At 73.1% G+C, this 44149-nt stretch carries 39 protein-coding genes (1 of these 39 running past the window's edge); 21 read left to right on the top strand and 18 right to left on the bottom strand.

Annotated features, from left to right (window positions below):
- Positions 1 to 111 precede the first annotated feature (111 nt).
- Together ABZV00_RS18345 and ABZV00_RS18340 are read left to right on the top strand one after the other, a co-directional pair.
- The gene (locus tag ABZV00_RS18345) at positions 112 to 2907 is read left to right on the top strand and encodes a DEAD/DEAH box helicase (RefSeq protein WP_355607561.1); all 2796 of its coding nucleotides are present in this window, start codon (positions 112 to 114) and stop codon (positions 2905 to 2907) included.
- Positions 2904 to 4202 (top strand): SWIM zinc finger family protein, encoded by a 1299-nt coding sequence (locus tag ABZV00_RS18340; protein ID WP_355607558.1) that lies wholly within the window; start codon positions 2904 to 2906, stop codon positions 4200 to 4202. The genes ABZV00_RS18345 and ABZV00_RS18340 overlap by 4 nt, the downstream gene beginning before the upstream one ends.
- Positions 4203 to 4322: 120 nt before the next feature.
- Here the strand turns inward: ABZV00_RS18340 and ABZV00_RS18335 are convergent, their stop codons facing one another.
- On the bottom strand, positions 4323 to 5933 hold the full coding sequence (locus ABZV00_RS18335; RefSeq protein WP_355607555.1) for a hypothetical protein: 1611 nt from the start codon (positions 5931 to 5933) through the stop codon (positions 4323 to 4325).
- Positions 5934 to 6093: 160 nt separating this feature from the next.
- On the opposite strand from ABZV00_RS18335, the gene ABZV00_RS18330 reads away from it, so the two are divergent.
- Positions 6094 to 7188 (top strand): crosslink repair DNA glycosylase YcaQ family protein, encoded by a 1095-nt coding sequence (locus tag ABZV00_RS18330; protein WP_355607553.1) that lies wholly within the window; start codon positions 6094 to 6096, stop codon positions 7186 to 7188.
- 40 nt (positions 7189 to 7228) lie between these two features.
- On the opposite strand, the gene ABZV00_RS18325 is transcribed toward ABZV00_RS18330, so the two are convergent.
- From ABZV00_RS18325 to ABZV00_RS18315, 3 genes are all read right to left on the bottom strand, one after another.
- Entirely contained in the window at positions 7229 to 8218 is a 990-nt protein-coding gene (locus ABZV00_RS18325; protein ID WP_355607550.1) for a transporter, read from the bottom strand.
- On the bottom strand, positions 8215 to 9105 hold the full coding sequence (locus tag ABZV00_RS18320) for an ABC transporter ATP-binding protein (RefSeq protein ID WP_328425473.1): 891 nt from the start codon (positions 9103 to 9105) through the stop codon (positions 8215 to 8217). The genes ABZV00_RS18325 and ABZV00_RS18320 overlap by 4 nt, the downstream gene beginning before the upstream one ends.
- 88 nt (positions 9106 to 9193) lie before the next feature.
- Positions 9194 to 9601: a GntR family transcriptional regulator gene (locus tag ABZV00_RS18315; RefSeq protein ID WP_328425475.1), complete on the bottom strand. Its 408-nt coding sequence runs from the start codon at positions 9599 to 9601 to the stop codon at positions 9194 to 9196.
- A 220-nt stretch (positions 9602 to 9821) separates the two neighbouring features.
- On the opposite strand from ABZV00_RS18315, the gene ABZV00_RS18310 reads away from it, so the two are divergent.
- The gene (locus tag ABZV00_RS18310; protein WP_355607547.1) at positions 9822 to 11090 is read left to right on the top strand and encodes an Nramp family divalent metal transporter; all 1269 of its coding nucleotides are present in this window, start codon (positions 9822 to 9824) and stop codon (positions 11088 to 11090) included.
- 144 nt (positions 11091 to 11234) lie between these two features.
- On the top strand, positions 11235 to 11795 hold the full coding sequence (locus tag ABZV00_RS18305) for a hypothetical protein (protein ID WP_355607544.1): 561 nt from the start codon (positions 11235 to 11237) through the stop codon (positions 11793 to 11795).
- Positions 11796 to 11833: 38 nt separating this feature from the next.
- Here the strand turns inward: ABZV00_RS18305 and ABZV00_RS18300 are convergent, their stop codons facing one another.
- Positions 11834 to 12106 (bottom strand): hypothetical protein, encoded by a 273-nt coding sequence (locus ABZV00_RS18300; RefSeq protein ID WP_355607541.1) that lies wholly within the window; start codon positions 12104 to 12106, stop codon positions 11834 to 11836.
- Positions 12107 to 12315: 209 nt separating this feature from the next.
- Entirely contained in the window at positions 12316 to 14619 is a 2304-nt protein-coding gene (locus ABZV00_RS18295; RefSeq protein ID WP_355607538.1) for a M64 family metallopeptidase, read from the bottom strand.
- Positions 14620 to 14995: 376 nt separating this feature from the next.
- On the opposite strand from ABZV00_RS18295, the gene ABZV00_RS18290 reads away from it, so the two are divergent.
- On the top strand, positions 14996 to 16102 hold the full coding sequence (locus tag ABZV00_RS18290; protein WP_355607535.1) for an RICIN domain-containing protein: 1107 nt from the start codon (positions 14996 to 14998) through the stop codon (positions 16100 to 16102).
- 42 nt (positions 16103 to 16144) lie between these two features.
- On the opposite strand, the gene ABZV00_RS18285 is transcribed toward ABZV00_RS18290, so the two are convergent.
- On the bottom strand, positions 16145 to 17239 hold the full coding sequence (locus ABZV00_RS18285) for a hypothetical protein (RefSeq protein ID WP_355607532.1): 1095 nt from the start codon (positions 17237 to 17239) through the stop codon (positions 16145 to 16147).
- Positions 17240 to 17260: 21 nt separating this feature from the next.
- The gene (locus tag ABZV00_RS18280) at positions 17261 to 17581 is read right to left on the bottom strand and encodes a helix-turn-helix transcriptional regulator (protein ID WP_355607576.1); all 321 of its coding nucleotides are present in this window, start codon (positions 17579 to 17581) and stop codon (positions 17261 to 17263) included.
- A 144-nt stretch (positions 17582 to 17725) separates the two neighbouring features.
- Between ABZV00_RS18280 and ABZV00_RS18275 the strand changes: the two genes are divergently transcribed.
- The 5 genes from ABZV00_RS18275 (at position 17726) to ABZV00_RS18255 (ending at position 22314) form a co-directional block, all read left to right on the top strand.
- Positions 17726 to 18841, top strand: a complete 1116-nt coding sequence (locus ABZV00_RS18275; protein WP_355607529.1) for a hypothetical protein — start codon at positions 17726 to 17728, stop codon at positions 18839 to 18841.
- Between the two features lie 108 nt (positions 18842 to 18949).
- Positions 18950 to 19999, top strand: a complete 1050-nt coding sequence (locus ABZV00_RS18270; protein WP_355607526.1) for a nitronate monooxygenase — start codon at positions 18950 to 18952, stop codon at positions 19997 to 19999.
- Positions 20000 to 20065: 66 nt separating this feature from the next.
- Positions 20066 to 21157, top strand: coding sequence for a cellulose binding domain-containing protein (locus ABZV00_RS18265; RefSeq protein ID WP_355607523.1), 1092 nt, complete (start codon positions 20066 to 20068; stop codon positions 21155 to 21157).
- 112 nt (positions 21158 to 21269) lie between these two features.
- The gene (locus tag ABZV00_RS18260) at positions 21270 to 21905 is read left to right on the top strand and encodes a hypothetical protein (RefSeq protein ID WP_355607520.1); all 636 of its coding nucleotides are present in this window, start codon (positions 21270 to 21272) and stop codon (positions 21903 to 21905) included.
- Positions 21906 to 21972: 67 nt separating this feature from the next.
- Positions 21973 to 22314: an MmcQ/YjbR family DNA-binding protein gene (locus ABZV00_RS18255; RefSeq protein WP_355607518.1), complete on the top strand. Its 342-nt coding sequence runs from the start codon at positions 21973 to 21975 to the stop codon at positions 22312 to 22314.
- A gap of 41 nt (positions 22315 to 22355) precedes the next feature.
- On the opposite strand, the gene ABZV00_RS18250 is transcribed toward ABZV00_RS18255, so the two are convergent.
- The gene (locus ABZV00_RS18250) at positions 22356 to 24392 is read right to left on the bottom strand and encodes a glycosyl hydrolase family 28-related protein (protein WP_355607515.1); all 2037 of its coding nucleotides are present in this window, start codon (positions 24390 to 24392) and stop codon (positions 22356 to 22358) included.
- A gap of 219 nt (positions 24393 to 24611) precedes the next feature.
- Here ABZV00_RS18250 and ABZV00_RS18245 point away from each other — a divergent pair, with 219 nt between their 5' ends.
- The 3 genes from ABZV00_RS18245 to ABZV00_RS18235 all read left to right on the top strand — a co-directional run bounded on the left by ABZV00_RS18245 (position 24612) and on the right by ABZV00_RS18235 (position 26579).
- A complete protein-coding gene (locus ABZV00_RS18245; RefSeq protein WP_328425508.1) occupies positions 24612 to 25724 on the top strand; it encodes an NYN domain-containing protein in 1113 nt (370 codons plus the stop codon).
- Between the two features lie 181 nt (positions 25725 to 25905).
- Positions 25906 to 26124, top strand: a complete 219-nt coding sequence (locus ABZV00_RS18240; RefSeq protein ID WP_252419515.1) for a hypothetical protein — start codon at positions 25906 to 25908, stop codon at positions 26122 to 26124.
- A 278-nt stretch (positions 26125 to 26402) separates the two neighbouring features.
- Positions 26403 to 26579: a hypothetical protein gene (locus ABZV00_RS18235; RefSeq protein WP_355607512.1), complete on the top strand. Its 177-nt coding sequence runs from the start codon at positions 26403 to 26405 to the stop codon at positions 26577 to 26579.
- Between the two features lies 1 nt (position 26580).
- Here ABZV00_RS18235 and ABZV00_RS18230 read toward each other — a convergent pair whose 3' ends face one another.
- The 6 genes from ABZV00_RS18230 to ABZV00_RS18205 all read right to left on the bottom strand — a co-directional run bounded on the left by ABZV00_RS18230 (position 26581) and on the right by ABZV00_RS18205 (position 32291).
- A complete protein-coding gene (locus ABZV00_RS18230; protein WP_355607509.1) occupies positions 26581 to 27360 on the bottom strand; it encodes a MerR family transcriptional regulator in 780 nt (259 codons plus the stop codon).
- 44 nt (positions 27361 to 27404) lie between these two features.
- Complete coding sequence (locus ABZV00_RS18225; RefSeq protein ID WP_355607506.1) at positions 27405 to 28166, bottom strand: ABC transporter permease; 762 nt, start codon at positions 28164 to 28166, stop codon at positions 27405 to 27407.
- The gene (locus ABZV00_RS18220) at positions 28166 to 28960 is read right to left on the bottom strand and encodes an ATP-binding cassette domain-containing protein (RefSeq protein ID WP_355607503.1); all 795 of its coding nucleotides are present in this window, start codon (positions 28958 to 28960) and stop codon (positions 28166 to 28168) included. Before ABZV00_RS18220 ends, ABZV00_RS18225 begins: the two co-directional genes overlap by 1 nt.
- Positions 28961 to 29024: 64 nt before the next feature.
- Positions 29025 to 30086: a Gfo/Idh/MocA family oxidoreductase gene (locus tag ABZV00_RS18215; protein WP_355607500.1), complete on the bottom strand. Its 1062-nt coding sequence runs from the start codon at positions 30084 to 30086 to the stop codon at positions 29025 to 29027.
- 259 nt (positions 30087 to 30345) lie between these two features.
- Positions 30346 to 31011, bottom strand: a complete 666-nt coding sequence (locus tag ABZV00_RS18210) for a response regulator transcription factor (protein ID WP_355607497.1) — start codon at positions 31009 to 31011, stop codon at positions 30346 to 30348.
- Positions 30999 to 32291: a histidine kinase gene (locus tag ABZV00_RS18205; RefSeq protein WP_355607494.1), complete on the bottom strand. Its 1293-nt coding sequence runs from the start codon at positions 32289 to 32291 to the stop codon at positions 30999 to 31001. Before ABZV00_RS18205 ends, ABZV00_RS18210 begins: the two co-directional genes overlap by 13 nt.
- A 193-nt stretch (positions 32292 to 32484) precedes the next feature.
- On the opposite strand from ABZV00_RS18205, the gene ABZV00_RS18200 reads away from it, so the two are divergent.
- The 6 genes from ABZV00_RS18200 (at position 32485) to ABZV00_RS18175 (ending at position 39725) form a co-directional block, all read left to right on the top strand.
- Complete coding sequence (locus ABZV00_RS18200) at positions 32485 to 33180, top strand: SDR family oxidoreductase (protein ID WP_328425527.1); 696 nt, start codon at positions 32485 to 32487, stop codon at positions 33178 to 33180.
- Complete coding sequence (locus ABZV00_RS18195) at positions 33177 to 34808, top strand: MFS transporter (protein WP_355607491.1); 1632 nt, start codon at positions 33177 to 33179, stop codon at positions 34806 to 34808. Before ABZV00_RS18200 ends, ABZV00_RS18195 begins: the two co-directional genes overlap by 4 nt.
- Before the next feature lie 211 nt (positions 34809 to 35019).
- Positions 35020 to 35334 (top strand): hypothetical protein, encoded by a 315-nt coding sequence (locus ABZV00_RS18190; protein WP_328425531.1) that lies wholly within the window; start codon positions 35020 to 35022, stop codon positions 35332 to 35334.
- A gap of 57 nt (positions 35335 to 35391) precedes the next feature.
- The gene (locus tag ABZV00_RS18185) at positions 35392 to 36171 is read left to right on the top strand and encodes a TetR/AcrR family transcriptional regulator (protein ID WP_355607488.1); all 780 of its coding nucleotides are present in this window, start codon (positions 35392 to 35394) and stop codon (positions 36169 to 36171) included.
- Positions 36172 to 36340: 169 nt separating this feature from the next.
- Entirely contained in the window at positions 36341 to 37543 is a 1203-nt protein-coding gene (locus tag ABZV00_RS18180) for a low temperature requirement protein A (protein ID WP_355607485.1), read from the top strand.
- On the top strand, positions 37536 to 39725 hold the full coding sequence (locus ABZV00_RS18175) for a hypothetical protein (protein WP_355607482.1): 2190 nt from the start codon (positions 37536 to 37538) through the stop codon (positions 39723 to 39725). Before ABZV00_RS18180 ends, ABZV00_RS18175 begins: the two co-directional genes overlap by 8 nt.
- Positions 39726 to 39760: 35 nt before the next feature.
- Here the strand turns inward: ABZV00_RS18175 and ABZV00_RS18170 are convergent, their stop codons facing one another.
- The 3 genes from ABZV00_RS18170 to ABZV00_RS18160 form a co-directional block, all read right to left on the bottom strand.
- A complete protein-coding gene (locus ABZV00_RS18170; protein ID WP_355607479.1) occupies positions 39761 to 40156 on the bottom strand; it encodes a hypothetical protein in 396 nt (131 codons plus the stop codon).
- Positions 40153 to 40602 carry a hypothetical protein gene (locus tag ABZV00_RS18165; RefSeq protein ID WP_355607477.1) on the bottom strand — a complete coding sequence of 150 codons (450 nt, stop codon included), beginning with the start codon at positions 40600 to 40602 and terminating at the stop codon, positions 40153 to 40155. Before ABZV00_RS18165 ends, ABZV00_RS18170 begins: the two co-directional genes overlap by 4 nt.
- Before the next feature lie 371 nt (positions 40603 to 40973).
- The gene (locus tag ABZV00_RS18160; RefSeq protein WP_355607474.1) at positions 40974 to 41852 is read right to left on the bottom strand and encodes an alpha/beta hydrolase; all 879 of its coding nucleotides are present in this window, start codon (positions 41850 to 41852) and stop codon (positions 40974 to 40976) included.
- 155 nt (positions 41853 to 42007) lie between these two features.
- Here ABZV00_RS18160 and ABZV00_RS18155 point away from each other — a divergent pair, with 155 nt between their 5' ends.
- Positions 42008 to 44149 carry the 5' portion of a BTAD domain-containing putative transcriptional regulator gene (locus ABZV00_RS18155; RefSeq protein WP_355607472.1) on the top strand. Its footprint extends 1176 nt past the window's final position, so 2142 of the gene's 3318 nt are visible here — the first part of the coding sequence; its start codon is at positions 42008 to 42010; its stop codon lies beyond the right edge, outside the window.

Here is a 44149-nt window from a genome sequence, read left to right as displayed (position 1 = left end):
CCACGTTCGTCACCCCTTCCCGTACCGCCCAGCCGAACAACCGGTCCCACTCGTCCGGCAACGCCGGCACCTCGGCCCGGCCGCCCCCCGACGGATCCATCAGGAGGCAGAGTGCCGTTCGTGGTCGTCTTCACCCCGGGCGACCCGCCCCGCGCCGGCACGGTCCACGTCCACCATCCGTCCGCCGACGCGCTGCCCGAGGAGTTCGACGGGTTCGGCGAGGGCGGCGAGCTGGGGCTGGTCCTCCCGCGCGGCGGCCGGCCGGAGCTGTGCACCGTCCCGGTCCGGTCCATCCCGGTGGGCGACGCGGTCCGCCGGCTGGTGGCGTTGCGCGACGCCGACCAGCTCGACCCGGCCGCCGCGTTCTGGTCGGTGGTCGCGGTCACCGGGCTCCACCTCGTCGCCCGAGGGCGAATCCTGCCCGGAGTGTCACCGCAGGGGTACGACGCCTGGCGGGCCGGCCCGTTCGACGTCGAGGACATGCGACGTATCCGGGCGTTGGCCTGCGCGATGCCCCCGACGGCGCGCGCGGTGCCGCTCGACCCCACGGCGCGACGGCTGGTCCTCCCCGACCCGGAGGAACTGGTCCGCGCCTTCCTCGACGCGGTGGCCGACACGCTGCCGCGTACCCCGGCCGCGCCCTGGCTCACCGGCGATCCCCGCTTCACCGCCCCGGCGCCCCAGCCGGCCGAGGAACTGCGCGGCTGGGCCAGGCAGGTCTCCGCCGGGGTGGACACCGGCCTGCGGGTGGCGCTGCGCGTGGAGATGCGGGGGGATCTCGACAGCACCGCGCCCAGCGCCGTGGTCCGGCTGCGCAGTCTCGCTGACCCCACCCTGGTCAGCGACGCCGAGGCCCTCTGGGCGGGCGACCAGCACGGTCTCGGCGACCGGGCCACCGTGGAGGCGATGCTCGCCGTGCGACGCGCGGCCGCGCTGTGGCCGCCGCTGGAACGCCTCCTCGACGAGGCCGCGCCGGTCGAGCTGGAGCTGCTCGACGAGGATCTGGTCGACCTGTTCGACGGCGCCGAGGCGCGGCTGGTCGCGGCCGGCATCGACATCGAGTGGCCGGCGCAGCTCTCCCGCGCGCTCGCCGCCCGGGTGCTGGTCAGTTCCCCACCGGAGCAGCCCGCCGACCCGGCGGCCTTCTTCCGTTCCGCCGCGCCGCTGCCGCTGAGCTGGCAGCTGACCCTCGCCGGGGTGCCGCTGACCGACGCCGAGGCGGACCTGATCGCGGTCGCCCGGCCGATCGTCCGGCTGCGCGACGGGTGGGTTGCGGTTCCACCGGAGCTGGCCCGCCGGGCCGCCGAGCGCCGGCTCACCCCGCTCCCGGCGTACGACGCCCTGGCGGCGACCCTGACCGGCAGCACCGAGGTGGCCGGCGAGCGGGTCGACGTGGTGGCCGACGGGTGGCTGGACGCGCTGTGTGAACGGCTCGCCGACCCCGACCGGGGGCCGGAGCCGCTGACCCCGCCGGCCGCGCTCGCCACCACTCTGCGCGGGTACCAACTGCGTGGGCTGCGCTGGCTGGAGCGGATGACCTCGCTCGGGTTCGGTGGCTGCCTCGCCGACGACATGGGCCTGGGCAAGACGGTCACCGTCGTGGCACTGCACCTGCGCCGCCAGCTCGACCGGGCCACCGCCGGCGCGACCCTGGTGGTCTGCCCCGCCTCGGTGCTCGGCACCTGGGAGCGGGAGATTCGCCGGTTCGCCCCTGGCACGCCGGTACGCCGCTTCCACGGCAGCACCCGGTCGCTCGCCGAGCTGGCCGACGGGATCGTGCTGACCAGCTATGGCACCATGCGCCTCGACGCCGACACCCTGACCACCCAGCGCTGGGGGCTGGTGGTCGCCGACGAGGCGCAGTACGTGAAGAACAGGCTCAGCGGCACCGCGAAGGCCCTGCGGACGATCCCGGCCCAGGCCCGGGTCGCGCTCACCGGCACCCCCGTGGAGAACGACCTCACCGACCTGTGGGCGATCCTCGACTGGACCACGCCCGGCCTGCTGGGCACGGCGGGGGAGTTCCGCGCGACCTGGGCCCGACCCATCGAGGTGGACCGGGACTCCGCGAGCGTCGGCCGGCTGTCCCGCCTGGTCCGCCCCTTCCTGCTGCGCCGCCGCAAGACGGACCCGGGCATCGCCCCCGAGTTGCCGCCCAAGACGGTCACCGACCATCTGGTCCCGCTGACCGCCGAGCAGACCGCCCTCTACGAGAAGGTGGTCGACGAGGTGCTGGCCGAGATCCGGGCCAGCGGCACCAGCATCGCCCGGCGCGGCCTGGTGCTCAAACTGCTGGTCGGGCTGAAGCAGGTCTGCAACCACCCGGCGCACTACCTGAAGGAGGCGCACGGTCCGCTGCGCGGCCGGTCGGAGAAGCTGCACCTCCTCGACGACCTGTTGGACACCATCCTCGCCGAGGGTGGCGGTGCGCTGGTCTTCACCCAGTACGTGCGGATGGCCCGGCTGCTGGCCCGGCACCTGGCCGAGCGGGGCGTACCGGCGCAGCTGCTGCACGGCGGCACGCCGGTGTCGCGGCGCGAGGAGCTGATCCGCCGGTTCCAGGCCGGCGAGGTGCCGGTCTTCCTGCTGTCGCTCAAGGCGGCCGGCGCCGGCCTGACCCTGACCCGGGCCGACCATGTCATCCACTACGACCGCTGGTGGAACCCGGCCGTCGAGGAACAGGCCACCGACCGGGCCCACCGGATCGGGCAGACCAGGCCCGTGCAGGTGCACCGGCTGATCGCCCAGGGCACCCTGGAGGAGCGCATCGCCGCCCTCCTGGAGGCCAAGCGAGCCCTGGCCGACGCCGTGCTCAGCGGCGGCGAGACCGCCCTGACCGAGCTGTCCGACGCCGAGTTGCTCCGGCTCGTCCGGCTCGGCGACCAGGAACGAGGGGACGGGACGTGACTGGCGACGAGGAGTTCGACGACCTGTGGGACGACGACGCCGAACCGGTGCGGGACGACGGACGGGCCCGCAGCTTCCCGGCCTTCGCACCGGACCGGCGGATCGGCCGGACGTTCGCCGCCACCTGGTGGGGCACCGCCTGGATCGACGCCATGGAGCGGGCCGCGCTCGACCGTGGGCAGCTGAGCCGGGGGCGCCGGTACGCGCTCGCCGGTCAGGTCGGCCCGATCACCGTGAGTCCGGGCCGGATCTCCGCGCCGGTCCATGACGGCGACCCGGACCGTCCGCACGACACCGTGGTGCGCGTCGGCCCGCTCTCCGAGCGCCAGTGGGACCGTCTGCTCGACGCGCTCGCCGCGAAGGCCGGCCACATCGCCGCCCTGCTCGACCGGGAGATGCCGCCCGAGCTGGTCAACACCGCCGAGGACGCCGGGGTACGCCTGCTGCCCGGCTACGGCGACCTGGAACCGGAGTGCGAATGCCCGTCCTGGGACCAGCCCTGCCGGCACGCCGCGGCGCTGGCCTACCAGACGTCCTGGCTGCTCGACCGCGACCCGTTCGTGCTGCTGCTGATGCGCGGGCGGGCCGAGGCCGAGCTGGTGGAGGAGCTGCGCCGGCGCAACGCCCGGCGGCACATCGCGGTGGCGGACGCCGCCGCCCCGGTCGGCACCCCGGCGGAGGAAGCCTGGGCCGCCGCCCCGGCGCCGCTACCTGCACCGCCCGCGCCGGTGCCCGGCGCACCGCTGGCGCTCGCCCCGATCCTCGCCGGACACTCCGCGCCCCGCGTCGATGCCGAGGCGCTCGGGTTGCTCGCCGCCGACGTCGCTTCCCGGGCTCGGCATCTGCTCGCCGCCACCCGCGCGGAGCTGCTCGCGCCGGAGCCCGACGCCTGGCCGGACGCCGTCCGGCTGGCCGCCAGCGTGCCGCGCTCGCTGGCCGTCGAGCGGCTCGCCGAGGCCAGCGGGCGAGCGGCAGAGCTGCCCCGGGCCGTCCGGGCCTGGGAGTACGCCGGTCCGGCCGGCGTGGCCGCCCTCGACGCGGTGTTCACCCCGCCGCCCGAGGTGACCGCCCGGACCACCACGGCGCTGCGCGCGGTGGCGGACGGCGACGTGAAGCCCTGGCGCAACCGGTGGACCGTCGGCCGGGACGTGCAGTTGCGCCACGGCCCGGACGGACGCTGGTATCCGTTCCGGCGCCGCGCCGGTGCCTGGTGGCCGGCCGGCCCGCCCCGCACCGATCCGACCGACGCCCTGCTCGACCTGCCGCCCGAGGGGTCCGACACCGAACGCCGGTGACGTACCCGCTGCCCCCGCGGGCCGCCGGTGCCCCTGCCGGCGTTCGACCAGGCCCAGGTGCGGGACTCCGACCGGCCGGGCGGCGCGCCCCGGTGACCGATCACCGGGGCGCGCCACGGATCAGCCGGCGGGGCGCAGCACCCGGCCCGGTCCGGCGGCGTTGTCGGCGGCGGCCTGGCTGCGTTGGGTGCCGGTGACGCAGACGTTGTCGCCGAGGAACGCCTCGCGCCACACGTAGCCGGCGACGCAGGTGTGCGGCCCGTATGGTCCGTTGACCCAGCGGCTCGCGGCGGCCGCGTTGTCCGCGAGCACCTGGGAGCGGGTCGCGCCGGTCACGCATACGTAGTCGGACTGGTCGCCGTCGCGCCAGACGTACCCGCTGACGCAGCTGTTCGGGCCGAACACCAGCCGGGCGGGATTGCGCCGCGACGCCGAGGCGGCGTTGTCGGCGGCGGCCTGGCTGCGCTGCGTGCCGGTGACGCAGACGTCGTCCCCGGCGTACGCCTCGCGCCACACGTAGCCGGCGACGCAGGTGTGCGGGCCGTACGGGCCGTTCACCCAGCGGCTCGCCGCGGCGGCGTTGTCCGCCCACACCTGGCTGCGGGTGGCGCCGGTAACGCAGACCAGGTCACCGGGGCGGGCCTCGCGCCACACATACCCCTGCAGGCAGCGGTTGACCACATCGGTGGTGACGGTCACCGAGGCGGCATTGCCGGAGATCCAGTTCACGCCGATCTGCACGCCGTTGGCGTTGAGCGACTGCGCCGGCCCGCCGCCGGGCCCGGTACGGAGCAGGGTGGGGGTGCCGTTGCGGACCTCATGCAGCAGCACGGTGTCGCCGGGGATACCGGCGCTCCAACCGGTCTTCCGGCGGAACTCGATGGTGTAGTAGTGGAACAGGTCGGCCGGGCCGAACGGGATCCGGATCAGTTGCGGGCCACTCGCGGCGGGCACCTCCAGCGGCGCCATGGTGAGGGTGCGCGATCCGATGCCGTCGGCGGCCATGGTGAAGATCCGGTTCTTGGGCAGCCAGCCCAACTCGTCGCGGTGGGGCCCGTTGAGCCCGACCGCGCTGGTGCCGTAGTTCACGGTGCCGAAGGCGTAGATGTGCATGGCGCTCATCTCGTCCCACGGGTCGTCGTACTCGCCCGGCTGGGACCATGGCGCGTTCTGGTACGTGGTGTCGTTGGAGAACGAGTGTCCCAGGTTGTAGCCGTGCAGCATCTCGTGCGCGGCGAAGCCGACGTTCCAGGCGCCCGGGTCGAGCAGCACCCGGCCACCGGCCGCACCCGAATCCACCCAGTCGTTGAGCATGACCGCGATCCGGTTCCCGGCGGGCACCGCGTAGCCGGCGGTCGCCGCGGTGTCCACGCAGCGCTGGATCCGGGTCCACCGGTCGATCGACTGGAACTGCGCCAGCGTGTACGGCATGGTGTACCAGCCTCGAACGACCGAGCCCGCCAGCGACACCCGCCCGCCGGACTGGTCGGCCAGGTAGTCCGCCACCCCGCCGGTGCCGATCCCAGCCGCGGTGAGGAAGTTGGCGAAGTGCGACGGCGGTTGCGGCTCGGCCGGCTTGTCGCTGAACTTGCACAGCAGCACCGACCAGGCGGTCGCGTTGCGGATCGGGCTGGCGGTCGCCGGGGCGGCCGGCAACGCCACCGCGCCCAGCACGGTGCAGGCGAGCGCCACGGCCGACGCGGCGACCCGACGGAGGATTCTGGACTTCACTCGTGCGCTCCCATCCCTGCGGCCCGGCCGACCCGGCCCTGAGGTCCACATCGGAGCACCAAGTGTGATCGGATGGGCACTTTCAGTCGCGTTGGCGACGGGCCGGAATCCGACTTCACGTTCCCGCGCAATGTCGGGCGTCGCCGTTAGGCTCGGCGACGTGGTGGTGCACCAGCTCGATCGGGCGCAGGCGCGGCGGATCGCCGTCCGGGCCCAACTGGTGGCCGCCCAGCGGCCGACGGACCTGCTGACCGTGGTGCGTCAGCTGACGCTGTTGCAGATTGACCCGACGGCCGCCGTCGCGCCGAGCGCCGACCTGGTCGCCTGGAGCCGACTCGGCTCGTCGTACCAGCCAGCCGAGTTGCGGCAGGCGCTGGAGCGGGACCGGACGCTCTTCGAGCACCAGGCGATGGTGCGGCCGATGGACGATCTGCGGCTCTATCTCGCCGCCATGGCGACCTGGCCCAGTTACGAGCGCCCGCGCGAGTGGCTGCGCGCCAACGACTCGTTCCGCCGGGACGTGCTCGACCTGCTCGGCGGCTCCGGGCCGCTGCTCTCGCGCGACATCCCGGACACCTGCGTGGTGCCCTGGCCGTCGTCGGGGTGGACCAACAACCGCAACGTCACCCAGATGCTGGAGTTCCTGGTCCTGCGGGGAGAGGTCGCGATCGCCGCCCGCCAGGGCCGACAGCGCCTCTGGGACGTGGCGGAGCGGGTCTACCCAACGGGCACGCCCGTCGTCCCACTGGAGCAGGCGCACCGACTCCGCAACGAGCGGCGGCTGCGGGCGTTGGGCATCGCGCGGGAGAAGGCGGTGGCTGTCCCCGGCGAGCCGGCGGAGGTCGGTGACGCTGGTGAGCCGGCGGTCGTCGAGGGCGTCCCGGGCGTCTGGCGGGTCGACCCGGCTGCGCTCGGGCAACCGTTCACCGGGCGTACCGCGGTGTTGTCGCCCTTCGACCGGCTGGTGCACGACCGGGTCCGCCTCGCGGACCTGTTCGAGTACGAGTACGTCCTGGAGATGTACAAGCCGAAGGACAACCGGCGGTGGGGCTACTTCGCGTTGCCGATCCTGCATGGCGACCGGCTGGTCGGAAAGGTCGACGCCACGGCCGACCGCCGGCGCGGCACGCTCACGGTGCACGCCATCCACGAGGACGTGCCCTTTACGCCGGAGGTGACCCGGGCCGTGCACGACGAGCTGCACGACCTCGCGTCCTGGCTGAAACTGACCGCCGAGGGCCTGCGCAGCGGGTGATCGCCGGGCCCCGTGGCCCCGGCGATCACCCGCTGCCGGGTTACGCGATCCGGCGGACCCGGCGGATGGCCAGGTAGAGCAGGAGCAGCGCGAGGGCGACGAAGATTCCCGTCTCGATGCCCTGGAACAGCCAGAACCGGTCCGCCGGCTGGTAGAGCTGCCAGTTGTACGCGCCCGGCTCGAGACCCAGCTCGGCGCCGCAGGTCCGACCGTCCGGCCCCTTTCCGCCCGGCGGGCACTGGATTCGGGTGTCCTCCGCGATCATCGTCCCGTCGGGGTTCCGGACGCCCTGGGCGAGGATCCAGTCCCCCCGGCCCATCTCCGGTGTCCCGTCCCCCTCGATCGGGAAGGTCTGGGTGCGGGCGGGCTGGTAGTGCGGTCGGGCCAGGACCGCCACCGCCGCCCGTACGCCGATGAACCCGGCCAGGGTGATGCCCATGGCGGGCAGCATCCGCTTCCAGACGGTGCCGGCGAAGATGCCGAGCGCCACGGCGAAGAGCGTGTAGCCGATCGGGGCGACGCCCTGGAGGTCGAAGACGATCAGGCCGAGTCGGCCCTCCTGGGCGGACTGGGTGAGCGGGTCGACCCACCACGACATGCCCAGGCCGTAGCAGACCGCGAGGGCCAACACGGCGGTGCCGACCAGCCCGAACTTCACCAGCGCCCAGCGGTTCCGGCCGACGCCCTGGGTCCAGACGAACCGGTGCGTGCCCTGCTCCACCTCCCGGGCGACCAGCGGGGCGCCCCAGAACAGGCCGACCAGCACCGGCAGCGTGATCAGCAGCACGGCCACCAGGTTGAGGCTGCCGTACCGGTTGGTGAAGCGGTGGAAGGCGGCGTCGCAGCCGTCCCGGGTCGCCGCCGCCAGGTTCGGGTCGTTCAGTTGGCGTACGCACTCCGCCAGCCCGAGGTCGGCGAAGCTGTTCCGCATCGACAGGCCGATCGGCACCAGCAGGGCGGCGAGCGCCACGAACCCCAGCAGGGTGAAGAGTGCCTGCTTGCGGTGTTGCCGCCAGGTCAGCCAGATCATGCCGGCACCCCCCACTCGCTGTGACTGGTCTGCGTGTTGCCGTCGGCCAGGTAGGCCAGGATGACGTCCTCCAGGCCGACCTCGCGCACCGTCCAGGCCGGATCGGTGACCGGACCGTCGGCGCGGACGAGCAGCGTGGACTGTCGGTCGGTGTGGCTGGCCCGGATGACGGCGGCGACGCCCCCGATCGGGCCGCCGTCGTGCCGTGGGCCGACCAGCTGCCGGTGCCCGGCGACCAGGTCGTCGACCGCGCCGGCGAGCTGCACCTGGGCGGCGTTGAGCACGATCAGGTAGTCGCAGACGCGTTCCAGGTCGGCCAGCAGGTGCGAGGAGAGCAGGACGGTGGTCCCGGAGTCCGCCACGCTGCCCATCAGCGACTGGAGGAACTCCCGCCGGGCCAGCGGGTCGAGGCTGGCGACCGGCTCGTCGAGCAGCAGCAGCCGGGGCCGCTTGGCCAGCGCCAGGGCGAGCGCCACCTGGGCGCGTTGCCCGCCGGAGAGTTTGCCGACCGGCCGATCTGGCGGTATGCCGAGCTGGGCCAGCCGATTGCGGGCCAACTCGGCGTCCCACCGCCGGTTCAGCTTGCCGCCGGCGGTGACCAACTCGGCGGCGGTGAAGTCCCGGTACAGCGGGGTGTCCTGTGCGACGAAGCCGATGTCGGCCAGGCCCTCCGTGTCGCCGTACGGCGATCTGCCGAACACCCGTACCGCTCCCGCGTCGGGCTTGAGCAGCCCGACGGCCAGGTGCAGCAGGGTGCTCTTGCCGGCACCGTTCGGCCCGACCAGCGCGGCGATCCGGCCGGCCGGCAGGTGCAGCGAGCAGTCCCGCAACGCCCAGGTCCTGCCGTACCGCTTGCCCAGCTGGTCGGCCTCCAAGACCATGTCCATCCTCTGTCCTCTCGTTCCGTTCACGCCACCGCCTCGCGGTGGCGCGAGCGCTCGCTGCTGTGCCTGATGGTTCGCTCGCTGCGCTCGCTCACGCGGGCTCCTTCTGTGGGGCTTCGTCGGCGAGGGTGGCTCGCAGTGTGGTCTCCACCAGGGCGACGACGTCCTCGGCCGTGAGGCCGGCGGCCTGCGCCCGGTGCAGCCACGCCACCAGGTCTTCACGCAGCTCGGCCTGGTTGGGCAGGGAAGCGCCGGCCAGGGTGCGCTGGACGAACGTGCCCACCCCGGGTCGGCCGCCGACCAGACCCTCGATCTCCAACTCCCGGTACGCCTTCAGCACCGTGTTCGGGTTGATCGCCAGCGACTGCGCGACGTCCCGGACCTTCGGCAACTGGTCGCCCGGCACCAGCAGGCCGACCCGCAGCGCCTGTTTCACCTGCTGCACGAGCTGCATGTAGGTGTTCACCTTCGACCGGCTGTCCAGCACAAACTCGATCACTCGAGACGATCCTTCCTGTTGTCCTACGACAGTAGGACTAATAGACAGCTTCATCGGGAGCCCCACCGCTGTCAAGGGCGGCACCGCAAGTCCCTCCGAACGGGCGAGTCCTCGGGCCTGGTCGGCGGTGCTGGCACCGGCAGGCCACACGTTGGCCCCGACGGGTCAGCCGCCTGGGAAGGGACGGACACGCGATCCGTGCCGGACGGGGAGGTGTTCGATGGTCACCAACGAACTCGTGGTGTCGACGGCGACGCCGTTGCAGGTCGCCCGCGCCCGGGGCCGGGTACGCGGCCGGCTGATCCTGCTCGGCCCGGCGTTCGTCGCGGCTGTCGCCTACGTCGATCCCGGCAACTTCGCCACCAACTCCGCCGCCGGCGCCCGCTACGGCTACCTGCTGGTCTGGGTCGTGGTGGTGGCCAACGTGATGGCCATGCTGGTGCAGACACTCACCGCCAAGCTGGGCATGGCCACCGGGCGCAGGCTGCCCGAGCTGTGCCGGGAACGCCTGCCCCGGCCGGTGAACCGGATGATGTGGGTGCAGGCGGAGCTGGTCGCGATGGCCACCGACCTGGCCGAGGTGATCGGCGGCGCGGTCGCCCTGTACCTGCTCTTCGGCATCCCCCTGCTGCCCGGCGGGATCATTATCGGCACCGCCGCGTTCGCCGTGCTCGCCCTGCGCTCGCGCGGGTTCCGCGCCTTCGAGATCGCCATCGCCGTGCTGCTCGGCGTCATCGTCCTGGCCTTCGCCGCGAACCTGCTCGCCGCCGGCTCCGACCCGGGCTCCGCCATGGCCGGCCTGGTGCCCCGGCTCCAGGGCACCGACAGTGTGCTGCTCGCCGCCGGCATCCTCGGCGCCACCGTCATGCCGCACGTCATCTACGTGCACTCCGCGCTGACCCGCGACCGCATCCCCGCCGCCGACGACACGGAGCGCCGGACCCTGTTCCGTGGCCAGCGCACCGACGTGCTGCTCGCCCTGACGGCGGCCGGCGCGGTCAACCTCGCCATGCTGCTGATCGCCGCGGCCAGCTTCCGCGGCGGCGGCCCGGCCGGCGCGGACAGTCTGGAGGGGGTGCACGCCGGCCTCGGCCAGACCATCGGCACCGCCGCCGCGTTCGGCTTCGCCATCGCCCTGCTGGTCTCCGGGCTCGCCTCCACCAGCGTCGGCACCTACGCCGGCGAGGTGATCATGCAGGGCTTCCTGCGCCGCCGGGTCCCGCTGCTGCTGCGCCGGCTGGTCACCCTGGTGCCCGCGCTGGCCGTGCTCGCCATCGGCCTCGACCCGACCCGTGCCCTGGTGCTGTCGCAGGTCATCCTCAGCTTCGGCATTCCGTTCGCGCTGATCCCGGTGGTCGCCTTCACCCGGCGCCGCGACCTGATGGGCAACCTGGTCAACCACCCGCTCACCACCGTCGCCGCGTCCCTGGTGGCCGTCCTGGTCGTCGCGCTCAACGCCTTCCTCCTCTGGCGGGTCGTCGCCGGCTGAGCAGGTCGGGCGGGTCGCGACCAGAGCGTGTAGGCCGGGCCGGAGCGGGTACCGCGTTCGGGCTGGTCGGGGGCGTGACCGGCGACGAGCCGAGGTGCCGTACTGCGGAAGGGTCCTGCCGTGGGGTCAAGCCGGATCGGGTGGATGGCCGGAAGCCGGGTGCGGGCGGATCCGGCCGGCAGCCGGCCGCTGACCAGGCTCGCCACGGCGGGCCTGGCGGCGCAGGCGTTCTTCGAGCTGGGCGCCGGCGTCGGCATGCCGGCGGCCGCTGTCCTGGGCCCGGTGCCCGCCGCCGGGCTGTGGGCACTCGGTACCGGAACGCTGTGGCGGACGGCCGGCAACCGGCCGGCATCCGCCGACGCGGTCTTCGCCGTCTGCAACGGCGTCGGGCTGGCCACGGTGCTCGCCCAGCTGCGCGGCTGGCCGCGCCGGCGGACCCGGCTGGGCGTGCCCTGGCTGCGCGAGTACGAGGGGCTGGGGCCGGAGCTGATGCGGTTCTACAACCCGATCCTGTACGTGTCGGGTGCGGCCGCCCTGGCCGCGTCGCTGCGGGAGAACCGCTCGGCGCCGCGCTACCTGCCGCTGCTGGCGCTCGGCCTGGTGCCGCTGTTCATCGTGACCCAGCACGCCGAGCACTGGCGGTTGCGCGAGGTGGCTCGCCGCCGCCCGGGCTGGTGGAACCGCAGGCTGTGGCAACTGGACTGAACCGCCACCGGACGTGCCTCAGCCGGTGGCCGGCACCGTCACGTCCGCCGGCCCTCGTCGCGGGTGGGGATCTCCTGGCGCTGTTCGAGGACGTCCGCCGCGTCGGCCTCGATCGGAAGCGACGTCGCCTCCTCGAGCGTGCCCGCCGGCAGGGATCCCTGCTCGGCCAGATCGGCCTCGGAGGCCTCTGGGTCCACGTCACCCGACATTCGGTCCGGCGGCCCCATGTCGACCGCGTCCTGCCGTTGCTCCAGGGCGTCCGCCTCCGGCGGGGGAACCGGATCACTCTGCTCGTCCCGGTACGTGCTCATCGCGGCCTCCTACCCGGCTGTTGTCGACATGCCGCCGGGCCGCTGCCTACCCGTCACCGTCCCACTCACGCCTGACCGCCACGAGCCGGTCGGTTTCCTCGGCCGCCGCCGGCACCGGGCGTCGAACCGGTGCGGGCAGCCCCGGCCGGGGGAGGGGCGGCGCGAGCGTTGGCCCGCGCCGCCCCGAGGCGGTTGTGCGTCGCGCGGCGTCAGGCTGCCGGCGTCGACCCGCATTGGCCGGAGGTCGCGCCGCGCACGGTGGTGGGGGCGCCGAGATCGACCGGGGTCGGGCCGGAACAGGCCAGCGAGCCCACCCGGCTGCCGGCGAGGGTGGGCGCCGTCGCGGTGCCTGCGCTGGCCAGCACCAGCCGACCGGTCACCCGTGCCCCCACCACCGTGACGTGGTCGGTGGTGCCGGTCAGCGTCACGGCGCCCCGCACGTCGGTGTTCAGCAGTTCGACGGCGGTGGCACCGGTCGACACCAGGCTCCCGGCGATCGAGGACTGCTCGGCGACCAGGGTGGCGCCGGGCCGGACGGTCACCCCGCCCGACACGGTCGCCTCGCGCAGGCAGGTGACACCGGCGGAGACCACCAGCGGGCCGGCGTGCCGGCCGGACACGACGCTGGTGCAGGTCGGCGGCGGCGGGATCAGCGTGGCCACGAATGCGCGGGCCGCGCCGATGTTGCCGACCGCGTCGATGCCCCGGTATTCGATCGTGTGCCGGCGGTAGCCGGGGGACCGCTCGGCGAACGGGGACACCGACAGCCCGCCCGAGCCGAGGTTGCCGTAGACCAGGCCGTCCACGTCCGTGCCGGTGGCCGTGAACAGGAAGGGCGACCGGGCGTCGGTGGGCCAGCCGTAGTAGTTGTGCCAGCCGTCGCCGTCGAGCCGGAACTCCGAGGTGACCTGCCCGGCGCTGTCGTCGGTGCCGGTCAACCCCATGGTGAACGGGCCGTTGTACACGTACTCGGTGGGCCGGCCGGGCCGGGTGGTGGTGAGCAGCGGCTCGGAGAGGGCGTACTCGACGTCGGGGCGGGTCGCGTCGACCGTCCAGGTGCGGGTCACCGTCTCCCGGGTCACCGGGTCGCTGACCAGGGCGGTCAGCCGGTGGGTGCCGCGCGACAGGCGCAGGGTGCCCAGATCCAGGTCCCGATCGGTGCCGGTGTCGGCCACCGGCCGGCCGTCGAGCGACCAGCGCACGCCCGGCACGCGGTTGGTGGGCTGGCTGGGCTGCACGTACACCACGTCGCGCGCGCCGACCGGTCGGTCGGTCGCGGTGGACGCGGTGATCGCCAGCGGCGCCGCCACCGGCGGGGTGCGCGCCCCGGTGTCCACGGTCCAGGAGCGGGTCTGGGTCAGCGCGGGCGAGTTGCGGACTGCCGGGTCGCGGACGAACGGGGTCGGGTCGGTCACCGTGGCGGTGACCGTGTGCTGGCCGGGCGCCAGCCGCAGCTTGCGCAGGTCCAGGTGGCGGGCATTGCCGGTACGCGGTACGGCCTTGCCGTCCACCGACCAGGTGACGGCCAGCGCGTGGCTCACCGGGTGCAGGGTGTCCACCCACAGCACCCGGTCCGCGCCGACCGGCTGCTCGGTGGCCGTGCCACCCTGCATGATGCCGACCCGGCCGGCGATCCGCTCGGTCATCCGCTCCCGGCCGACCTGGTCGAAGTAGAAGCCCAGCGACTTCATCATCGAGTGCTGGCTCGGCCGCCACACGCCGCGCTGCAGGTACAACCCACCCTCGTAGCGGCCGATCTGTCCGCCGGCCTCGCTCGGCTCGCCCAGCCAGCGCCACCACTTGGCCCGGGTCTCGCGCATCTGCTGCTCGGTCAGCACCGTGTGGTGCACCGAGTCGGGCTCCGGCCCGGTGTACGTGTCGCCGGGCACCCCTCGGCCGTAGTAGTCGTACTCGTCCTGCAACCCGCCGAGGGAGTGCCCGAGCTCGTGCGGGCTGATCAGTGCGGAGAGTGCGTTGCCCCCGGAGGCGGTGGCGTTGCTGCCGCCCGCGCCGCCGTAGGTGCCGCTGTTGGCGAGGGCGATCAGTTGCCGGTTGCCCCGGTTGGTCCCGGCGGCCAGGTCGGCGTACGTGTTCGCCGCCGCGCCGTTGACCGTCAGCAGCCGCTGCACGCTGGCCGGATTGCAGCCACCCCAGAAGCCCATGCCCAACGCGGTGTCCCGCTGTGGCGCGGACAGGCCCGGGTCACAGTCCACCCCGGACTCGGCGGAGACGATCTCGACGGCGTAGACGTTGAAGTAGCTGCGGTAGGACTTGAACGGCTCGATCGTCCACAGCGTGTTGAGGTGCCGGTCCACGTGTGACCGGAAGGTGGGCAGGTCGGCCTCGGTGTAGCCGTCGCCGAGCAGCACCAGGTTGAACCGCTTCGCCGGGTCCCCGGTGACCTGGATCGGCACCACGGTGGCGCTGTCGACCGCTGCGGCGGCGGCCGGTGTGGCGGCCACCACCCCCGCCGCGAGCATCGCCGCGACGCACAACCCCGCTTTGATCCGCACCTGGGCTCCCCCTCTGTGTGCCGGGCGGCCCGAACGGTGCCGGACGTGGGCCCCGTCGTCCGTGCCTGCATCGACCGCGGTCATCTGGGACCGTACCCGGGTGTAGGCAGGCGCATAACCCTCCGCCGGCGAATCGCCGTCCTGAGTGGAGGTCTCGGGTGCGGCAGACCGGGGCGCGGCGCGGTGGACCACCGGCGGCGCTGGACCGACCGTTCGGCGCAGCCACCGCGGCATTCGGCTCGCGCCCGCACCCGGCCGGTCCGATCACTCCATTCATAGTCAAACATCGATGATTACGTCCAGCTGTGGGCGCCGTTTTCGGCGGGCGGCACCACCACCGAAGTCCCTGGACGACCGGTGAGGAGAGGGATCAACCATGCGATGGAACGCACGACGGGCCGCCGCCGGCGGCTTCGGGCTCATCCTCGGCGCCGTGCTGGCGCTGGCCCAGGTCGCACCCGTGCAGGCCGAGTCGAACGGCGGGGTACGGGTGATGCCGCTCGGTGACTCGATCACCGACGGGTACAACGTGCCCGGCGGGTACCGGATCAACCTGTGGCAGCGGCTGGCCACCGGCGGTTACACGGTCGACTTCGTGGGCTCGGGGTTCAACGGGCCGGCCAGCCTCGGCGACCACGACCACGAGGGCCACTCGGGTTGGCGCATCGACCAGCTCGACGCCAACATCGTGGCCTGGTTGCAGGCCACCACCCCACGTACGGTGCTGCTGCACATCGGCACCAACGACGTGAACCAGAACTACGACCTGGCCAACGCTCCGGCCCGGCTCTCCGCCCTGATCGACAAGATCAGGGCGACGGCACCGGAGGTCGAACTCTTCGTCGCCACCATCACCCCGGAGACCGACCCGACCCGGGAGGCGCGGGTGCAGGCGTACAACGCGGCGATCCCCGGCATCGTGGCGCAGAAGGGGAGCCGGGTGCACCTGGTCGACATGCACGCCGCGCTCGGCACCGCCGACCTCGCCGACGGCGTCCACCCCAACGCCGGCGGGTACGACAAGATGGCGGCCCGCTGGTACGACGCTCTGCGGTCGGTGCCCGGCAGCCTGATCCCGCCGGGACCTCCGGTCGGCAGCCCGGTCGGCCTGACCAACCCGAACTCCGGGCGCTGCCTGGACGTCTCGGGTGCCAGCACCACCGCTGGTGCCCAGACCATCATCTGGGACTGTCACGGCGGTGCCAACCAGCGCTGGACCCGTACCGCCGCCGGGGAGCTGCGGGTCTACGGCGACCGGTGCCTGGACGTGGACGCCGGCGGGAGCGCCGACGGCACCAAGGTGCAGATCTGGACCTGCAACGGCAGCGGCGCCCAGCGTTTCACCTTCCGCGCGGACGGGGCGATCGTGCTCACCGCCGTCGGCAAGTGCGTGGACGTGGCGTCCGCCGGCACCGCCAACGGCACCAAGGTGCAGCTCTGGACCTGTAACGGCACGGGCGCCCAGCGCTGGTCCGTGCGGTAGCGGTCGCGGGGCCAGCCCGCCGCGGCCGCGGGTGGCGCGGGGTCAGTCGACCAGCGCCACCGGGGACCGGTCGCGGCGGGGCGCGGCGGCCAGCCCCAGCGCCAGCAGCGCGCACACCGCGCCGACCAGGAAGAGCAGCGAGGCCACCGGCTGACCGAGCCACTCCCACAGTGGGTGCCACGCCGGGTGCGACTCGCGTAGGTGGTGCTCCAACAGTTGCGGCGCGGCCAGCAGCACCGGCAGCCACCACAGCACCATGGTCGTGCCGAAGAGGACGCTCGCCGCGCCACTCACCCGGCGACCCTCGGTGCGTCGGCTCGCCCAACCGAAGACCAGCCAACCGGCCACCGCACCGAGCAGCGCGCCGAGCACCCCGGCGGGGGCCACCGCCGGCGGCGGCGCCCGGTGCACCTCGACCGCCAGATAGGTGGCGTCGAGGGCGGTCTGGGAGGAGACCGAGGCGTTCAGGATGGTGTCGCCGTGTCGGGCGACCAGGGAGGTTTCGGTGATCGCCAGCGGAGTGGCGCACAGCTTGTCCGCGCAGCTCGTGCCGCCGGTCACCTCCGGGTCGTACACCCGCCAGCCGGCGTCGGTCAGGCGTTGCCGTGCCACCGTGACGATCTGCTCGGCGGGCACCGGTGGCGCGCCGAAGGCGGCGGCGCCGGTGGCGCTCTCCTGGTATTCGCCGCCGTCGCCGAGGAGCACCGTCTTGACGTTGCGCAGGCTCAGCGGCTGCCCGTAGACCACGAAGAGGGCGGGCGGCGTGTCGATGTCGCCGAGGTCGTGCCCGGGGAAGACCTCGGTCAGGATGGCACCGGCCTCGGCCCGATCGGGTTGCGGTCGAGAGGTCTCCCAGGCGGCCCGGCTGGCCAGCGCCCCAGCGAAGAGGCCGCAGATGACCGAGGCGAGCGCGGCCCATGCGACGACCGTGCGACTGGCGGGACGGCCGAGCCGGCAACGCAGCCCGGCCCGGACCAGGTCGGCGGTTTCCCGGACGGTGGGCCGGGTGCGGCCGGTCGGCGCCGTGTCGAGCAGCAGTGAGATCACCTCCGTCGCGCGGGCCTGCCGCCACTCGCGGGGATAGCAGCGCAGCAGCCGCCGGTACCGGCGGGCCAAGGAGGGGTCGGTCGGCGGCATGACCATCCTTCGGATCCGAGATCAGGCGGGGCGGGAACGCAGGTGACGCAGCCGCGCCTCGGCGGCGGTGGTGAGCTGGCGGAGCCGGACCGTCTCCGCGTCGAGTGCGGCGATGCCGCCGCCGGTGAGCCGGTAGTAGCGGCGTAGCCGCCCGTCGACGGTCTCGTCGTGGTCGTGGGCGATCAACCCTTCGGCGGCCAGCCGGTCCAGCGCGGTGTAGAGGGTGCCGGCCAGCACGGTGACCCGCCCGTCCGACAGCTCGGAGACCTCGCGGACGATCCCGTAACCGTGCCGTGGACCGTTGGCGAGCGCGGTGAGGATGAGGAACGTCGGCTCGCGCATTCCTGCCATGCCAGCACTATAGATAGATCATCGATGCATAGGGAAGGATCTGGTCGGTTCCCCGTCGATGTTCACCACCCGCGGCCGGGATCAGCCAGGATTGGCGAGGCGGCCGGGCCATGGCCGCGACGAGGAGGGCGCGCGATGGGGGTACGGAAGCGGGTGACCCGGTACCGGCACGCCCGCGCCGGTGCGGCGCTGGCCACCCTGCTCACCGGTGCGGTGGTGCTGACACCGGGCGCGGCGGTGGCCGGCGCGCCGGGGGCCGGGGCGCCGGTGTGCGAGGTGCGCGACGAGCGGCTCACCGAGATCTCCGGGATGGTCGCCACGGACACCGGGTACGTGGTGGTCAACGACGGCGCCGACAACGAGGCCCGCCGTCAGATCTTCTTCCTCGACCGGCGCTGCGCGGTGGTGCGAACGGTCGGCTATCCCTCCCGGCCCCGGGACACCGAGGACCTGGCAATCGGCTCGGACGGCACCATCTGGGTCGCCGACATCGGCGACAACGACCGGTCCCGGGAGACGATCGCGCTGTGGCGGCTCGCGCCCGGCGCGGACCGGCCGGTGCTGCACCGGATGGCGTACCCGGACCGCCCGCACGACGCGGAGGCTCTGCTGCTCGACGCCGACGGCCGGCCGTTGGTCGTCACCAAGGGAGGCAGCGGCACCGTCTTCCTGTACGCACCGGCTACCGCGTTGCGGCCGGCCGCGACGACGCCGCTGGCCTTGGTCGGCCAGGTGGTCCTGCCGGCCTCGACGACCAGCAACCCGTACTTCTTCGTCGGCCGGGGTGTGGTCACCGGCGCCGCGAGTGCGCCGGACGGGCGCCGGGTGGTGCTGCGCAGCTACGCCGACGCCTTCGAGTACGACGTGCCCGACGGCGACGTGGTCGCCGCGCTGACCACCGGCACCCCGCGGATCACCCCGCTGCCGGACGAGCCGCAGGGCGAGTCGATCACCTACAGCCGCGACGGCCGGTCGCTGCTCACCGTTTCCGAGTCTGCCAACCAGCCGCCGGGCACCCGTCCGGCGATTCTGCGGTACCCCACACCGACAGGGCCGGCTGCCTCCCCGCGTCCACCGGAGCCTTCCACCGCCGGCCCGGAGCCTTCCACCGCCGCCCCGGCCAGCCCGGCGGCCGGGAACGCGGGTGCCGCGGGCAACCGGACCTGGCCGGTGGCGGCGGGCGCCGGGACGCTGGTGGCGCTGCTCGGGCTGGCCGGGGTGCTGCGGTGGCGGCGCGCCGCCCGCGGGTGACCGGTCCCTCAGTGGACCCGGGCCGCCGCCGGGGGCTCATCCGCGGCTGACCGATCTGACCGCCGAGCACCGGCCCGAGGAGTCGGGCCGATGCGACAGGATGGGTGGATGTCCGTGCTGTCCGCGTTACGCCACCCGATCGTCGCCGCCCCGATGGCCGGCGGCCCGTCCACGCCTGCGCTCGTGGCGGCCGCCTCCGCCGCCGGTGGGTTGGGCTTCCTGGCCGCCGGGATGATCGACATCGGCCGGCTGGCCGCCGACATCGCCGAGGTCCGCGCGCGCACCGACCGGCCGTTCGGGGTCAACGTCTTCCTGCCCGGTTCCGGCAGCGTCGACGAGGCCGCCATCCGGGCGTACGCCGACCGGCTTGCCCCGCAGGCCGGCCAGCATGGGGTGACCCTGGGCGAGCCGGTGGGCGGCGACGATGAGTACCCGGAGAAGGTGGCGGCGCTGCTCGCCGACCCGGTCCCGGTGGTGTCCTTCGCGTTCGGGCTGCCCGACCGTGCCGCGGTGGCCGCCCTGCGCGAGCGGGGTACCGAGGTGTGGGCCACGGTCACCCGGCCGGACGCCGCCACTACCGCCGCCGAGCTCGGCGTGGACGCCGTGGTGGTGCAGGGCACCGAGGCCGGTGGGCATCGCGGCGGCCTGCCGGACGACGACGACTACGCGCTGCTGCCGCTGCTCCGGCTGGCCGCCGCCGGCTGTCGCCTCCCGCTGGTGGCCGCCGGCGGAATCGTCGACGGCCCGGGGGTGGCCGCTGTGCTGGCCGCCGGCGCCGCCGCCGCGCAGCTCGGTACGGCGTTCCTGCGCTGCCCGGAGGCGGGCACCTCGCCGATGCACCGGGAGGCGGTGGCCAGTTGGACGCCGACCGCCCTGACCCGGGCGTACACCGGCAAGCGGGCACGTGGTGTGGTCAACGAGTTCCTGCGCCGGCACGACGCGACGGCGCCGACCGGCTACCCGCAGGTGCTGCACCTGACCCGCCCGCTGCTCGCCGCCGCCCGCCGCGACGGGGACGCCTCGGTGGTCAACCTCTGGGCCGGGCAGGCACATCCCCTCTCCCGGGACGTGCCGGCGTCCGCGCTGGTCGCCGAGCTGAGCGCCGGTGCTCGGGCCGCGTTGGCGGCGGCGGCCGAGCGGTCGACCCGCTGGGGCTGAGCGGGCTGCCGACGACTGGCCCGGGCGGGCGGTACGGTCCGGGCGCGAAACCCGTAGAGTCGCGCCGTGATCGAGATCGGTGCGCAGGTCGACCTGTCCCACCCGCCTGACCGGGTCTGGCTCGCATTGACGGATCGGGAGCTGCTCGGCCGGTGGTTCGCCGAGGCCGAGACTGTGGCGGGCGTGCCGGACCGACTGGTGCTGCAGACGGCCGGGTTGCCTGGCTTCGACGCCAACGTCGAGGTCGAGGTGACCGAGCGGCGGGTGCCGGAGCTGCTGGCGCTGCGCTGCGACGAGGCCGGCCGGCTCACCGAGCTGACCTGTGCCGTCACCGTCACGAAGCAGGGCTGCCGGCTGGCGGTCCGCGAGGTCACGACGCACGGCACCTGGTCCGCCGAGCAGAGCGAACCGCGCGAGCAGCAGCTCCGGCAGGCGCTGACCGTTCGCCTGCCGGCCATCCTCGACTGGCTCGCCTTCCAGCAGGTCGACCTTCGCCGCGGCGAGGCCGGGATGACGGCCGAACTGCCGATGATCGGCGCGGTCGGCACCGGACGCGCCCGGGCCCGCCGCCGCCGCACGGTGGTCGCGGTGCTGGCCGGTGCCGTACTGCTGGCGGGGCTGGCGGCGTGGGTCACGATGCCGGCCGAGTCGGACCACGCCGCCGCGCCACTCCCGACGACATCACCGACGCCGACCGTGGCGGCCGACGCGCCCACCGACACTCCAAAGGCGACGGCGGCCTCGGCGCGCCCCTCGCGGACCACCGCGTCGCCGACCACCAGCCCGAGCCGTACCCCGACGGCCAAGCCGTCCCGTACCCCGACGGCGGCCCCGCCGCCGCCGACGCAGCCGGTGACGGCCCGCTACGACACCGACTCCAGCCGGCTGTTCGGCTACACCGGCGAGGTGGTGGTCGAGAACCCGGGCAGCGCGCCGGCGGAGCAGTGGGCCGTGGTCGTCACCCTGGCCGAGGGCAGCACCATCGACGACGTCGACGGCGCGGACTGGCGGCAGGACGGGCTGGCGGTCACCTTCACCGGGCCGGCCGTGCCGACCGGCGGGTCGCAGACGTTCCGCTTCGACGTGCGCGACAGCCGGCCCAAGGCCAGGGAACCGGAGGGTTGCACGGTGAGCGGCAACCCGTGCGCGGGCCTGTGACCCGAGCGCCGCTGCGGCGACCATCAGACCACGCCCACCGGTGCTCTCGGCCGACGGTGGGCGGCCCCGACCCGGGGGTGGCCGGCCGGTAGGCCGTCCCTAGGCTGGCGGCATGGCATTGCTGCACCGGGCGACTCTGCGCCCCTCGAAGCTCGACCTGCTGGCGACCTGGCTGCCCGGCCGACCGTGGTACCACGGGCCGGCCGGCGTGGAGGTGCTGAGCCGCGGCGCCTACCGCTTCGACGACCCGGCCGGCGAGGTCGGCATCGAGACGATGCTGGTCGGCACCGCCGACGGGCCGGTCCACCAGGTCCCGCTCACCTACCGTGCCGCGCCCCTTGATGGCGCCGACGACTGGCTGGTGGGCACCACCGAGCACTCGGTGCTCGGCCCGCGCTGGGTGTACGACGGCTGCGCCGACCCGGTGTACGCCACGGCGCTGGCCCAGGCGATCCTCGCCGACACCGGTCAGGCGGAGCAGTACATCGAGGTCGACGGTCGGCGCGAACTGCGCGAGCCCACCATGACGATCGCCGCCAGCGGCGCCGGGGACGCCGACGTGGCACCGGTCGGCGCCGTGCGGCGGGTGGTCGACGAGGACACCACGCTGATCGTCACCGACTCCGTCGAGCTGGTCGTCGTCCGCCGGCCCGAGGGCGGGGACGCCGCTGCCTCCGAGGCCACCCTGCTCGGCACCTGGAACGGGCAGCCGACGAGCGTGCCGCTGGCGTACGCCCGGCCGCGCTGACGTCACGGCGGCCCGGTCCGCCCGTCGCGGGTCGACGGACGGGCCGGCCGGCCGTTACGGTCGGGGCGTGGTCACCGTCGCCGACGTGCGAGCCCTCGCCCGGACGCTGCCGCGCAGCAGCGAACACCTGATCCGGGACCGGGTGAAGTTCCGGGTCGGGTCGATCGTCTATGTCGCGTTCTCGCGAGACGAGGCGACGATGGGCTTCGGGTTCCCGAAGCAGGAGCGGGCCGGGTTGGTCGCCGCCGAGCCGGAGTTGTTCTTCCTGCCAGGAGAGACCGACCTGCGCTTCCACTGGGTGTGCTGCCACACCGCGCGACTGGACCACGGGTACATGACCGAGCTGGTCACCGAGGCGTGGCGGATGGTGGTGCCGAAGTTCCTGGCCCGGCAGCGGCTGGGCAGCTGACGGACGGCGGGCGGCCCGACTGCTCGGGCCGCCCGCCGCGCTCACCAGGGCGCCGGGGGTGGCGGCGGCGAGACCGGTGGCCGGTCGTCGCAGGTGATGGTGTTGGGCAGCAGCCACGGGGCCAGCCAGCCACCGTCGTTGCCGCCGAGGTCGGTCAACGCGAACTCCGATCCGGCCGGGGTGAAGTGGAAGGACCCGCAGTTGTTGACGCCGACCGCCCCCACGTTGCGGGCGTCCACATTGGCGAACGAGGCCGATCCGGCCGTGCGGGCGCTGACCACCGAGGTGCCGGTGCCGTCGACCCGGATGTCCCGGAAGTGCACGTTGGTGATCGAGTAGAGGTCCTTCACCGGCCAGTCGCTGACCAGCATGATCGCGTTGTACGTGCTGTCGAGGTACGCGTCGCCGGCCACCTCGATGGTCGCGTCGATGCTCCGGTCCAGGGCGAAGAACCAGATCGCGCCAAGGCCGATGTTCCAGTTCAGCTCGTACGTGCCGGCCCGGGCGGTGGTGTTGTTGGTGATCCAGAGGTGCCCGGTGAACGGCTCCGCGCCGAAGCGGGAACCGACCTGGATGCCGCTGCCCTCGCGGACCGGATCGGCGATGAGGTTGTGCGAGACGGTGTTGTCCGTGCCGCCGTAGATGGCGATGCCGTTGGCCAGCGTGGGCGACTGCACGGTGTTGTGGTCGAACGTGTTCCGCGTGTTGGCTGTCTTCTCCGACCACATCGCCAGGCCGTCGTCGCCGGTGTTGCGCACGAAGTTGTGCGCGACGAGCGAGTTGGTCACGCCGGTGTGGAAGTTGAGCGCGTCCGCGATCTGGTCGACGATGATGTTGTTCGTGACGCGTACGTTCGTCATCGGCCCGTCGAACCAGAGGCCCACCTTGGTGTGGTGCAGGTAGAGCCCGTCGATGGTCGAGTTGCTCATCGCCCCACCGATCGCATTGACCTGGTCGGTGTCGATGCGCTCCCGGACGTCGCCCTCGATGGCGAAGCCGGAGAGGTGGACGTTCCGGCTGCCACCGTCGGCGGCGTCCCGGCCGTAGAAGCCGACGCCGGTGTGCACCGAGCCGTCCGGCGCGGGCGTGGGCAGGGCGACCTCCCGGCCCTTGATGATGGTGTACCAGTTGCCGGCGCCCTCGATGGTCACGTCGTCGACGATGATGTGCCGGTTGACCTGGTAGGTGCCCGGCGGGATGTACACCTTCAGGTGGGTGCGCCGGGCGAAGGCGATGGCCTTGTCCAGGGCATCGGCGGAGTCCCGCCGCCCGGTCGGGTCGGCGCCGAAGGCCAGCACGTTGGCCGCGAGCAGCCGGATGCGCGGCGGCGCGACCAGCTCGGAGTCGAGCAGGTCGATGACGGTCCAGGCGGCGGCGCTGCCGGCCGGCGCGGTGAGCCGGATCCGGTCACCGGCCCGGTAGGTGCGCCCGAGCAGGAGTCGCTGCTCGTCGTAGAAGTGGGTGGGCCGGAACGGCGTGCTGATGGTCGGGTACGGGGTGGTGGCCGACGGCACGCACGAGCACTCGGTGATCCACCAGTCCGGGTGCAACAGCCCGGCCTGGGGGTCGTTGGAGAACGGGTACTGGTTGTAGAGCCACGAGTACTGCGAGGTCAGCGTCATGCTGCGCAGGTGCTTGCCGTTGACCGCGACGCCCAGCGGTGCGGTGATCCCGCCGCCCTGCGGCGCGTCCGGGATGCTGTACCGCACGGTGATGGCGTTCGCGGCGCTGGGCAGGACGAACTCCACGTACCGGCCCGGGGTGAGCCGGACGGCCCGACGGCCGGAGGCCTCCGCGGGCAGTGTGTACGCGGACCGGTCCGGACCGATGATCTCGCCGTTGGTGCGGGCGTTCTCCGCCTCCTGCTCGACGAAGTCGACGTCGGCGCCGCGCCCGGCGACCAGAGCCGGGTCGAGGGCGGCCCGGGTGACCACCGGCGCCGCTCCGGAGGGCGTGGGTGGACCGGCGACGGCCACGGTGGGCCCGCCGACCAGCGTGGTGAGGGCGGTCGCGAGCGCGACTGCGGTGGCGACCGATCGGCCCGGGCGTCCCCGCGCCGGCATGATGCTCCGAAACATCGGTGACCCTCCTGTGTGGGTGGTGGTGGAGGTTGCCCGGCGCTCCCCCGACGCCCGACATTGATCGTCATGATGCAGCACCGAACACTGTGCTGCAAGACACCAATCGAACAACGAAAAGAAGCGACAGTTTGCCCGCAAGAACTGAACGGGCAGCGAACCGACGTGTCGTGCGTCACCTGGGCCCGGCCAGGTGACCCCGGGCGTAGGCTGGCCGACGTGGATCAAGAAGACCGGATCGCCCTTTTCCTGGACTACGAGAACCTCGCGTTGGGGGCGCGCGACAACCGTGCCGGCGCGGACTTCGACTTCCGGCCCATCGCCGACGCGCTGGCCGAGCGGGGGAGGGTGGTGGTGCGGCGGGCGTACGCCGACTGGTCGTACTTCGACGAGGACCGCCGGATGCTCACCCGGTCCCACGTCGAGCTGATCGAGATCCCACAGCGGATGGGCGCCTCCCGCAAGAACGCGGCCGACATCAAGATGGCGGTGGACGCGATCGAGTTGGCCTTCGAGCGCGACTACATCTCCACCTTCGTGATCTGCAGCGGCGACAGCGACTTCACCCCGCTGGTGCACAAGCTCCGCGAGCTGAACAAGCGGGTCATCGGCGTCGGGGTCGAGGGGTCGACCTCGGCGCTGCTCCCGCCAGCGTGCGACGAGTTCCTCTACTACGACCGGCTGGAGGGTGTGGACATCCCGCCGACCAGCAGCCGGCGCGGCCGTCCGGTGCGGCAGCCCGGCCCGGACCAGCGACCGCCCGAGCCGGAGCGCGAGCAGGTGGCGCCGGAGCGGGAACGGGAGCCGGAGGCGGAGCGTCGGCCGGCGGGGGAGGAGCCCGGCCGGGACGTGGATGCCCTCGCCGTGCTGGTGGCCCAGACGGTGGCCGGGCTGCAGGGCAGCGCCAGCGGCGAGGTGACCGCCTCCCGGCTCAAGCGCACGCTGCTGCGCAAGGACCCGACGTTCAGCGAGTCCGACTACGGGTTCCGCACCTTTGGTGAACTGCTGCGCCACCTCGCCGGGCACAACGTGGTCGAGCTGGCCGAAGGCCCCGCGAAGGGCGACCCCGAGGTCTCGCTGCCCGAGCATGGTGACCGGGAGGTCGCCTTCGGCCTGCTCCGTGGCGTGGTGGCGGAGCTCGGCAGCGGCGGCAATCCGGTGGCGCTGTCCGGGCTGAAGAACCAGCTGCGCAGGGCCCGCCCCGACTTCAGTGAGAAGAAGCTCGGCTACCGCAGCTTCCTCCAGTTCTGCAAGGCCGCCGCGACCAGTGGCGCGGTCGACCTACGGTGGAGCCCCGAAGCCGACGACTACCTGCTCACCGCGCAGGGGTGAGTGCGGGCGCAGGCAGCGTCTGATCCGTGGCCTGTTTCGTTGCTCAGGATGGGAGGAAACCGCCGGTACGGTCCTTCCTCGTCAGCAGGCGGCCGGAAATGTGACTGAATTGCGGTTTTTGCCACGGTTGCAGCCCACCTGTGCCGTACCCCTGGCCGGCGAATTGCTATACGGTCGGCGAATGATGGTGGAGGAGCACTGGTGGAACGGAGACACGACCCCACGCGGGCGTCGGGACGTGTACATCCGTACTGACGGGCAGGGTTGGGAGGTCCGCGCCCAGATCGGTGGGGCGTCGGGTCGTGAGCGGGTGCAGCAGTGCCCCAGCCGGGCCTCGGCGGCCATCCTCGCCGACGCCTGGCGCGGCACCCACCCTTCCTGGCGCGAACTGAAGCGCTGATCCGGCACCGGGCCGGGCCGGCGACGCGCCCGGGCACCAGCCCGGCGCGGTCATCGGCCGGCCCGGTGTTCGACTCCCCCTGACGGTGCCAGGGTGCGGGTCACTGCTTCTGGACCATGACTGAGGCGACCTCCGCCACAAGCGCCAACGGCTGCCCTTCGCTGGTCTGCGGCCTTACCTGGCCGACTGAGCGCGGTTCCTGCCCTGTCGGCCGTGTCCGCCGCGCCAGGCGGGGTACCAGGAGAGGGTAGGCACCCGCCCGATGGAGGTCGTCGCCCATGTCGCAGGAGCCCGATGAGGAGAGCCCTCAGATCGACGAGGAGGCGCGGGAGGCCCAGCGTCGGCTCGCCGTGTTCGACGACCGGTCTGACCGGTCCGACGGGTCCGACGACGCGCTGACCGACGAGGACGCCCGGGAGCCGGACGAGGCCCCTACCGACGAGGATGCCGAATAGGTCAGTCGGGCGGCTCTGCCAGCCGCTCCATCCGGTTCCAACCGGTCCAGCCACGCTCGCGCATCAGTTCCACCATCCGCTCCGTCCGCGGGTCGGACTCGACGGCAAGTGCGTCCAGAAGGTCAAACGGTAGATCGTCGTGCCCCAGGTCGCCGAGGCCGGCCTCACCGGAGGCGTATGCCTGCTCGGCCAGGCCGGCCATGATGTCGGCGGCTTCCTCGAGACGCCGGTCGTCGCCTGCGTCGCAGTCGAGGATCTCCGACAGGACCCGATAGAGCCGAACGATCTGCGGGTCGTCGAGCATCGCGAATTTTCCGGACATCACCTCGGGGATCCGATCCGGCCAGCGCGCCGCAACCAGGATCCACCCGTCCCGTTCGGACTCCACCACTCGCTCTGACACCCCCATCTCCCGAAGCCGATCGAGATAGGAGGTCACCTCCGGTGGGAGCGCCAGGCTGTCCCCGGCAGCGAGCTGCGCGATCTGCTTGCGGCTGGTCTCCAGCCGTTCGATCTCGTCGCGCAGGTGGCTGTCGATTCTCTCGACAACTTCGGCAAACGTCGACGGGTCGGCTTCGAGCATCCGACTGATCTGCGACAGGGGCACGCCTGCGTCGGCGAGGGTGCGGATCTTGATGAGGGACACGACTGCCATTGCGCCATACCGCCGGTAACCCGAGGCATCCCGCTCCGGCTCGGGCAGTAGTCCGATCTGGTGGTAGTGCCGCACCGCCCGCACTGTGACGCCGGCGTACTCCGCCAGTTGACCGATCGTCAGCATGCTCTGATCCTGCCCTCAACTCGCCCAGACCGGTCGACGCCGGTTCAGGAGATTCTGCGACGGTAGGACATGTTGGCGAAGATGTAGGCAACGACGAGGATGCCGACGCACCAGGCGAGGGCGGTCCAGATGTCCGTGCCGACCGGCTGCTGGGTGAACAGGTCTCGGATCGCGTTGACGATGGAGGTCACCGGCTGGTGCTCGGCGAAGGCGCGCACCGGACCGGGCATGGACTCGGTGGGCACGAAGGCCGAGCTGATGAACGGCAGGAAGATGAGCGGGTACGAGAACGCGCTCGCGCCGTCCACGGACTTTGCGGTGAGGCCGGGGATCACGGCGATCCAGGTCAGCGCCAGGGTGAACAGGACCAGAATGCCGGCGACCGCGAGCCACCCCAGCACGCCCGCCCCCGTGCGGAAGCCCATGAGGAGGGCGACGAGGACGACGACCACGAGCGAGATCAGGTTGGCGACCAGCGAGGTCAGCACGTGCGCCCACAGCACCGAGGATCGTGCGATCGGCATGGACTGGAACCGTTCGAAGATGCCGCCCTGCATGTCCAGGAAGAGCCGGAAGGCGGTGTAGGAGATTCCCGAGGCGATCGTGATGAGCAGGATGCCGGGCAGCAGATAGTTCACGTACGAGCCGGTCCCGGTCTCGATCGCGCCGCCGAAGACGTAGACGAACAGCAGCATGAAGGCGATCGGCATGATCGCGGTCGTGATGATGGTGTCCGGGCTGCGGCTGATGTGGCGCAGCGAACGTCCCAGGAGGACGGTGGTGTCGCCGAGGAAGTGCTTGTTCATCATTGTTCCTTGTCCGTCCTGGCGCCGACGATGGTGAGGAAGACGTCCTCGAGGCTCGGCTGCTTCTCGACGTACTCGACCTTGGCGGGTGGGAGGAGCTGCTTGAGCTCGTTGAGGGTGCCGTTCACGATGATCCGGCCCTCGTGGAGGATCGCGATCCGGTCGGCGAGCTGCTCTGCCTCGTCGAGGTACTGAGTCGTGAGCAGCACGGTCGTGCCGCCCTCGGCGAGCTTCTTGACCGCCTGCCACACCTCGATGCGCGCCTCCGGGTCCAGCCCGGTCGTCGGCTCGTCGAGGAAGATGACCGGCGGATCGCCGATGAGACTCATGGCGATGTCCAGACGGCGGCGCATGCCACCGGAGTACGTCGCCACCCTCCGGGCGGCCGCCTCGGTCAGCGAGAAGCGCTTCAGTAGGTCATCCGCGATGGTGCCCGGGTCCTTGAGATGCCTCAACTTGGCGACCAGGACGAGGTTCTCCCGCCCGGTGAGGATCTCGTCGACCGCCGCGAACTGCCCGGTGAGACTGATGGACTCGCGTACGTCGGCGGCCTGCGTCGCGACATCGAAGCCGTTGACCCGGGCAGCCCCTGCGTCGGCCTTGAGCAGCGTGGACAGGATCTTCACCACTGTTGTCTTGCCCGCCCCGTTCGAGCCGAGCAGGGCGAAGATGCTGCCCCGTTCCACGTCGATGTCCACGCCGCGCAGCACCTTCAGCTGCTTGAACGACTTTTCCAGGCCTTGCACGTGTATCGCGGGTTGCTCGACCCGATCGGTTGTAGGTGGGGTGCTCATGACAGTCAGCATGAAGGGTTGACGCAGCGTCAGGGTCAAGCCCGCAAGCAGATTCGATTCGCGGTCAGGAGGCCGGAACCGGAAGCACCACGCCCTCGGCCGCCGACCGGTGCGCCAGCTCGATCAGCTCAACGGTGGCAACCGAGTCCCGTGGATCCACGGGCATCGGCGCGCCATCCCGCAGCGCCGCCGCCACCTGCTGGTAGAAGCTCTGGTAGGCGCCGGGCTCGGTGGGCACCGGCCGCAGGTCACCGTCGACACCGAGCAGGCCGTACCGCTCCGGCGGGACCTCGCCCCAGCCCGGCTGGTCCGGCCGGCCGCCCTCGTGCAGCGCCGCCTCCTGCACGTCGAGCCCGTACGTCGTGTAACCGGCCCGGTCGCCGAGCACCCGCAGTCGCGGCCCGAGCTGAGCGGTCATCGCGCCCATCCACAGGTGCGAGTGCACCCCGGTGGCGTGGGTCAACGCCACGAACGCGTCGTCGTCGACCGCGGCGCCCGCGCGACGACGGTCCACCTCCGCGTAGACGCGGTCGACCGGGCCGAAGAGCTGCACCGCCTGATCGATGAGGTGGGCGCCGAGGTCGAACAGGGCGCCGCCGGCCTCCTCGGGACCGGCAAGCTCCCGCCAGCCCGGCTTGATCGTCGGACGGAACCGCTCGAAGCGGGACTCGAAGCGGAGCACCCGTCCCAGCTCGCCCTGCTCCACCAGGCGGCGGGCGGTCAGGAAGTCGCCGTCCCAGCGGCGATTCTGGAACACGGTCAGCGGCACTCCCTGGCGGTCGGCCTCCTCGACCAGCGCCCGACTCTCGGCGGCGGTGGGGGCCAACGGCTTGTCCACCACCACCGGCAGGCCGGCGGTCACCGCAGCCCGAGCCATCGGCACATGCAGCCGGTTCGGCGTCGCCACCACGACCAGGTCCAGCGCGTCGGGCGTACGCCACAGCTCGTCGGCGTCGTCGACCAGGCGGGCGTCCGGGAAGTGCTGCCGGGCCTGCTCGCGTCGCTGCGGATCACGGGTCATGATGGCGTCCAGCCGCAGCCCGGGCGTCGCGGCGATCAGCGGCGCGTGGAACACCCGGCCCGCCAGCCCGTAACCCAGCAGACCGACCCGCAGCGCCTCCGCCATGCCGTACTCCCGTCTCCCGGTCCGCGTCTCGGTGACGGCAGTCCCGCTGATCGAATCTACGCCCCGGCTGGTCAGGCCCGACCCGAGCCCGGGTGGACAACGGCGCAGACCGAGTGGCCGCCCCGATCCGGGGCATCACTCGGTTGAGGGTGATACCTGTGAGTCATAGATATGACCCACAGGTATCACGCTCGAAAGACAGACATGCCCGGTGCGCGCCACGCCGGACTGCTCATCCTGAGCGGCGGCAGCGCGCTGGTCAGGCGGTCGGGTCGGCGCGCAGGTAGGTGAGCACCGCGAGCACCCGACGATTGGTGTCGTCGTTGGGCGGCAGGTCGAGCTTCAGCAGGATGTTGCCGACGTGCTTGCCGACCGCCGCCTCGGTGACGTGCAGCCGGCCGGCGATCGATGCGTTGGACCGGCCCTCGGCCAGCAGCGCCAGCACCTCACGTTCCCGGGCCGAGAGTGCGGCGAGCGGGTCACGCGGGCGGTGCAGCAGTTGCCGGATCACGTCCGGGTCGATGGCCGTGCCGCCGGCGGTGACCCGTCGCAGCGTGTCGACGAACTCGGTCACCTCCGCCACCCGGTCCTTGAGCAGGTAGCCCACCCGCTGGCCGTCGCCGCTGTCCAGCAGCTCTGCGGCGTACCCGGTCTGCACGTACTGGCTGAGCACCACGACCGGCAGTTGGGGCCGCTCGGCGCGCAGCGCGACGGCCGCGCGCAGCCCGTCGTCCCCCCGGCCCGGTGGCATCCGGATGTCGGTCAGCACCAGGTCTGGCTGGTGGGCGCGGGCCGCGTCCAGCAGCTCCGGCGCGGAGCCGACGGCGGCGCACACCGCGAAGTCGAAGCGGGTCAGCAGCGCGACCAGGCCCTCTCGTAGCAGCACCTCGTCCTCGGCGAGCACCACCCGGGTCACCGACGACATGGCAGCTCCACCCGGATCAGGGTGGGCCCGTCGGGCGGGCTGGCCAGCAGCAGCCGACCGTCGGCAGCCGCGACCCGGTCGGCGAGGCCGGTCAGGCCGGTACCCCGGGCCGGGTCGGCGCCGCCGCGGCCGTCGTCGGACACCTCGACGACGAGATCCGCGCCGACCCGGGTGAGGCGCACCTCGGCGCGGGTCGCCCCGGCGTGCCGGGCCACGTTGCCCAGTGCCTCGGACACCACGAAGTAGGCGGTGGTCTCGACAATTTCCGGCAGTGCGCCGTCGAGGTCGGTGCGCACCGTGACCGCGACGGTGGCCGCGTCGGCCAACTCCCGTACCGCGCCGGCCAGGCCGAGGTCGGTGAGAGTCTGCGGCCGGATGCCGTGCACCAACTGCCGGAGCATCACCATCAGACCCCGAGCCTGGTCGTGGGCGACGGCCAGTGGGCGGGCCGCGGGGGAGTCGTCGGGCACGTCCAGCCGGGCCAGGCCCAACTGGAGGGTGAGGCTGGTCAGCCGGGGTTGCGCACCGTCGTGCAGGTCACGCTCGATCCGACGACGTTCGGCCTCGTACGCGCCGACCAGCCGGGTCCGGGACCGGGCGACCTCGCGCAGCGCCATCGCGTCGACCGGCCAGGCCAGCGCCCACCGGGCCACGGCGGCCTGGGCGGCGGCGAGCAGCCCGGCCGCGTACCAGAGCACCGGGATGAGCAGCACACCCACGATCGCGTACGGGGCCGCCTCGCTGGCGGTGTCCACCGTGCCCCACACCACGATGACCTCGTTGGCGTCGCCGGCCAGCCAGGGGCTGGCGACCAGCCCGAGGTCGAGGAGCACCAGCAGCAGGAACACCCAGTACGCGACCGGAACGAACCCGCCGAGCCAGAACAGGTACGCCACCTCCCGCCAGCCGGCGGCGGTGCGGTAGCGGGCAGCCAGGCCCTGCCACCGGGACGGGGGCAACGGTCGGCCGTCCACGAGGCCGAGCCGCCACCGCTCGACGGCGGCCACCGGGAAGCTCGCGAGCGGCGCCAGCGCCAGCAGAGTGAGGCTGCCGACCGCCAGGAACAGCATGAGCCCGATCTCGGGCGGCCGGCCCTGTAGCCGTACCGCGTTGACGGCTGCCAGCAGCGGCGCGACGATGACGAGCAGCCCGGCGGCGAGCGCGCCGGCGATCGGCACGGTGCCGACCAGGTAGACCAGCGCGCGCCAGGGCCAGGCGGAGATCAGCCAGCGGCGGCGGCGCAGCGCGTCGGCCAGGTGACGGGGGTGTTCCGGGGTCATGCCGCAGACGCTAATCGCCAGCGTACGGGTCGACCCAGCCGTCCAGATCCACTTCTGAGGTATGCCCAGCCCTACCCTCGCCACCCGGACGCCGGCCGCAGGTCGGGCGGAACGGGTGTGGCGCGGCCGGAAATGGGAAGAACGCGCCGTCACGCGGCACCGCGTGACCTGCGTTGGCGGCGGCTGGAGTGACATGGGTGCCAGAACCTTCGTGGTGGTCGGCGGTACCAGCGGGCTCGGCCTCGCGGTGGCCCGGCTGCTGGTCAACGAGCACCAGGTCGTGGTGTTCGGCAATGTGGCGGGCGAGGTCGCCGCGGCGACCGACGAGCTGGGGTGCGACGGCGCGCTCTGCGACGTCTCCTCCTACGAGCAGGTTCGTGAGGCGTTCGCCGAGGTGGTCGGGCGTTACGGCAGGATCGACGGGGTGGCGGCCTGCGCGTCGATGTGGGCGGGCGGCGACCTGGCGGACCTCGCCGTGGAGCACATCCGGCGGGCCGTGGACATCAACGTACTGGGCATCACGTACCTGCTCCGGGAGGTGCTGGAGCACCTGCATCGGCAGGGCCACGGGAACGTGGTGTACATCGGCGCGCTGGCGCTGGCGGCCCCCCGGCCCGGCATCCCGGTGTACCGGGCCACCAAGAGCTACGGCAGCAGCCTGGTCGATTCGCTGGCCGAGGCCCAGCACAGCAACCAGATCAAGGTGATGCAGCTACATCCCGGGCCGATGCCGACCCGCCTGCAGGAACGGGTTGGCGCCGAGTTCCTGGACGAGGTGTACGCCATGCCCGAGCAGGTCGCCACCGAAGTCGTCCGGCTGCTGCTGCTCGAACCCGACGATCTCTACGTCTCCGGCGAACGCGTGCTACGCGCGGACGGGCGGTGGTGACGGCGGCAGCCGGACCCGCCGACCGTCCGGCCTCGGCGTGGGCGCCGCTGCGGACCGCGGCCTACCGCAACCTGTGGCTGGCCCTGCTCGCCGCCAACATCGGCACCTGGATGCAGACGGTCGGCGCGCAGTGGTTGCTGATCCACCACTCCAACGCCTCCACCCTGGTCGCCCTGGTCCAGACCGCCAGCCTGCTGCCGGTGCTGCTGCTGGCGCTGCCCGCCGGCGTGCTGGCCGACAACTTCGACCGCCGACATCTGTTGATCGCCGTGCAGCTGTTCCTGGTCGTGGTGGCGCTGGCGCTGACCCTGCTCACCGTGACCGACCGGATGCCGCCGGCGCTGCTGCTCACGCTCACCTTCGCGTTCGGGGTCGGGCAGGCGCTCACCCTGCCGGCCTGGGCGGCGGTGATCCCGGAGCTGGTGCCGCAGGGTCAACTGCGGGCGGCGTCCGCGCTCGGTTCGATCAGCGTGAACGTGGCGCGGGCGGTCGGGCCGGCGGTGGCCGGCGTGCTGATCGCGCGGACCGGTGTCGCCCCGGTCTTCGCGCTCAATGCCGTCGCGTTTCTGATCTTCACGTACGCGTTGGTGCGCTGGCGACCCGGCAACGCTCGTGCGGTCGAGGTGCCCGAGCGGTTCGCCGCGGCGCTGCGCGCCGGTGGCCGCTACGTGAAGCACTCGCCGACCGTGCGTCGGCTGCTGCGCCGCTCCCTGGTCTTCGTGGTCCCGGCCAGCGCACTCTGGGCACTGTTGCCGCTGGTGGCTGCCCGGCGGCTCGGGCTGGGCTCCGGCGGGTACGGGCTGTTGCTGGCCGCCCTCGGGGTCGGGGCCATCGTGGGTGGGCTGCTGCTGGCCGTGATCCGGACCCGGCTGTCGGCCAATCAGCTCCTGCTGATCGCCGGGGTGCTGTTCACCATCTCGCTGACCGTGGTCGGCGCGGTACCGGTGGTGCCGCTGGTGCTCCTCGCCCTGCTGCCCGCCGGGATGGCCTGGGTGACGGTGCTGGCCAACGTCAACGCCGAGATGCAGCTCTTCCTACCGAGCTGGGTGCGGGCCCGGGGGTTGGCCGTCTACCAGGTGTGCTTCGCCGGTGGGCAGGCGGTCGGTGCGCTCGTCTGGGGGCTGTTGGCCGACATGGCCGGGCTGGTCCTCGCCTATCTCGCGGCGGCGGGGTTGATGCTGGTCGGCACCGTGACCAGTCGGATCTGGCCGCTTCCGGACCTGCGGACGGTGAACCGTGACCCGGCGGCCTACTGGCCGGAACTGCACCTGGCGTACGAGCCGGACCCCGGGGTGGGGCCGGTGGTGGTGACGGTGCAGTACAACGTCCGACCGGAGCGGACGCAGCCGTTCCTGGTCGCGATGGACCTGGTGCGCGGTGCCCGCCAGCGGACCGGTGCGATGCGGTGGGGGCTGTTCCGGCCGGCCGAGACCACGAACCTGTTCGTCGAGGTGTACATGGTGCCGTCCTGGGGCGAGCACCTGCGCCAGCACGGCGGCCGGTTGACGGGCGAGGACCGCCAGGCCGAGGAGCGGGCGCGGGAGCTGACCGACGGCGAACCGGAGGTTCGTCACCTGGTGCCGGCCGCCGCCGGCCCGACGCTGCGCGACAACGACGAAGGTGTGTGATCCGGCGGCTGCGCGTCAACGCGGCGTCACAATCGCGCTGATCTGCGTAGCGGACGCGTGAAAGCCGTCGCCGACGCCCGCCGCGGTGCGCTGATATGGCCATTGGCGGGTCCGAGATACGGGCCGTCGCCCTCGCCGGAGGCGTGCTGTGGTTGTCGATCAGGAGAAGAGGACCGCGGCGGCCGGCGGATCGACGCCGACCGGGATTAGTGTGGCGATCGGTTGGGCGGTCATGATCGGCGCGGCGCTGCTCGCGGGGGCGCTGTTCTCCCCGGCGGAACTGCCGGCCCGGACGCTGCTCATGTCTGTCGCCGCCGGGGCGTACGCGGCGGTGGTGGCCGATCTCCGCGCGGTCGTCGCGGTCACCGGGCTGGCCATGGCCACCTTCGTCGGCTTCCTCGCGCACCGCTTCGGTGAGCTGACCGGTGGCGGGGACGCCTGGTCGTACGCCATCGTGATCGCCTTCGCGGCCACGCTCGGGGCGGGATACCGCTGGTTGCGGTCGATCGCCCCGGCGGGCGACTGATCGTCGGGCCGGCGCGCGGCGTACGGCGTACGCCCGCGTTGTTAGGATTGCCGCACCATGGCGAGTGAGCGCAAGGCGACGGCGGACCCGGCCCGCAGCCTGGCCATCCTCTGGCGCACCCGGGAGCCGACCAGCCGCAGCGCCGGGCCGGGGCTCAGCGTCGACCGGGTCGTCCGGGCCGCCATCGGCATCGTGGACGCCGAGGGCCTCGACGCGCTGACCATGCGCCGGGTCGCCGAGGCGCTGGGCGTCGGCACGATGTCGGTCTACACCTACGTGCCGGGCAAGGCCGAACTCGTCGACGTCCTGATCGACACGGTGTACGGCGAGATGCCCCGCGCCGCCGTCGCGGGGGACTGGCGGGCCCGGCTGGAGCGGATCGCCCGGGACAATCTCGTGCTCTACCAGCGCCATCCCTGGATGCTGCGGGCCGAGACCACGACCCGGCCGGTGCTCGGTCCCCACCTGTTGGCCAAGTACGACCACGAGCTCACCGCGATCGCCGACATCGGGCTCACCGACGTGGAGATGGACGCGGTACTCACCCTCGTCCTCGGGCACGTGAAGAGCGCCGCGCGTGCCGCGTCCGAGGTGGTCGACCTGGAGCGGGAGACCGGCATGACCGACGGCCAGTGGTGGCAGTCGCACGCGCCCTGGCTGGAGACGTTCATGACGGCCGGCAGCTATCCGACCGCCGCGCGGGTCGGTACCGCGGCGGGCCAGCAGCACGGCGCCGCGTACGGGCCGGAGTACGCCTTCGAGTTCGGCCTGCAACGCGTCCTCGACGGCATCTCGGTGGTGGTCGCCGAGCGGGCGGCCGCCGGCCAACCCGGGTAGCCCGACCCGATCGCCAGCCGGTGTCGCCCGGTCCGGGGTACCCCGCCACCAGGGGACGGTCCGCCTCGACGACCGTGATCCGCCCGGACCCGGCGGAACCCGCCCAGCCACCGCCCTTCGGGTGGTACGACTGGGACGGCGGTGGCATCGGGGGCCGGGAAGGATGGCGATGGCGAACGGGCTTCCCGGGCGGCTGCTGCAGCGGCGGGAAGACCCGCGCCGGGCGTCGTTCCTGGAACTCTTCTTCGACCTGGCCTTCATCTTCGCGCTGACCCGGCTGTCCCGGGCACTGCTCAACGACCTCAGCCTCCACGTCGCCTTCCAGGTGCTCCTGCTGCTGGCCGCGATCTGGTGGGTGTGGTTCGTGACCGCCTGGTCGGCGGACTGGTTCGACCCGCGTACCCCGCTGATCGTCGCCCTGCTGCTCTGGGTGATGTTCGGCGGGCTGCTGATGGCCGCCGTCGTGCCCACCGCGTTCGGCAGGCACGCCATGGTGTTCGCCGTCGCGTACGTGGCCATCCACCTGGGCCGGGCCGCCCTGCTGATCCCCGCCCTGCGGGGGCACCCGCTGCAGCTGCGTACCGCCCGGGTGGCGATCTGGTTCGCCGCCTCCGGCGTGCTGTGGGTGGTCGGGGCGGCCGTCGCCTCGGCCCGGGAGGTGCTGTGGACCCTCGCCCTGGTCCTGGAGTACGTCCTGGCGCGACTGGGCTGGCCGACGCCGCGGCTCGGCCGCAGCTCCTGGCCGGACCTCCAGGTGAACGGCGAACATCTCTCGGAGCGCTACCAGCAGATCTTCATCATCGCGTTGGGTGAGCTGATCCTGATTTCCGGCCTCGCGTACGGCGACTCCGGCTTCGACTGGCAGCGCACCCTGGCGTTCGCCGGGGCGTTCCTGACCGCGGTGGCCCTCGCCCGGCTCTATCTGGTGCCCGCCGGCGGGCGGCTGGGCGCCGCCATCGAAGCGGCCGGGCCGCCCGGTAGCCGGCTCGCGCTGCTTGCCGGCTACCTGCACCTCGTCATGATCGCCGGGGTCCTGACCACGTCGGTCGGCATGGAGCTGGCGATCACCGACCCGAGGTCGCGCGAGCCGGCCGCACTTGCCGTAGCCGTCACGGGTCCGGTGCTGTTCCTGCTCGGGCGGATCCTGCTCTCGGTGGTGGTCGACGGCAGCCTGTCCTGGCCCCGGCTGATCGTGGTGCCGATGATCGTGGTGGGCGGCTTCGCGAGCGTGGAGCTGCCACTGCTCGGTGCCGGCGCGATCGTCACCGTCCTGCTTCTGATGGTGATCGCGGCCGAGGATCTGCTGGACCGGAGTCGCTGGCGCCGATCGGCCCACGCGGGCGTGGCCGTTGAACGGCGGCGGCATGGGTAGTCACCCGGAGCCGCCGCGCCACCGCGACGGGCCGGGGCGGTACGACATCGTGGAGTTGCGCGTGCACGGCGTGTCCGGGGCGCGACCGGAGCGTGTCCTCGACCGGGCGGACGTCCAGCAGGTCGCCGGCGACCGCAGTGGCGGCTTCCACCGCCCGGTGCCCGAGCGGCCGGACGACGCCGCCGACCCGGACAGGGTGACGCTGGAGGCGTACCGGTGGGGCGACCTGCCCTCGGGCACCGTGGCCCGGACGCTGTCCCTGGTCTTCCTGCTGCCGTTCATGCTCAGCAACGTGGCGGTCTGGATGCGACCGGTCGACCGGCGGAGCGGTCCCGGTGTTTCCGTGCTGTGCCGGCTCCTCGCGCTCAACCTCACCGTGGTGTACGTGCTGTCGATCGCCGGGGTCGCGCTCGACCTGCTCGCCTGGCGGTGTCTCGAGGTCGCCCAGTGTCCGGCACCCTTCACCACGGTGACCGAGCTCAACGGCCGGCAGGTGGGGCAGCGACTGGCGGTGCTGGCTCTGCTCCCGGTCGCCGCCGTCGCCTTCCTCCGCCTGCTCGGAACCCGCCGATCCCGTCCGGCCGGCAACCCGCTGTGGGCCGTCGAGCCACTGGTGGGACGGCTGCGGGCGATCCACGTGGCCGCAGCGCTCGCCGTGCTCGACGTGGTGTTGCTCGCGGCCCGTTCCACCGGCGGCCGGACGGCGTGGACGACCGTGCTGCTGGCGCTCGGCGGAGCGGTGCTGCTGGCCTGCGTCGGCCTGCTCGCCGCCCCCGGGCTGCTGGACGGGGCGTCGACCGCGCGGGCGGCCACCCGGACCGCCGGTACCTTACGGGCGTTGGCGTACGGCCTGAGCGCGGCCACCTTCGCCGCCGTCGCCCTGGACGGGCGCGACTGGCAGTCGTCGGCCGGGCTGCCGGGCTACGACCAGATCGCAGGCTGGGCGAAGCTAGGCCAGATGACGCTGCTGGTAGTGCTCAGCGGGCTGGTGCTGTGGCACCACGGCCGGGGGGACCGCCAATCCCCGCTGGCGCGTGGGCTGGGCGCGGCGGTCATCGCGGCTATCGCGGTCGGCCTGGCCGGCGCGTTCGCCTCCGATCTGGTCTACCAGACCGGGCACCTGCTCGGCGGCTACCGCGGCGACGGTGGGCCGCCGCTGTCGTACCGGTGGACGATCCTGGCGTTCTTCCTCCACGTGGCCGCGGCGGCGGTGCTGTGCGGCGCGTTGACCCTCACCTCGCGGCGCCGCCGGTGGCGGGCCGCGGCGGCGATCACCGCCCGGGACTTCCCGGTGCCCCCGCCGGGAGCCGCCGGGCAGCTGCGGCGGGTGACGAAGGCCATCGCCCAGGCGCGGTTCACCGAGTGGCTGGGAAGGCTCGCCGTGACGTACGCGGCGCTGGCGGCGATCGGCCTGACCACGAGCCTGCTGGGCCTGTTCGGGCTCGAACCGGACCAGTTGGCGCGGCGTCTTTTCGGGCTGCCGGCTGGGGCCGTCGGTGTCGGCCTCGCCGTGGGCAGCTACCTCACCGCCGGCGTGGTGCTCGCCCTGCTGTTGGGTGGGATCCTCGCCTACCGGACGGCGTGGTTCCGCCGGCATGTGGGGATCCTGTGGGACCTGGGCACCTTCTGGCCCCGGGCCGCCCACCCGTTCGCACCCCCGAGCTACGCCGACCGCGCGGTGCCGGAGCTGGCCGATCGGATCACCCAGCTCGCCGAGCGACACGCCGGGGTGCTGCTCTGCGGGCACAGCCACGGCTCGGCGCTGCTGGCCCTCGCGGTGCTGCGGCTGCCCGCGGAGGTGCGCCAACGGGTCGCGCTGCTCACCTACGGGTCCCCGCTGAACCGCCTGTACGCCCGGCTGTTCCCGGCGTACCTGAACGAGGAGGTGCTCCGCGAGGTGGGGAAGCGGATCGGGTGGCGGTGGTTGAACCTGTGGCGGGACACCGACCCGGTCGGCGGCTGGATCTTCGCGGCGCACCGGCCCGGCGATCCGCCTCTGGACCCCGCCGACCCCGCCGCGCGGGTCGACCGGCGGCTGCGGGACCCGCGGGACGTGGTGCCGCCGTCGGGGGAACGTCAGCCGCCGCCGCTGCGGGGACACCAGCCGGGCGAGTCCGATCCCGAGTTCCGGGCTGCGGTGCGCGAGCTCGCCGGACGACTACGCGACCAGGGTCGCACCTGAAAGGTCGACGGATCCGGGTCGTCGGGAGCCGATCGTCACCGGTCCTCCGGCAACCGTTCGGACTCCGCGACCACCGCACGGACCTTGCGCAGGGTGGCGTCGGGCGAACGGATCGCGGCACGCCACCGGTCGAGCGTCCGGGTGAGCACCCGGACCACGAACTGCAACTGGTTGACCTGTTCGCGCAGCACCCCCAGCTCCGATCGGGCGCTCAGCGCCTCTTCCTCCAACTCGGTGATCCGGGTCTGCAGTGGTTGCACCAGGGTGATGGCGGCCTCGGTGAGGGTGTCGGCGGCGTCGGCCTTGAACTTGCCGCGTTGCACCACGACGGTGGCGATGGCGGCCAGGCCGGTGGTGCCGCCGAGGATGCCGAAAACGCTGAGCGCCACCTGCAGCCACGGGGGTGCGTCGGGCGCCGGTGTGGAGATCACGTGACACCGCCTTCCACCGGTGCGTCGCCTATGCACTGGCTGGCCTGGGCCAGCCGGCGTAGGTCGATGGCGATCTGAGCGGCTCGCCACAGGGACCCGACCGCGAGCGCGGTGATGAACGACGCCGCCGCGGTGGCCTGTCGGCCCGACACGACCAGCAGCGCCATCGTGTACATGCCGCTGATGGTGCCGAACACCAGGACCGACGCGAGCTCGATGCCGAGCCCGGTGGCGAGCCGGCCGGGCCACAGGATGCCCAGCATGCCGCCCACACCGACCAGGACCAGACCGATCTCCCAGCCGAACTGGATCGGCAACGGCATGGACATCTGGACCGACGTGGGTCGGACGCCGAGCAGCAGCATGAGGACACCGCAGATGGGAGCCATGGCCAGGGCGGCCATCTCGAACGGCTGGTGCCGGGACCGGATGCGCAGATGCCCCACGGCAACTCCCTGGTCGGGGACCATCGTCACCCGCCGACGGCCGGTGGGCGGTGCCGTGGTGGGCCTTGATCGGCCCCTGCGGTCCGCGTGGAAGCCCTGGGTCGGGGTGTGGACGGTCGGTGGTCGAGGAGATGAGCGACTCGCCGCCGTTGGCTGGCCGGTTACTGCCTGTGTATCACCGGTGACCGCTTGGCGTCCACCTGGTGTCACGTCGCATATCCGCAGGTCAGAGCCATTTTGGGGGGCGGAGGCCCGGCTTGTGCGCTGCGGGCCGGGAGGAGGGGTCGGTGGGCCGGCCACCATGGCGCTCGGTGACGGTGAGTGTCGGAAATCTTACTTGCCGTGACGTGGCGGCCGGCCCGCTGGATCGGTTAGCGGGCGAGCAGGGCGCGCAGTGCCCGGACCACCTCGGCCGGTGCCTCCTCCGCCATGAAGTGCCCGCAGGTGACCGTCCGGTGCTCCAGATCCGGTGCCCAGGCCCGCCACACCCCGGCCGCGTCGTAGCCGAGCGCCGCGCCCCAGTCCTGTTGCAGCACGGTCACCGGCATCCGCAGCTGGTTACCTGCTGCCCGGTCGGCGGTGTCGTGGGCGACGTCGACACCGGCGGACGCCCGGTAGTCGGCGACGATCGAGGTGACCGCGGCCCGGGACGCGCTCAGATACGCGGCCCGCACGTCCGCCGGCAACGCCTCCGGATCGCGGGTCCAGATGTCCAGGAAGTGGCCGAAGAAGGCGTCCGGGCTGCCAGCGATCAGCTCCTCGGGCAGGCCGGGCGGCTGCGCCATCAGGTACAGGTGGAAGGCGACCGAGGCGCTGGCGCCGTGCAGCACGTCCCACATGTCCAGGGTGGGCAGCACGTCGAGCATGGCGAGCTGGGTGATCGCCTCCGGGTGGTCGAGGCCGGCGCGGAACGCGACCAGGGCACCCCGGTCGTGCCCGGCCAGCGCGAAGCGCTCGTGGCCGAGCGCGGCGGCCAGCGCCACGATGTCGTCGCCCATGGTGCGCTTGGCGTACACGTTGCCGTCGGTGTCGACCGGCTTGTCACTCTCGCCGTAGCCGCGCAGGTCGGGGCAGATGATCGTGTGGTCGGCGGCCAGGTCGGCCGCAACGTGCCGCCACATGAGGTGGGTCTGCGGAAAGCCGTGCAGCAGCACGATCGCGGGCCCGGAGCCGCCCACGGCGACGTTGAGCGTCACGCCATCGGCGACGGTGACGCGTCGGTAGTCGAATCCGTTGATTCTGGGATCCACGGGGGAACACCTTCCTGATGTGCGGGGCCGGCGCGGGTGGTGGCCCGTCGCCGCCGTACGTCGTCGAGCCTGCTCGGTGGTGGTCAGCAGCCGGTCAGCGTCCGATCAGTGCCGGCGGCTGCGGCCGGCCGCGTGCACCTGCCTAGATTGGTGCCATGACCAGGCAGCCGACGGCACCCGTGGCGGTGACCTTCGGCGTGCTGGGACCGGTGACCGCCGCGGCCGAGCGTGGCCCGGTCCCGCTCAGGGGGCCCCGGCAGCGCACGGTGCTGGCCCGGCTGCTGATCGCCCGGGGCCGGGTGGTGCCGGTGGACCGTCTGGTCGAGGACCTGTGGGAGGTCCCTCCGGAGGGCGCGGTGGGCGCGATCCGGACCTTCGTCGCCGACCTGCGCCGGGCACTGGAGCCCGACCGGCCGCCCCGGCAGCCGCCCCGGCTCCTGGTCACCGAGCCACCGGGGTACGTGCTGCGGGCCGCCCCGGAGGCGGTGGACGCCGAACGGTTCGAGGCTGCGGTCGGCGAGGCGGGCCGGCTGCTGGCGGCGGGACGTCCCACCCCGGCCCTGGCCGCGCTGGACGAGGCGCTCGGGCTCTGGCGCGGGCCCGCGTACGCCGACTGCGCGGGCGAGGTCTGGGCGGTCGCGGAGATCAACCGGCTGGACGAGCTGCGGCTGCTCGCCGTCGAGCGGCGAGCGGAGGCGCTGTTGGCGTTGGGCCGGCCGGACGAGGCCGCCGCCGACCTGCCGGCCCACCTCGCCAGCCACCCGCTCCGCGAGGACGCCTGGCGGCTGCTCGCGACCGCCCGGTACCGCTCCGGACGGCAGGGCGAGGCGTTGGCCGCGCTGCGCCAGGCCCGGGACGTCCTGGTGACCGAGCTGGGTGTCGACCCGGGGCCCGAGCTGCGGCGGCTGGAAGCCGATATCCTCGCGCAGGCGCCACACCTCACCCTGCCGGTTGAGCCCGCCGCTGCGGTGGTCGCCACCCTGACCGCACCGGAGCTGACCGGACCCGTCGGACCGCGCGGGCCGGCGCCGGTGGAGAAGCGACCGTTCGTCGGCCGTGACGCGGAGCTGGACCGGCTGCGGCAGGCCGCCGGGGCCGCCGCCCGGGACGTCCGACCCACCCTCGCCCTGCTCAGCGGGGACCCGGGCGCCGGCAAGACGGCGCTGGCCGAGACGCTGACCCGCCGGCTCGCCGCCGAGGGCTGGACCACGGCGTGGGGTCGCAGCCCGGAATACGAGGGTGCCCCGGCCGCCTGGCCGTGGACGCAGATCACCGACGCGCTCGCCGGGCCGTCCGACTCCGTTGTGGCCGCCGGGACCGAGGGCGCGGGCGATCCCGCCGTGGCCCGTTTCCGCCGGCAGCGCGCGGTGGCGTCGCTGGTCTCGGCGGTCGCCGACCGGGGGCCCGTGCTGCTGGTCCTCGACGACCTGCACCGCGCCGACGGGGACACCCTGGACCTGCTGACCGCGCTGCTCAGCGGTCCGCAGCCGGCCACCGGGCCGGTGCTGCTCCTCGGCACCTACCGGGCCACCGAGATCAGCCCGGCGTTGACCGCGACCCTGGCCCGGGCCGCCGGGCTGGAGCCGGTCCGGGAGTACCTCGCCGGCCTGCCCGAGCCGGCGACCGGCGAGCTGGCACGCACCGTCGCCGGGGTGGAGCTGGACCCGCCCACCGTGCGGCTGATCCACCACCGAAGCGGCGGCAACCCGTTCTTCGTCCGGGAGCTGGCCCAGCTGTACGCCGCCGAGGGTGGCGCGGCGCTGGCAGCGGTGCCACCGGGGGTGCGCGACGTCATCCGGCACCGGCTGGCGCAGCTACCCGCGCCGACCCGCACCGTGCTGCGGCAGGCAGCCGTCCTCGGCCGGGACGTCGATCCCGAGGTGCTCGGCACGCTGGCCGACGACCCCACGACCCTGCTGGACGCCGTGGACCGCGCGTTGCGGGCCGGCTTCCTCACTGAGCAGGACCCCGACGGGCGGCTGCGCTTCACCCACATCCTGGTCCGCGACACGCTCTACGCCGACCTGTCCGCGCCGCGCCGCGCGGCCTGGCACACAGCCGTCGCCGAGGCGTTGCGACAACGGCAGCCCACCGACCCCGCCGCGCTCGCGCACCACCTGCTGCGCGCCGGTGGACCGGTCGCCGCCGGCCGCGCCGCGGTCTATGCCCGCACCGCCGCCGAGCAGGCGGAAAGGGGCGGTAACCCGCATGAGGCGGCCCGCCTGTGGGGCCAGGCGATCGACGCGTACGACCGTTCCGGCGGGACCGACCGGCGCGAGCGGCTGAGCGCGGTGCTC

The sequence above is a fragment of the Micromonospora sp. NPDC005173 genome (genome assembly GCF_040608515.1).
Lineage (GTDB): Bacteria > Actinomycetota > Actinomycetes > Mycobacteriales > Micromonosporaceae > Micromonospora.
This window is presented reverse-complemented; position numbering and strand designations above follow the sequence as displayed.

Excerpts from the sequence above, each read along its gene's own strand:
- ABZV00_RS18225 (WP_355607506.1), bottom strand. The coding sequence starts at position 28,166 with ATGAACAAGCACTTCCTCGGCGACACCACCGTCCTCCTGGGACGTTCG.
- ABZV00_RS18210 (WP_355607497.1), bottom strand. The coding sequence starts at position 31,011 with ATGTCGTCGGTGACCCGGGTGGTGCTCGCCGAGGACGAGGTGCTGCTA.
- ABZV00_RS18180 (WP_355607485.1), top strand. The coding sequence starts at position 36,341 with ATGGCGAACGGGCTTCCCGGGCGGCTGCTGCAGCGGCGGGAAGACCCG.
- ABZV00_RS18320 (WP_328425473.1), bottom strand. The coding sequence starts at position 9,105 with ATGGACATGGTCTTGGAGGCCGACCAGCTGGGCAAGCGGTACGGCAGG.
- ABZV00_RS18175 (WP_355607482.1), top strand. The coding sequence starts at position 37,536 with ATGGGTAGTCACCCGGAGCCGCCGCGCCACCGCGACGGGCCGGGGCGG.
- ABZV00_RS18240 (WP_252419515.1), top strand. The coding sequence starts at position 25,906 with ATGATGGTGGAGGAGCACTGGTGGAACGGAGACACGACCCCACGCGGG.
- ABZV00_RS18185 (WP_355607488.1), top strand. The coding sequence starts at position 35,392 with ATGGCGAGTGAGCGCAAGGCGACGGCGGACCCGGCCCGCAGCCTGGCC.
- ABZV00_RS18275 (WP_355607529.1), top strand. The coding sequence starts at position 17,726 with ATGGGGGTACGGAAGCGGGTGACCCGGTACCGGCACGCCCGCGCCGGT.
- ABZV00_RS18220 (WP_355607503.1), bottom strand. The coding sequence starts at position 28,960 with ATGAGCACCCCACCTACAACCGATCGGGTCGAGCAACCCGCGATACAC.
- ABZV00_RS18270 (WP_355607526.1), top strand. The coding sequence starts at position 18,950 with ATGTCCGTGCTGTCCGCGTTACGCCACCCGATCGTCGCCGCCCCGATG.
- ABZV00_RS18300 (WP_355607541.1), bottom strand. The coding sequence starts at position 12,106 with ATGAGCACGTACCGGGACGAGCAGAGTGATCCGGTTCCCCCGCCGGAG.
- ABZV00_RS18290 (WP_355607535.1), top strand. The coding sequence starts at position 14,996 with ATGCGATGGAACGCACGACGGGCCGCCGCCGGCGGCTTCGGGCTCATC.
- ABZV00_RS18235 (WP_355607512.1), top strand. The coding sequence starts at position 26,403 with ATGTCGCAGGAGCCCGATGAGGAGAGCCCTCAGATCGACGAGGAGGCG.
- ABZV00_RS18215 (WP_355607500.1), bottom strand. The coding sequence starts at position 30,086 with ATGGCGGAGGCGCTGCGGGTCGGTCTGCTGGGTTACGGGCTGGCGGGC.
- ABZV00_RS18205 (WP_355607494.1), bottom strand. The coding sequence starts at position 32,291 with ATGACCCCGGAACACCCCCGTCACCTGGCCGACGCGCTGCGCCGCCGC.
- ABZV00_RS18200 (WP_328425527.1), top strand. The coding sequence starts at position 32,485 with ATGGGTGCCAGAACCTTCGTGGTGGTCGGCGGTACCAGCGGGCTCGGC.
- ABZV00_RS18280 (WP_355607576.1), bottom strand. The coding sequence starts at position 17,581 with ATGCGCGAGCCGACGTTCCTCATCCTCACCGCGCTCGCCAACGGTCCA.
- ABZV00_RS18310 (WP_355607547.1), top strand. The coding sequence starts at position 9,822 with ATGGTCACCAACGAACTCGTGGTGTCGACGGCGACGCCGTTGCAGGTC.
- ABZV00_RS18285 (WP_355607532.1), bottom strand. The coding sequence starts at position 17,239 with ATGCCGCCGACCGACCCCTCCTTGGCCCGCCGGTACCGGCGGCTGCTG.
- ABZV00_RS18250 (WP_355607515.1), bottom strand. The coding sequence starts at position 24,392 with ATGTTTCGGAGCATCATGCCGGCGCGGGGACGCCCGGGCCGATCGGTC.
- ABZV00_RS18305 (WP_355607544.1), top strand. The coding sequence starts at position 11,235 with ATGGCCGGAAGCCGGGTGCGGGCGGATCCGGCCGGCAGCCGGCCGCTG.
- ABZV00_RS18325 (WP_355607550.1), bottom strand. The coding sequence starts at position 8,218 with ATGATCTGGCTGACCTGGCGGCAACACCGCAAGCAGGCACTCTTCACC.
- ABZV00_RS18230 (WP_355607509.1), bottom strand. The coding sequence starts at position 27,360 with ATGCTGACGATCGGTCAACTGGCGGAGTACGCCGGCGTCACAGTGCGG.
- ABZV00_RS18260 (WP_355607520.1), top strand. The coding sequence starts at position 21,270 with ATGGCATTGCTGCACCGGGCGACTCTGCGCCCCTCGAAGCTCGACCTG.